This window comes from Acinetobacter sp. I-MWF, assembly GCF_025433935.1.
GTDB lineage: Bacteria > Pseudomonadota > Gammaproteobacteria > Pseudomonadales > Moraxellaceae > Acinetobacter > Acinetobacter guillouiae.
Map to the genome: position 1 here is coordinate 3,179,168 of NZ_JAMBAR010000001.1, position 57,671 is coordinate 3,236,838.

Annotated in this window: 56 protein-coding genes (1 of these 56 cut by a window edge); 28 read left to right on the forward strand and 28 right to left on the reverse strand. The window is 38.3% G+C overall.

The window, feature by feature from the left end; translation table 11 throughout:
- Positions 1 to 716 carry the 5' portion of an arylamine N-acetyltransferase family protein gene (locus M2R48_RS14645; protein ID WP_262086581.1) on the reverse strand. It extends 145 nt beyond the left edge of the window, so 716 of the gene's 861 nt are visible here — the first part of the coding sequence; its start codon is at positions 714 to 716; its stop codon lies beyond the left edge, outside the window.
- Between the two features lie 27 nt (positions 717 to 743).
- Complete coding sequence (locus M2R48_RS14650; RefSeq protein WP_262086582.1) at positions 744 to 1,571, reverse strand: NAD(P)H-binding protein; 828 nt, start codon at positions 1,569 to 1,571, stop codon at positions 744 to 746.
- A gap of 732 nt (positions 1,572 to 2,303) precedes the next feature.
- Between M2R48_RS14650 and M2R48_RS14655 the strand changes: the two genes are divergently transcribed.
- Together M2R48_RS14655 and M2R48_RS14660 are read left to right on the forward strand one after the other, a co-directional pair.
- Complete coding sequence (locus tag M2R48_RS14655; protein ID WP_262086583.1) at positions 2,304 to 7,148, forward strand: histone H1-like repetitive region-containing protein; 4,845 nt, start codon at positions 2,304 to 2,306, stop codon at positions 7,146 to 7,148.
- An 84-nt stretch (positions 7,149 to 7,232) separates the two neighbouring features.
- Entirely contained in the window at positions 7,233 to 8,093 is an 861-nt protein-coding gene (locus tag M2R48_RS14660; protein WP_262086584.1) for a glycerophosphodiester phosphodiesterase family protein, read from the forward strand.
- A 37-nt stretch (positions 8,094 to 8,130) separates the two neighbouring features.
- On the opposite strand, the gene M2R48_RS14665 is transcribed toward M2R48_RS14660, so the two are convergent.
- Positions 8,131 to 8,994, reverse strand: a complete 864-nt coding sequence (locus tag M2R48_RS14665; protein ID WP_262086585.1) for an AraC family transcriptional regulator — start codon at positions 8,992 to 8,994, stop codon at positions 8,131 to 8,133.
- 117 nt (positions 8,995 to 9,111) lie between these two features.
- Here M2R48_RS14665 and M2R48_RS14670 point away from each other — a divergent pair, with 117 nt between their 5' ends.
- On the forward strand, positions 9,112 to 9,645 hold the full coding sequence (locus M2R48_RS14670; RefSeq protein ID WP_262086586.1) for a carboxymuconolactone decarboxylase family protein: 534 nt from the start codon (positions 9,112 to 9,114) through the stop codon (positions 9,643 to 9,645).
- Between the two features lie 96 nt (positions 9,646 to 9,741).
- Here M2R48_RS14670 and M2R48_RS14675 read toward each other — a convergent pair whose 3' ends face one another.
- Complete coding sequence (locus M2R48_RS14675) at positions 9,742 to 10,188, reverse strand: thioesterase family protein (protein WP_324099783.1); 447 nt, start codon at positions 10,186 to 10,188, stop codon at positions 9,742 to 9,744.
- Positions 10,189 to 10,278: 90 nt separating this feature from the next.
- Positions 10,279 to 11,679, reverse strand: a complete 1,401-nt coding sequence (locus M2R48_RS14680; protein ID WP_004823133.1) for a Do family serine endopeptidase — start codon at positions 11,677 to 11,679, stop codon at positions 10,279 to 10,281.
- A gap of 226 nt (positions 11,680 to 11,905) precedes the next feature.
- Here M2R48_RS14680 and nadB point away from each other — a divergent pair, with 226 nt between their 5' ends.
- Positions 11,906 to 13,549: an L-aspartate oxidase gene (gene nadB / locus M2R48_RS14685; protein ID WP_262086588.1), complete on the forward strand. Its 1,644-nt coding sequence runs from the start codon at positions 11,906 to 11,908 to the stop codon at positions 13,547 to 13,549.
- Positions 13,550 to 13,977: 428 nt separating this feature from the next.
- On the opposite strand, the gene M2R48_RS14690 is transcribed toward nadB, so the two are convergent.
- From M2R48_RS14690 to pabC, 8 genes are all read right to left on the reverse strand, one after another.
- Positions 13,978 to 14,751, reverse strand: a complete 774-nt coding sequence (locus M2R48_RS14690) for an AraC family transcriptional regulator (protein ID WP_209827211.1) — start codon at positions 14,749 to 14,751, stop codon at positions 13,978 to 13,980.
- A gap of 18 nt (positions 14,752 to 14,769) precedes the next feature.
- Positions 14,770 to 15,150 carry a hypothetical protein gene (locus M2R48_RS14695; RefSeq protein WP_034616260.1) on the reverse strand — a complete coding sequence of 127 codons (381 nt, stop codon included), beginning with the start codon at positions 15,148 to 15,150 and terminating at the stop codon, positions 14,770 to 14,772.
- 108 nt (positions 15,151 to 15,258) lie between these two features.
- Positions 15,259 to 16,140: a histone deacetylase gene (locus M2R48_RS14700; RefSeq protein WP_262086589.1), complete on the reverse strand. Its 882-nt coding sequence runs from the start codon at positions 16,138 to 16,140 to the stop codon at positions 15,259 to 15,261.
- A gap of 4 nt (positions 16,141 to 16,144) precedes the next feature.
- Positions 16,145 to 17,125 carry a hypothetical protein gene (locus M2R48_RS14705; RefSeq protein ID WP_004823139.1) on the reverse strand — a complete coding sequence of 327 codons (981 nt, stop codon included), beginning with the start codon at positions 17,123 to 17,125 and terminating at the stop codon, positions 16,145 to 16,147.
- A 486-nt stretch (positions 17,126 to 17,611) separates the two neighbouring features.
- Positions 17,612 to 18,028 carry a PaaI family thioesterase gene (locus M2R48_RS14710; RefSeq protein WP_151803289.1) on the reverse strand — a complete coding sequence of 139 codons (417 nt, stop codon included), beginning with the start codon at positions 18,026 to 18,028 and terminating at the stop codon, positions 17,612 to 17,614.
- Between the two features lie 391 nt (positions 18,029 to 18,419).
- Entirely contained in the window at positions 18,420 to 19,019 is a 600-nt protein-coding gene (gene tmk / locus M2R48_RS14715; protein ID WP_262086590.1) for a dTMP kinase, read from the reverse strand.
- A gap of 9 nt (positions 19,020 to 19,028) precedes the next feature.
- A complete protein-coding gene (gene mltG / locus M2R48_RS14720) occupies positions 19,029 to 20,090 on the reverse strand; it encodes an endolytic transglycosylase MltG (RefSeq protein ID WP_209827218.1) in 1,062 nt (353 codons plus the stop codon).
- Positions 20,083 to 20,904, reverse strand: a complete 822-nt coding sequence (gene pabC / locus M2R48_RS14725) for an aminodeoxychorismate lyase (RefSeq protein WP_096734779.1) — start codon at positions 20,902 to 20,904, stop codon at positions 20,083 to 20,085. Before pabC ends, mltG begins: the two co-directional genes overlap by 8 nt.
- Positions 20,905 to 21,067: 163 nt before the next feature.
- Between pabC and M2R48_RS14730 the strand changes: the two genes are divergently transcribed.
- From M2R48_RS14730 to M2R48_RS14760, 7 genes are all read left to right on the forward strand, one after another.
- Entirely contained in the window at positions 21,068 to 22,078 is a 1,011-nt protein-coding gene (locus tag M2R48_RS14730) for a sulfate ABC transporter substrate-binding protein (protein ID WP_004823146.1), read from the forward strand.
- A gap of 43 nt (positions 22,079 to 22,121) precedes the next feature.
- Positions 22,122 to 22,727 (forward strand): RBBP9/YdeN family alpha/beta hydrolase, encoded by a 606-nt coding sequence (locus tag M2R48_RS14735; protein WP_262086591.1) that lies wholly within the window; start codon positions 22,122 to 22,124, stop codon positions 22,725 to 22,727.
- Between the two features lie 80 nt (positions 22,728 to 22,807).
- Positions 22,808 to 23,641, forward strand: coding sequence for a sulfate ABC transporter permease subunit CysT (gene cysT, locus M2R48_RS14740; RefSeq protein WP_004717179.1), 834 nt, complete (start codon positions 22,808 to 22,810; stop codon positions 23,639 to 23,641).
- The gene (cysW, locus tag M2R48_RS14745) at positions 23,638 to 24,534 is read left to right on the forward strand and encodes a sulfate ABC transporter permease subunit CysW (RefSeq protein WP_004717181.1); all 897 of its coding nucleotides are present in this window, start codon (positions 23,638 to 23,640) and stop codon (positions 24,532 to 24,534) included. Before cysT ends, cysW begins: the two co-directional genes overlap by 4 nt.
- 10 nt (positions 24,535 to 24,544) lie before the next feature.
- Entirely contained in the window at positions 24,545 to 25,606 is a 1,062-nt protein-coding gene (locus M2R48_RS14750) for a sulfate/molybdate ABC transporter ATP-binding protein (RefSeq protein WP_262086592.1), read from the forward strand.
- A 55-nt stretch (positions 25,607 to 25,661) separates the two neighbouring features.
- Positions 25,662 to 26,591, forward strand: coding sequence for a CysB family HTH-type transcriptional regulator (locus M2R48_RS14755; RefSeq protein ID WP_004717184.1), 930 nt, complete (start codon positions 25,662 to 25,664; stop codon positions 26,589 to 26,591).
- Between the two features lie 254 nt (positions 26,592 to 26,845).
- Positions 26,846 to 28,063 carry an OmpP1/FadL family transporter gene (locus tag M2R48_RS14760; protein ID WP_262086593.1) on the forward strand — a complete coding sequence of 406 codons (1,218 nt, stop codon included), beginning with the start codon at positions 26,846 to 26,848 and terminating at the stop codon, positions 28,061 to 28,063.
- 93 nt (positions 28,064 to 28,156) lie between these two features.
- Here M2R48_RS14760 and carO read toward each other — a convergent pair whose 3' ends face one another.
- Positions 28,157 to 28,885, reverse strand: a complete 729-nt coding sequence (carO, locus tag M2R48_RS14765; protein WP_004823152.1) for an ornithine uptake porin CarO — start codon at positions 28,883 to 28,885, stop codon at positions 28,157 to 28,159.
- A gap of 304 nt (positions 28,886 to 29,189) precedes the next feature.
- Here carO and dapD point away from each other — a divergent pair, with 304 nt between their 5' ends.
- The 6 genes from dapD to M2R48_RS14795 all read left to right on the forward strand — a co-directional run bounded on the left by dapD (position 29,190) and on the right by M2R48_RS14795 (position 33,192).
- Positions 29,190 to 30,011 (forward strand): 2,3,4,5-tetrahydropyridine-2,6-dicarboxylate N-succinyltransferase, encoded by an 822-nt coding sequence (gene dapD / locus M2R48_RS14770; protein WP_262086594.1) that lies wholly within the window; start codon positions 29,190 to 29,192, stop codon positions 30,009 to 30,011.
- A gap of 109 nt (positions 30,012 to 30,120) precedes the next feature.
- Entirely contained in the window at positions 30,121 to 30,831 is a 711-nt protein-coding gene (gene queE / locus M2R48_RS14775; protein WP_004717192.1) for a 7-carboxy-7-deazaguanine synthase QueE, read from the forward strand.
- A gap of 36 nt (positions 30,832 to 30,867) precedes the next feature.
- Entirely contained in the window at positions 30,868 to 31,539 is a 672-nt protein-coding gene (gene queC, locus M2R48_RS14780; protein WP_004717194.1) for a 7-cyano-7-deazaguanine synthase QueC, read from the forward strand.
- A 13-nt stretch (positions 31,540 to 31,552) separates the two neighbouring features.
- Positions 31,553 to 31,963 (forward strand): hypothetical protein, encoded by a 411-nt coding sequence (locus M2R48_RS14785; RefSeq protein WP_004717195.1) that lies wholly within the window; start codon positions 31,553 to 31,555, stop codon positions 31,961 to 31,963.
- 65 nt (positions 31,964 to 32,028) lie between these two features.
- Positions 32,029 to 32,721, forward strand: a complete 693-nt coding sequence (locus tag M2R48_RS14790) for a diphthine--ammonia ligase (RefSeq protein ID WP_096734781.1) — start codon at positions 32,029 to 32,031, stop codon at positions 32,719 to 32,721.
- Between the two features lie 9 nt (positions 32,722 to 32,730).
- Positions 32,731 to 33,192 carry a peroxiredoxin gene (locus M2R48_RS14795; RefSeq protein WP_004823156.1) on the forward strand — a complete coding sequence of 154 codons (462 nt, stop codon included), beginning with the start codon at positions 32,731 to 32,733 and terminating at the stop codon, positions 33,190 to 33,192.
- 155 nt (positions 33,193 to 33,347) lie between these two features.
- On the opposite strand, the gene M2R48_RS14800 is transcribed toward M2R48_RS14795, so the two are convergent.
- Positions 33,348 to 33,947, reverse strand: coding sequence for a LysE/ArgO family amino acid transporter (locus M2R48_RS14800; RefSeq protein ID WP_262086595.1), 600 nt, complete (start codon positions 33,945 to 33,947; stop codon positions 33,348 to 33,350).
- A 181-nt stretch (positions 33,948 to 34,128) separates the two neighbouring features.
- On the opposite strand from M2R48_RS14800, the gene M2R48_RS14805 reads away from it, so the two are divergent.
- Positions 34,129 to 35,019: a LysR family transcriptional regulator ArgP gene (locus M2R48_RS14805; protein ID WP_262086596.1), complete on the forward strand. Its 891-nt coding sequence runs from the start codon at positions 34,129 to 34,131 to the stop codon at positions 35,017 to 35,019.
- Positions 35,020 to 35,227: 208 nt separating this feature from the next.
- On the opposite strand, the gene gstA is transcribed toward M2R48_RS14805, so the two are convergent.
- Positions 35,228 to 35,833: a glutathione transferase GstA gene (gene gstA / locus M2R48_RS14810; protein WP_262086597.1), complete on the reverse strand. Its 606-nt coding sequence runs from the start codon at positions 35,831 to 35,833 to the stop codon at positions 35,228 to 35,230.
- A gap of 97 nt (positions 35,834 to 35,930) precedes the next feature.
- Between gstA and M2R48_RS14815 the strand changes: the two genes are divergently transcribed.
- The gene (locus M2R48_RS14815; protein WP_262086598.1) at positions 35,931 to 36,842 is read left to right on the forward strand and encodes a LysR family transcriptional regulator; all 912 of its coding nucleotides are present in this window, start codon (positions 35,931 to 35,933) and stop codon (positions 36,840 to 36,842) included.
- 75 nt (positions 36,843 to 36,917) lie between these two features.
- Here M2R48_RS14815 and M2R48_RS14820 read toward each other — a convergent pair whose 3' ends face one another.
- On the reverse strand, positions 36,918 to 37,481 hold the full coding sequence (locus M2R48_RS14820; RefSeq protein WP_262086599.1) for a YceI family protein: 564 nt from the start codon (positions 37,479 to 37,481) through the stop codon (positions 36,918 to 36,920).
- Positions 37,482 to 37,543: 62 nt separating this feature from the next.
- Positions 37,544 to 38,110 carry a nicotinate-nicotinamide nucleotide adenylyltransferase gene (locus M2R48_RS14825; protein WP_034612542.1) on the reverse strand — a complete coding sequence of 189 codons (567 nt, stop codon included), beginning with the start codon at positions 38,108 to 38,110 and terminating at the stop codon, positions 37,544 to 37,546.
- Positions 38,111 to 38,211: 101 nt separating this feature from the next.
- On the opposite strand from M2R48_RS14825, the gene M2R48_RS14830 reads away from it, so the two are divergent.
- On the forward strand, positions 38,212 to 39,012 hold the full coding sequence (locus tag M2R48_RS14830) for an enoyl-CoA hydratase (protein ID WP_004717217.1): 801 nt from the start codon (positions 38,212 to 38,214) through the stop codon (positions 39,010 to 39,012).
- Positions 39,013 to 39,109: 97 nt separating this feature from the next.
- The gene (locus M2R48_RS14835) at positions 39,110 to 39,868 is read left to right on the forward strand and encodes a nitroreductase family protein (protein WP_004717220.1); all 759 of its coding nucleotides are present in this window, start codon (positions 39,110 to 39,112) and stop codon (positions 39,866 to 39,868) included.
- A 56-nt stretch (positions 39,869 to 39,924) separates the two neighbouring features.
- Here the strand turns inward: M2R48_RS14835 and M2R48_RS14840 are convergent, their stop codons facing one another.
- From M2R48_RS14840 to M2R48_RS14865, 6 genes are all read right to left on the reverse strand, one after another.
- The gene (locus tag M2R48_RS14840) at positions 39,925 to 40,239 is read right to left on the reverse strand and encodes a hypothetical protein (RefSeq protein ID WP_004823167.1); all 315 of its coding nucleotides are present in this window, start codon (positions 40,237 to 40,239) and stop codon (positions 39,925 to 39,927) included.
- A 195-nt stretch (positions 40,240 to 40,434) separates the two neighbouring features.
- Positions 40,435 to 43,458 carry a DNA gyrase subunit A gene (gyrA, locus tag M2R48_RS14845; RefSeq protein WP_262086600.1) on the reverse strand — a complete coding sequence of 1,008 codons (3,024 nt, stop codon included), beginning with the start codon at positions 43,456 to 43,458 and terminating at the stop codon, positions 40,435 to 40,437.
- A gap of 524 nt (positions 43,459 to 43,982) precedes the next feature.
- A complete protein-coding gene (locus M2R48_RS14850; protein WP_262086601.1) occupies positions 43,983 to 44,801 on the reverse strand; it encodes a zinc ribbon domain-containing protein in 819 nt (272 codons plus the stop codon).
- A gap of 736 nt (positions 44,802 to 45,537) precedes the next feature.
- Positions 45,538 to 46,470 carry an FAD-binding protein gene (locus tag M2R48_RS14855; RefSeq protein ID WP_004717227.1) on the reverse strand — a complete coding sequence of 311 codons (933 nt, stop codon included), beginning with the start codon at positions 46,468 to 46,470 and terminating at the stop codon, positions 45,538 to 45,540.
- Positions 46,471 to 46,487: 17 nt separating this feature from the next.
- Positions 46,488 to 47,240: an electron transfer flavoprotein subunit beta/FixA family protein gene (locus M2R48_RS14860; protein WP_004823176.1), complete on the reverse strand. Its 753-nt coding sequence runs from the start codon at positions 47,238 to 47,240 to the stop codon at positions 46,488 to 46,490.
- 483 nt (positions 47,241 to 47,723) lie between these two features.
- On the reverse strand, positions 47,724 to 48,329 hold the full coding sequence (locus M2R48_RS14865; RefSeq protein ID WP_056518144.1) for a LysE family translocator: 606 nt from the start codon (positions 48,327 to 48,329) through the stop codon (positions 47,724 to 47,726).
- A 116-nt stretch (positions 48,330 to 48,445) separates the two neighbouring features.
- Here M2R48_RS14865 and M2R48_RS14870 point away from each other — a divergent pair, with 116 nt between their 5' ends.
- The 3 genes from M2R48_RS14870 (at position 48,446) to M2R48_RS14880 (ending at position 50,222) form a co-directional block, all read left to right on the forward strand.
- A complete protein-coding gene (locus M2R48_RS14870; protein WP_004717233.1) occupies positions 48,446 to 48,940 on the forward strand; it encodes an Lrp/AsnC family transcriptional regulator in 495 nt (164 codons plus the stop codon).
- Between the two features lie 23 nt (positions 48,941 to 48,963).
- Positions 48,964 to 49,518 (forward strand): GNAT family N-acetyltransferase, encoded by a 555-nt coding sequence (locus tag M2R48_RS14875; RefSeq protein ID WP_262086602.1) that lies wholly within the window; start codon positions 48,964 to 48,966, stop codon positions 49,516 to 49,518.
- Positions 49,519 to 49,670: 152 nt separating this feature from the next.
- A complete protein-coding gene (locus M2R48_RS14880; RefSeq protein WP_096734789.1) occupies positions 49,671 to 50,222 on the forward strand; it encodes a GNAT family N-acetyltransferase in 552 nt (183 codons plus the stop codon).
- Between the two features lies 1 nt (position 50,223).
- Here M2R48_RS14880 and M2R48_RS14885 read toward each other — a convergent pair whose 3' ends face one another.
- From M2R48_RS14885 to M2R48_RS14895, 3 genes are all read right to left on the reverse strand, one after another.
- Complete coding sequence (locus M2R48_RS14885; RefSeq protein ID WP_004717237.1) at positions 50,224 to 50,595, reverse strand: hypothetical protein; 372 nt, start codon at positions 50,593 to 50,595, stop codon at positions 50,224 to 50,226.
- 229 nt (positions 50,596 to 50,824) lie between these two features.
- Positions 50,825 to 51,724, reverse strand: coding sequence for a tyrosine recombinase XerC (locus M2R48_RS14890; RefSeq protein ID WP_162242547.1), 900 nt, complete (start codon positions 51,722 to 51,724; stop codon positions 50,825 to 50,827).
- A gap of 80 nt (positions 51,725 to 51,804) precedes the next feature.
- Positions 51,805 to 52,764 (reverse strand): M28 family peptidase, encoded by a 960-nt coding sequence (locus tag M2R48_RS14895; RefSeq protein ID WP_262086603.1) that lies wholly within the window; start codon positions 52,762 to 52,764, stop codon positions 51,805 to 51,807.
- 139 nt (positions 52,765 to 52,903) lie between these two features.
- On the opposite strand from M2R48_RS14895, the gene rlmH reads away from it, so the two are divergent.
- The 4 genes from rlmH (at position 52,904) to M2R48_RS14915 (ending at position 55,921) form a co-directional block, all read left to right on the forward strand.
- A complete protein-coding gene (gene rlmH / locus M2R48_RS14900) occupies positions 52,904 to 53,386 on the forward strand; it encodes a 23S rRNA (pseudouridine(1915)-N(3))-methyltransferase RlmH (RefSeq protein WP_004717243.1) in 483 nt (160 codons plus the stop codon).
- 126 nt (positions 53,387 to 53,512) lie between these two features.
- Positions 53,513 to 54,289 carry a dioxygenase gene (locus M2R48_RS14905; protein ID WP_004717246.1) on the forward strand — a complete coding sequence of 259 codons (777 nt, stop codon included), beginning with the start codon at positions 53,513 to 53,515 and terminating at the stop codon, positions 54,287 to 54,289.
- Positions 54,290 to 54,456: 167 nt separating this feature from the next.
- Positions 54,457 to 55,227: an META and DUF4377 domain-containing protein gene (locus tag M2R48_RS14910; protein ID WP_004717248.1), complete on the forward strand. Its 771-nt coding sequence runs from the start codon at positions 54,457 to 54,459 to the stop codon at positions 55,225 to 55,227.
- 277 nt (positions 55,228 to 55,504) lie between these two features.
- The gene (locus M2R48_RS14915; RefSeq protein WP_262086604.1) at positions 55,505 to 55,921 is read left to right on the forward strand and encodes a DUF4377 domain-containing protein; all 417 of its coding nucleotides are present in this window, start codon (positions 55,505 to 55,507) and stop codon (positions 55,919 to 55,921) included.
- 79 nt (positions 55,922 to 56,000) lie between these two features.
- Here the strand turns inward: M2R48_RS14915 and gdhA are convergent, their stop codons facing one another.
- Positions 56,001 to 57,344, reverse strand: coding sequence for an NADP-specific glutamate dehydrogenase (gene gdhA / locus M2R48_RS14920; protein WP_004823182.1), 1,344 nt, complete (start codon positions 57,342 to 57,344; stop codon positions 56,001 to 56,003).
- Positions 57,345 to 57,671: the final 327 nt, after the last annotated feature.

Here is a 57,671-nt window from a genome sequence, read left to right on the forward strand (position 1 = left end):
TTTACAGTCGTTCCACTTAAGTTTATTCGTTCATCTGGAGTAACTGCAGCAAGCATCAAATGTTGAGTAAATATAGAATCTGGTGATGTTGCAATATACCAATTGGCAATCACAGCATCCGACTCCGAGACTTTCTGTTCTGAATCAAGTGCATAAATATTGACCCACTCATCACGTATATAAGCTTGAAGCATAATCTTCACACCTGTCAGGGCACTTTCAGCAACACCACTGTCTTTTACATCAATAAAACGGAAAGCTTCATGCGGTGTATTCTGAATTTCCCCGAGCTTATCCAGTGAAAGAACGGCAGTCGGAGTCGTTCCACCAAAACTGGGATCAAATAAATATAATTTATCCACCAGTTTTACCACAGTCACCAGATGAGTACGAATCGGAGCTTCTATAGGTTGAGATTGATAATATACGCGCCCCAAAAGATTAAAAGCCTCATATCCCAGTTCACTTAATACTGTTCTAGTCAGCGTACTCTGTTCCAAACAATAGCCTTCTCGTCCTTGATCAAGTAATTTATCTGCGATCTGTGATAATTCCATAGACACGTTATCACCAAGAAAAGAAGAAATATTTCCAAACGGGATGCTGGTTACATGTAGAAATAACAACTTTTTTAGACTCTCAAACGTAGGTAAATACTCACCTTCCACGCCCAGTTTGGTTAAATATTTCTGTGAAATTGATAATTCTGAAGACATCGCTTTGCTACCTTATAAATCATAAAACTAGAATTTATTTGATTTTACAAAATCAGTGAATTTAATCGGATCTCGCCCCAGAACCTGAGTAACACCTTTGCCGATACTTTCATTTCGCCCATCTAATATTTCAAAAAATGCCTGCGCCATATGTTCTGCAATAAAATTATCCAATCCTGCATTTTGCAGATATTGTTTATATGCTTTTTGATTAAGATATTGATACTGTATATTTCGCTTAAGCTTTACTCCGATAGCATTCACCGCTTCTGCAAAAGTCAATAACTCTGATCCTGTGACTTCATAAATTTTGCCGTTATGTAAATCATCAGTCAGACATTCAACCACAACATCTGACAAATCCTCCAAGTCAACGAATGGTTCTTTTACAGTATCTGCCATAAATGTCACTTCACCAGATCTTATACCATGTAGAAAATGACCTTCACTGAAATTTTGGTTAAACCATGCTGAACGAATGACAGTCCAATCAAGTTGGGACTGCATTAAAATTTTTTCACACTTCTCAACAGATGCCTGACCTCTGCCTGATAATAATACAGCTTTGGAAACAGACTGATTCATCATTTCTGTGATCAATCCTTCAATCTGTTGTTCTGCTCCTAACATTGAAGTATCTGGATGAACAATGTAAACGATTTCAATATTCTTCAGTGCTGGGCCAAATGTACTGCTGTCATTCCAATCAAAATACCGTTCATTTTCTACATGCGCATTGATGGTACGAGTAGTGACAATTGGATTAAATTTATGCGACTTTAATTTCTCTACGACGCGTCGTCCATTTTTGCCTTTTCCACCGATGATCAGAATATTCTTGGTCAAACTTTTCATAGATTACCACTTCATTAATTAAAAAATTACTAGATTCTAGATGCTGTTTAACGAAACAGTACATATTTAACTACATGAAAAATTTCATCAAATTAATAATAAAATTCATAAGCTAAGGAGCCTTTTGATGTAGTTATCATTGCACTTACTGTCTACATTGAGCGATCTCAGTATGCGCAAAGCATGATCCAATATGAATAGAATTACAGAAGACTTATACAAATCTATGGTATCCATTTGGAAACGGGTTTAATCACAAAATCGCTAAAAATTGCGCACAATATCCACGGCAAAAAACCATTAGCTCTGGTCTAATTTAATGTTTTTTTGAAATTCGCGATTGCTCATCTGAGTGTTTTTTTTTAAGTGTATTTTCTCAGTGACACATGAAGATAGTCAGTCAATCAACGCATAAGAATTGATCATAAAAATCGTATAATTTTTACAATTATTTATGCAAAAAAAATTGATTATTTAAATCATTATGGTATCGTCCCATTATTTAATTTATTTTGTCACAGGACAAAATAAATTAAATAACATCCAAATGATTCATTTACTTGTCGAACGTAAAGGCTCGACAAAAAATATATAAACCTTGGTAAAATCATATATTTACAATATTAAATATAAATGATGGCATGGTTTAAATTAAGTTAAAAATCACTGAGTTATTTTCACTCCACATACATAAACGACAGAAACAAAAACTTACAGGGTTAAAAAATTTAGATGAAACGTATATTTAAAGAAAAAACGTTAAGCATACTGTTACGTAGTATTTTGCTGGGGTATCCGATTATTTCATCGTCCTCCTTTGCAGTACCACTGCGTGCTGAAACTGATGAGTTCAATGCCAATTGGGGACTAAGTCGTATTGGTGCGCAGTATGCTTATGAAAAAGGCTATACGGGTAAGGGAATTGCCATTGGGGTTGCAGATTCAGACTTTCCCTCAGGAATAAGCGAACTTACTGACAAACTCACATTTGTAACCCCCAATAAAGATGGTAAAGAACATAATTCAGACTTAAGTATCGGCAGTAAAGTAGCTGACGGATTCAATGCCGAAGATTATACCCATGGCGCTCATGTTTCTGGGATCATTGGTGCTAAAAAGAATGATCAAGGCATGCACGGCGTAGCCTATGGTGCAGATATTTTTGCACAACATATGAATAATAATATTTACCCTTTTCTCGACACTACGGCAGTTCGTCTAATTAATAATAGCTGGGGTACAGAGGGAGATAAAGACTATGGCATCAATCCTGGAGATCCTCAATGGAAAGACTTGATTGGTATCGATGGTATAAGCACATCAACAGTAAAAGACTTTGAAAAAAAGTCTGATAAAACCAAACCCTATGATTTTTTAAATCGAGTCATATATACGACCACCCCCACGAAAAGGGGGGAATCTAAAATTTCAATTACAGTGAAAGATGTAGTTGAAGCTGAAGACGGTATAATTGAACGTAATGGTCAAAAATTCAATTTTGGGGCAAATGACAAATCAAACAATGGGCTTGTCAACCAAATCAGGGCCCTTCGAGAAGCTGGAAAACAAGGCGTAGTCAACATTTTTGCTGCTGGAAATTACAATCATTATAACGAACCTGGTGCCTTTCAAGGGATGCCTATCGTTTATAATGACTTACTGCCCAATTATCTTACTGTCAGTAATCTAACATTGGTTCGCAGTAAAGAAATCACTGTTCCAGAAGATAGTGAAACGCTCAGTGCGGGTGATGATTTACAATTTTTTGAAGTTACTTTTCAAAATAAAAAATATTTACGTCAAGCAAATCTTGCAATTGGCAAAGAAGACTATTTGTGGGAACAAGTCGGTCAAGGTCTTCGACAAACTCAAATTTTGGTGAATGACGATAGCACCAAAGAAACACTGTATACAGGGTCTTCACAATGTGGTTATACCGCATTGTGGTGTGTGGCAGCGCCCGGAACAGGAATTTATAGTTCAACATTTAAAGTTGAAGATGGAAAGCTTGCTGATAATTATGAGTATATGACTGGAACCTCAATGGCTGCACCACATGCCACAGGTGCTCTCGCTGTTCTTATGGAACGCTTTCCCTATATGAGCTCCAGCCAGACTGTTTCTGTTTTAAAAACCACAGCTGCTGATATGGATGAAAATGGTAGAGTAACTGACGGTCGTGCCAAAGTAATTGATAAATACTTTGGTTGGGGAAAAATTGATCTGGAAAACGCCATTAAAGGACCAGCAATGTTTGCTTCAGCGGATGATGTAAAAAACATGCTTGCTGAGGATGTAAAACAAAATTTGGGTGATGATCTGGATAATCTGGCCAATACTTTTGGAAATGGTGATTTCACCGTCAATATGGGCCAAGGGATAAAATATGATATTGGCACAACCAGAGAACGTAGTTGTGATGCAGCTGAATGTTCATTCGATACTTGGTCAAACAATATCGCTGGTAGCGGTGGTCTGATTAAAAAAGGCAGTGGAACATTACAGTTATCGGGAAACAATACCTATGCAGGCAATACTTTCATTAATGAAGGTGGTATTGATATCACAGGATCTTTATCTTCAGGCATTATTGTCAATAAATTAGGGACACTGTCTGGTCAAGGTCAGTCTGCAACAATCGAAATCAATAGTGGCAGATTTGCACCATCACTTTACAATCAAACAGGATTTAGTACATTTACTATTAATGGAGATATTAAATTTAGCCCTGACGCCACATATTCAGCCAAAATTAGAGACAAAAATGAGCAAGTGGACAAATTGGTTGTTCGGGGTAATGCTTATTTAAATGGAGCTAACTTCCAGACCTATGAACAAAGCCCAGATAAATTACTTGGGAAAAATGATACCCTCCGCTATCAAGGTAATGAATATACCTTAATGGATGCTACAAAAATTAATGGAATATTTAATAATAACTATCTTACATCGATTGCTACTGAAAATATTCAACCAGAATTAACAAAAACTGAAGAAGATAAGAAACTTAAATTACAATTCAGGGACTTAACTGCCGATAAAGCTGCCGCGGAAAAAGCTGCTGCCGATAAAGCCGCTGCTGAGAAAGCTGCCGCGGAAAAAGCCGCTGCTGAGAAAGCTGCCGCAGAGAAAGCCGCTACCGATAAAACTGCCGCAGAGAAAGCTGCTGCCGATAAAGCTGCCGCGGAAAAAGCTGCTGCCGATAAAGCTGCCGCGGAAAAAGCCGCTGCCGATAAAGCTGCCGCGGATAAAGCTGCTGCTGAAAAAGCTGCCGCTGAGAAAGCTGCTGCCGATAAAGCTGCCACGGATCAAGCTGCTGCTGAAAAAGCCGCTGCCGATAAAGCTGCCGCGGATCAAGCTGCTGCTGAAAAAGCCGCTGCCGATAAAGCTGCCGCGGATCAAGCTGCTGCCGATAAAGCCGCTGCTGAGAAAGCTGCTGCCGATAAAGCTGCGGATCAAGCTGCTGCTGAAAAAGCTGCCGCTGAGAAAGCTGCTGCCGATAAAGCTGCCGCGGATCAAGCTGCTGCTGAAAAAGCTGCCGCGGAAAAAGCCGCTGCTGACAAGGCTGCCGCTGAGAAAGCCGCTGCCGATAAAGCTGCCGTAGAGAAAGCTGCCGCTGAGAAAGCCGCTGCCGATAAAGCTGCCGCGGAAAAAGCCGCTTCTGACAAGGCTGCCGCTGAAAAAGCTATCGCGGATCAAGCTGCCACAGAGAAAGCTGCTGCTGAAAAAGCTGCCGCTGAGAAAGCCGCTGCCGATAAAGCTGCCGCAGAGAAAGCCGCTGCCGATAAAGCTGCCGCAGAGAAAGCTGCTAACGATAAAGCTGCCGCGGATCAAGCTGCTGCTGAAAAAGCTGCCGCTGAGAAATCCGCTGCCGATAAAGCTGCCGCGGATAAAGCTGCTGCTGAAAAAGCTGCTGCCGAAAAAGCTGCCGCTGAGAAAGCTGCCGCGGATCAAGCTGCTGCTGAAAAAGCTGCCGCTGAGAAAGCTGCTGCCGATAAAGCCGCTGCTGAAAAAGCTGCTGCCGATAAAGCTTCCGCGGATCAAGCTGCCGCTGAGAAAGCTGCTGCTGAAAAAGCTGCCGCGGATCAAGCTGCTGCTGAAAAAGCTGCCGCTGAGAAAGCTGCTGCTGAAAAAGCTGCTGCCGATAAAGCCGCTGCCGATAAAGCTGCCGTAGAGAAAGCTGCCGTAGAGAAAGCTGCCGCAGAGAAAGCCGCTGCCGATAAAGCTGCCGTAGAGAAAGCTGCTGCTGAAAAAGCTGTCGCGGATCAAGCTGCCACAGAGAAAGCTGCTAACGATAAAGCTGCCGCTGAGAAAGCTGCCGCGGATCAAGCTGCCGCGGAAAAAGCCACTGCCGATAAAGCTGCCTCAGAGAAAGCTGCTGCTGAAAAAGCTGCCGCTGAGAAAGCCGCTGCCGATAAAGCTGCCGCGGAAAAAGCCGCTGCTGAGAAAGCTGCCGCAGAGAAAGCCGCTGCTGAAAAAGCTGCTGCCGATAAAGCCGCTGCTGAGAAAACCGCTGCCGATAAAGCTGCCGCGGAAAAAGTCGCTGCCGATAAAGCCGCTGCCGATAAAGCCGCTGCTGAAGCAAAGTTATTGGAGCAAGCTAGAGCTGAAAAAGCGACCCAAATTGCATCAATTCATGGCGATATTCTGGCAGAAGAATTTCAGGATATGGATCGCAATCGTCGTTTAACCAATCAACGTCTACGCTATATTCAACGTAATCAGGAGAACAGTAATAATGCTTGGATAGATTTTTCAGACTCAAAAAGCAAGTCTCGTCTGGGGGAATGGAATAATCTCAGCAATGCCAAGATGCATGATTATAATGTTCAGAGGCAGGGTCTAGCTTTAGGCGCAGATACTACACTTGGAGATTGGGCAATCGGAATAACTGCAGCCATTAATAGCAAAGATTTAAATAACAAAAATAATGCCAATGCTAAAATCGATAATTATCAGTTCGGTATCTATACAGGGACTCAAATTGATCAAATCAATTTTCGTTTCAGTGGTACATTGGGACGTAATGAGGTTAAATCACGATTTAATGATCAGAATGATGGTCAATTTAATGCAAAATACAATGGTCGTACTTATCAGTTGAACGCTGAGATGGGCTATGCATTGCAACGCAATAACCTATATATGGAACCATTTATCGGTGTTGCATACGACTACTTAGAAAATGATTCCATTCAACAAAGTAATGGATACTATTCACTAAATAGTGAAAAAACGAATATTGACCGTGTATCTTCAACTGTCGGTCTGGATATATCTCAAAAATGGAACGTATGGGATACAACATCTCTAAGTTTAAATGCAAGCTTAGCATGGCAAAACCGTCTAAAAAATAATGATAAAGCGGGCAAATTAACATTTATATCAAATAACTCACTGATTGCTGGAGATGCTGGTTATTTAGATGTTCCCAATAATCAGAACACAGGCATCATCAATTTTGGTTTCAATGTCGATATCGCCAACACCCACGGGTTTTCGGTCAATTATGAAGGACAGTTCGCGAAAAAATATAGTGAAAATGGCATAAGACTCCAATATGGCTATAAATTTTAATCAATAGGTTGCAATATTATTATGAAAAATAGCTTGTTTAAAAACATCATGTTGATATGCATATTCGGTCATGGATTACATAGCATGGCATTAAATGCAGCACCTTACTCAAATCAAACTGGTCAATCACCACTAATTGTTGCGCATCGCGGTGGAACGGCAGATGCACCTGAGAACACAGCCTATGCAATTGATCTCGCTTTAAGGAATCACGCAGATGTGATCTGGATCAGCGTACAGTTAAGTAATGATGGTGTTCCTGTACTCTATCGCCCTAATAATCTGAATGCTTTAAGTAATGGCCAAGGTTTGGTCTCTGCATATACTGTAAAACAATTACAGGGCTTGGATGCTGGATGGAATGTCGCCCGCAATGCAGGACAACAAACAATTTACCCATGGAGAGGTAAAGGAATCCGTATCCCAACACTTCAACAGGTGCTTACTCAATTTCCTCGAACCACTTTTTATATTGATATTAAATCGCCTGATGCAGATCCGGTGCAAATTGCTACGGCTATTAAACGTGTACTCGTTTCCACCAACTCACTTAACCGAGTAAGGCTCTACTCTACTGAACGCCATTATACAGATGCCGTCAAACAGGTCGGTCAAATTCCGTATTTTGTTGCAAGAGATGATACTCGGGATATTTTAGCTCGTGTCGCGCTGAACCATAATTGTCAGGCTGCTCAAGAACCAATTGGATGGCACGGTTTGGAGTTAAGACGGCAGGTTGAGGTTGTAGAAACCTATACCTTAGGTGAAGGCCGTTCAAAAGCAGAGTTTGTTTGGGATAAGGAAATTATGAACTGCTTTAGGACACAAGCAGCAAATCGTATTGTCCTGTTCGGTATCAATTCTGAAGCAGACTATCGAATAGCAAAACAGTTAGGTGCTGAAGCCGTAATGGTTGATTCCCCTGCTCAATTTTCCAATCGGTGAAGTGTTTAAGTTAAGTCATAAATCATTACACTAAGCATTAGACAGGATGGCTGGTCAACCATTCTCGGGGAGACATACCTACTCTGACTGAAAATGCGCGAGATAATGCTGATGGATTAGCATAACCCAGTTCTTCAGCCAATATTTTAATTGAATGCCCTTCACGCAATCTACTTTGTGCCAAAGCAATACGCCAGTCTGTTAAATATTCAGCTGGTGTCTGTCCCATCACATCACGGAAGGTATTGGCAAAAGCTGTTCTAGACATACATGCCAGTTCAGCCATGCGCTCTAGTGTCCACGATTCACCTGGATATTCATGTATTCCCACCAGCGTGCGCGCCAAACGTGGCTCTGAAAGACCAATAATAAGTCCAGTGCTTACCCCTGCTTCATGAGGATGATCTAATAACCAACGTAATAGTTGAAGTACCACCACTTCAAATAACCGATTCGCTAATAATCGTTGCCCACAACGGGCATGGTCTGTTTCAGCAAATAATAGCGCAAGCGCCTGATCCAATCCTTGTACACGCGCTAGAGGAAGTGCAATTACGGCAGGTAATGCCCTTACCAGTGGATTCTGTTGCCCACCATCCAGTATCAACCGCGCGCAGGTAAAATCAGCACCTTCTCTGGGCGGGTTATGAAAATGATGTGTAATTGGGCCAGGATAAAAAAGTAGCGTTGGTTCATCAAAACGCATACGTCTTGGCAAATGCGCCATAGCTGGATGACTGACTTCCAGTTGTCCCTGACGTAAGACATGTAAATAGCCAAACCCTTCACAAGCATCAAAATGGCTGACGCCACATAACACACCAGTATGGTACAACTCTGCCTGCATACGGAAACGGTCAAGTAGACCTGAAAGGCGATCAATGGGGTGAATAGTTTTCATTTGAACGAATTGATATATTTTATGAACATATTGTATCTAATCATACAGTGAATTTACACATAATAATCAAAGTTTGATGCACTTCTACTATCACTACGATCCTATAAGGAGAATAACATGTCACGTATCAACCTTGACACTCAACTTGCACCCCAAGCAAGTCAACCTTTATTAACCCAAATTCAACAAGCTTTTGGCACGACTCCAAATATGTTTAAGGCAGTGGCAAATTCGCCAGCAGCTTTACAAAGCATGTGGTCCGCTTTTGCTGCCTTAGGTAAAGGTACACTTGGTGCAAAATTAGGTGAACAGATTGCTGTTGCAATCGCCAATTTAAACCGCTGTGAATATTGCTTAGCAGCACATACTGTACTCGGTCAAAATGCTGGCGCTAGCGCTGCTGAAATGGTTGAAGCGCAAATAGGAAAAGCAGCTGATGATAAAACAGCAGCAGCACTGACTTTTGCTTTAAAGGTGGTCAATCAACGAGCTCAGATGACTGATGCTGATATCGCAACACTTCGCAATGTAGGTTTTAATGACCAACAAATCGTTGAGATCATGGCGCATGTGGCTTTGAATATATTCACCAACTACATCAATATTGCACTGGATACGCCAGTAGACTTTCCACGAGTCGAATTAATATAAAACATACCGACCTCTCGTGTTTAACAGGGAGGTCGCTTTCATTAAATATAAGATTTTTTTATGTGTTGTTGCACTTCATCTAAAAATCCAAGCAATTTAAATGATTGAACTTAAATCAAAAGGATCTATTTCAGGATCAATGGGTTGATAGGCTTGGATAAAAGTCGGTGACATCCGTTTCGGACGCCCTGAAGCAATTTCTATACATGCCCATTTGGTATTGCCAGTAAAGAGCAAGCTTTGGTCTTTGGCATTAAAAAAAGCATACTGACGGAAAGAATAAAGTGCGTTGATCTCGTATAACCAAGTTCTCAAAATAATATCATCATCTAACATTGCTGCTTTGCGATACTGAACATGATGTTCTACGGCAACCATTGCATGTTTCATTTCTAAATATTGATCGAGTCCAACACCCAATGTTTCGATATGTGCAGATGCAACATCCTGCATCCATTGTACATAGACCACATTGTTTACATGACCTAAGACATCTATATGCTCTGGTTTTACTTTGATTCTTAAATCAAATACTGAACTCATATCTTCTTTCCTTTTCCACTCTTTCAACCATCCGTATAAGTTTGACATAAAAAAGCCACTCTTTGAGTGGCTGATTCTGATCAGTTGTATTTATTGAATACGTAATCCAATCATAGCATGTTGCCCTTCACGAACAATCGCTACACGCGCTACCGTATTTTTCTGTAGCTCTGAAATAGCATCAACAAAATCATTCGGTGTATTTACTTTCTTGTTATTTACTTGGGTGATCACATCACCAGGTAAAATTCGTGACTGTGCAGCTAAGCCACCTCTGGTCACATCTTGAATAAACACACCACCTTTAACATTTAAACGATTCTTTTCTTGTTCAGTTAAAGCACGAATCGCAACACCAATGATAGGGCCTTTATTTGGTTTAGCCGAAGTGTTGGTATTGTCAACTTTTGCAGGGGTATCATCTGGTGCAACAGTTAAAGTTGCTGTAATTACTTTTGGTTTATCGTCACGTAAAACTTCGAGCTTAACAGATTGATTAGGTTGAGTACGATTCAAATAATTTAATAATTCAGAGGTGCGTGATATTGGCGAACCATTATATTTTAAGATTACATCGCCTGATCTAAAGCCCGCTTTTTCTGCAGGTGAATTCGGCGCAACTTGGGTAATCAACGAACCTTCTGGTTTATCTAATTTATAAGCTTCTGCTAAGTTTCGATCAATATCTTGCAGCATTACACCAAGATAAGAACGGGTTACTTTACCATTCTTTTTCAACTGATCAGCAACATCCATTGCTACATCAATTGGAATAGAGAATGACAAGCCCATATACCCCCCCGTACCACTAAAGATACGAGAGTTTACGCCAACAACTTGACCTTGTTGGTTAAATAGCGGACCACCTGAGTTACCCGGATTTAATGCCACATCAGTTTGGATAAATGGAACAGAGGTTTCACCCATCATATTACGTGACTTGGCACTGACAATCCCTGCTGATGCAGAATAATCAAAACCAAATGGCGAACCGATTGCTAGAACAGGCTGCCCGACTTTAAGTTGATCTACATTACCCACAGATAATGATGGGAAATTATTCCCCTCAACTTTCAATAAAGCCACATCTGTACGTTCATCACTGCCCACCACTTTTGCATCAATTTCACGGCGATCATTCAGCATAATCGTCACTTTAGATGCATCTTCAACCACATGGTGATTTGTCAGTAAATAACCATCTTTACTAATAAAAAATGCACTACCATACGCAGTCTTTTCTTGTGGCGCGCGTTGTTGTGGAATAATGATTTGATTACCAAAGAAACGCTTTAGAATTTCAGGTACTTGTTGCTGTAACAACTCTTCCTGAGATAACTTTTTAACAACATTAACACTTACAACAGCTGGACTGACTTGTTCAACCAAGTTAGAAAAATCCACAGGTGTTGAAGCTTGAACTTGTGATGTTGCCGCAGCGACAGTAAATACTGCTGCATACATTCCTTTTTGTATTAGACCATTACTCATTTCTCACGAACCCACATCTGATGATTATTTGCTTAAAAATGTTTGTAACATATTATTTAATATCGTTACGTAAAAATATGTTTACATTTTTTTATAAAACAAGACTTTACTTAATTTTATATTAAAAGCCTTGGAATATCTTATTTATACTAAAATCTGACACATGTGACTATTGTAATTTGTTAAAAAAAAGAGTGTTATTAGCAAACATTTTTCAAATTAGCTGATGGACATGTCTAATTTAAGTACAACTCATCAATTTGACGTGGTTATTGTGGGGAGTGGCGGTGCAGGCTTAAGTTTAGCCTTATCTTTGCCTGAACATTTTAATATTGCTGTTTTAGCAAAATCAACCTTAACCGATGCAAGCACATATTTTGCACAAGGTGGTGTTGCTGCTGTACTTGATGAAACAGATTCTATTCAACAGCATATTGATGACACTATGATTGCAGGCGCACAGTTATGTGAGATTGATGCAGTCAAACATACCGTTGAAGGTGGTCGACCTTCTGTCGATTTCTTGCTTAACCATGGTGTAAAGTTTACATTAGATGAAGATGAACAATTACATCTCACTCGTGAAGGTGGACATTCACAACGTCGTATTATTCATTCAGCCGATGCCACAGGTAAAGCCATTTCGACCACACTGGTTCAACGCGCTCAAGAAAAGAAAAATATTCATATTTTTGAAAATTACATTGCGATTGATTTAATCACCACACATAAATTAGGACATAAACAACAGCCCAATCGTGCGGTTGGTCTTTATGCACTTGATGAAAACAACGAAAAAGTTCATACCTTTTTAGCCCCATTCACGGCCTTGGCTTGTGGTGGTGCAATGAAAGCTTATTTATATACATCAAATCCTGATATTGCCACAGGCGATGGTATTGCCATGGCATATCGTGCAGGCTGTCGTGTTGCAAATATGGAATTTAATCAATTCCATCCAACCTGTTTATATCATCCTCAAGCACGCTCATTTCTGATTACGGAAGCAATGCGTGGTGAAGGTGCGTATTTACGTTTACCTGACGGTGAACGCTTTATGCTGCGCTTTGATGAACGTGCCGAGCTTGCTCCACGAGATATTGTTGCACGCGCCATTGATTATGAAATTAAACGCTTAGGCATCCGTCATGTCTGGTTAGACATCAGTCATAAACCAGCTGAATTTGTTAAAGAACACTTCCCAACCTTATATGCGCGCTTATTGGAACTTGGTATTGATATCACCAAGGATATGATCCCTGTTGTTCCAGCAGCACACTATACTTGCGGTGGCGTGGTGGTCGATGAACATAGCCAAACTGATTTAGCTGGTTTATATGCGATTGGTGAAACATCGTACACAGGTTTACATGGGGCTAACCGTATGGCCAGCAATTCACTGCTTGAATGCTTTGTATATGGTATGAGTGCTGCCAAGGACATAGAGGCAAAGTTTAATCATCACTTTGATATACCGACCGTGCCTGAATGGGATGCTTCACAATCGACCAATCCAGATGAAGATGTTGTGATTCTGCAAAACTGGGATGAGCTCCGCCAAACCATGTGGAACTATGTCGGAATTGTAAGAACCACAAAACGTTTACAACGTGCCTTGCATCGTATTGAAATGTTGAAGAAAGAAATTACTGAATATTATCAAGACTATCATGTTAGTAAGAACTTGATTGAACTGCGTAATTTGGTCATGGTTTCAGAGATGATTGTTCGTTGTGCTATGCAGCGTAAAGAATCACGAGGTCTACATTACACGCTTGATTATCCTGAGCTTTCACCTGAGTTAAGAAAAACGGTATTAACACCGCCAAACTTTACAGTTGAAACCCCATTGGTAAATGAAGCAGTTTAAAATCCTTGGAAGTCACAAAAATAGTCAGATCATTCTGGCTATTTTTTATGGAGATATTATCAATTTTTACTTTTAGCTTTAGTGGTTTCAAAATTTTATATGCATCAGCATAATTCACTGAATATAAATCAAAGCTTTTTTTATTATTTGATCATGTTTCATCAATTACTAAAAATGGATTTTTTCATTCTGAGTAAAACAAAGCACTTGAGCAAGAACAAAGCACTGCTTTGTTTGTAGCGCAAGAATGTGATAACACAAGGAGAGGCACCGCTACAGATATAGTAGCGCAAGGTCAGACATCGTCTACGCAAATCAATTTAAATTTTTCAAGCTAAAATGCGACAGTGCAAATCTTTTAATAATTCATAAAGTTATAAATTCATTTTGATAAAATGCAATAAATTCTTCTACTTAAAAATAAAACCTTATGTTTGCTGCATATAATTTCGAGGAGAAAGCTGCATTATTTTCTTAAACATTACAATAAATGAGCTATCACTATCATAGCCTAATTTCATTGCAACCTGATGCACTGAATCTCCTTCTGTTAACCACTGTAATGCCAATACAACATGTAACTTTCTTCGCCATTGATTAATACTCATCCCTGTCGTTTGATGAAAAGTTCGTGTAAGGCTTCGTTCACTCATACAACATAACTTTGCCCATTCAGCCAAACTTTGATTCTGCTCAGGATGCTTTAATAAATGGTGGGTCAATTTAACTAAACGAAAATCTTGTGGAATGGGTAAATAAAATGTTGGCTTTACAACTGATTGAATTTCATCTAACAAGCATTGCTGCAAACGGAAGTCTTTTTCTGAAAGCACCTTATCAGACAAGGTTTCAACTCTTTCCAATAAGGCATTCAGTAAATTTGTCACTTGCAACATGGTGCAATTCGGTTCTAAAAGATGATCAAGTTGGGAATCAATAAATGCAACATAGCCAGAAGAGACACCATAACTACTAACTTTATGTGGCACATTTGACGGAATCCATAAAGCATGTTGCGCTGGAACAACCCAAATACCAGACGGTGTTTCCACCGTAATTAAGCCATTCACTGTCATCATCAATTGGCTTTTTACATGCTGATGTGACGCAAGCTCCCAATCAGGAACTTGCTGATGTATTTTTAATACAATGATTGCTTGGTCTATTTGATCTACAAAAAAAGGATCCACATTATCAAGCATGGTTTGCCTATATATTTATCACTTTAAAACAGCGTCGATGACTTTCTGCGCTTGTTGTTGATTGTCTACAATAAACATCGGATAGCCTGTAAACTTAATAAAGTTATTGGCAAATTTTTGCGTCTCAAGTCGAATATTTTCATCAGGTTCAATATGAATCAATGCTTTCACATATTGGGTTAAAATTTCACGTTTTGCTTTAACCCATGCTGCAACTTGCTTGCGTTCTTCATGATCATTTTTTTGTTCAGGAAAGGCCCCTTCACTGATAAAAACAAAAGTTTCTTTGCGACTCAATAATGACTCATAAATTGCAATTGTTTCATCAACTGAAACTGCATCTTCAGCTTGATAACTAATACGAACGATTGGAAAGTTTTCTAAATTTTGAATAAACATGATAACCACCATAAATGAGAATAATTATCATTGTATGGATTTATACAGATCGTACATTACTAAATTCAGCCAAAAAATACGGTATTCCAGCCAAATTTAACAGCGAGTTTAATCTTTATTTATTCCATAATAAATACGATGCGCTATATGAAAAGTTTCAGCATGTAATTTTGCTAAATCATCTAAGTTCTGATAGCCCCCTGCAAGTACAAACATGATCGGAATATTGTCACGTTTAGCAAGGTTAAACACCATTTCATCTCTTTTTTGAATCAACTCTGTCGTAAACCATGCTGAACCATAAGGATCTGCTTGATGACAATCCATCCCTGCCTGATAAATAATAATATCTGCTTTCCATTCATTGGCTCGCTGAAACGCTTCATGCAATGCCATGGTATATTGAGCAAAACTTCCATGCTTGGTGTGAATATGACGGCTTTCCGCCCGCTCATACGTGGGGTAGCCAAAAGCCAATCCGTAAATACTAAAATTATATAAATTATCTAATCTGCGAGTAAAATCAGCCGTCCCATCACCACCATGCTGATCGCAATCCAAAATAAAGATGCGCTTATTTGCATAATGTTGTGCAATTAATGCCAAACCATTAAAAGTACAATATGAGCCGCCATATTCATAATTGGCATGGTGAAACCCTTGCGCAATATTGGCGGCAATCCCATGTTGGAATGCCAGTTCAGTTGCCAACAATTGCCCAGCATTGATGGAGAGTACCGCATCCCTTAATTGTTCATTCCAAGGCTTAAAACCAGCAAACGTTGCCAGTTTTGCCGGTTGTCCTGTTAAAAAAGCCTCAACATATTTAGGCGAATGTAAGGCCTTTAAAATTTCTGGATCAATTTGTTGTGGTTCATGAAATTTATAATGATTAAATTGCTGTAGTTGCTCTGCGACTGCAACAAGTTTTTCCATGCTATTGGTATGTGTTTGAGCAAAATAGCGTGGAGAAAAACAAACATTTAACATAAAGCTATCCGAGACTGAGTGCTCTCAATTGTGATTTTGCAACATCATTGAGTTGTTTTATAAGTGTTGTATCAGGACTAAACAGCCCGTTATTCACTTGTTGTTCAAAATGTGTCGTAAATGCCCTTTGTCGATTCTCAGGTGAAATGGCTAAAGTGGTTAATCGCAAAAACCAAAAACCTTGAATCTCTTTATAAGGAATAATATAGCCTTTAAACTCTTGATTGGGGACTTTGTTGGCAATTTGTTCAATATCATAATCGACAGAAAATAAAGAACCAATCGGAATACGAATTCCATTCATCAATAAAGGTTGTAAATTTATACAGGAATGATTATCCCCCATGTTCATTTTTTCAATCAACAGCGGACGATTTTGATCATCTACAAAAATGTTGATTGAGCCTTGTCTTAACATGGAACGATGGGCAATCTTTAAGAAAAATGCTTCTGCCATTGGACATGAGCCCACTTTAGGCTTGCCGTCAAGCGTCGCAATTTCAACATAACCTGTTTCATCTGCTGTTTTGGGTAAAATCACATCTTCCAACATAGCGCAAATCACATGGCTTTCTTCTAATTGTGCTTGTTGCGATAAGCGTCTTAAGTTTGCTTGGATTGCAACTTCTTGTTCAACTAAGGCTTTAAACTCATCATCTTTGGCTTGAGTAAGAAAATTTTGAATCGATTTATTTTGATCTAAGTTATGCCAATCATCGATGTCTAATCCATAAGCATTTTTTTGCTCAAGGATCTTTTTTAATTTCTTAAAATCATAATCTTTAAATATTTTTAAATCAGTTGCTTCAACTTGATCACGCGGAAAATTAATGTACTCAGCCAATACGCGTGTAGCCTGCGTATAACCGCAACCACGGCGCTCAGTTTGATGTGAATAGTGTTCATTCAACATCTCCGTCAATTTATCTGATAAAGGAAAAACCTGTTCCTTAAACAAATCTACGACTTCATGACCTGATGACATATTCTTTATTCCATTTAATCTATATTAATTTTCAAAATAAACTATTTATTATGAATAAATTAGCATTATCCCTTGCAGAACTCAATATATCACTCAAATTGTAATTGCATCTATATCAATCAATACAATTGATTGTTTATTATTCTTTTGATATTCATGATTCCATGCCCATACATGATTTAAGTATCCATTAAAGATCTTTCATAAATCAAAAAATGACCATGTTGAGTGAATCAGATTGGTATTGAAAGTCCCTTCTCCCTTTGGGAGAAGGCTAGGATGAGGGGACTTTATGATGATCTATGGCTTTAAAAAGAACTAACGTAAGAAGTCTATTGTTAATGACGCTATAACCAAAAATATAGATTGATGATCAAAACAATTTAACCATCACTAAAAATAGTGAGCATTAACACACCATCAGAAAACCCAGTAAGGACTATAAAAAATTTCGTCCAATACGCATTTTTAAAATCCCTGAATGATTTATTTTTGTGGTGGAACAGAATACGTTCCTGTCACATGTGCAACAGGATCATCCGAACCTAAAGAATAAATCCAGACCTCACCGACAATTAAAGCTTTACCCACTTTCATCAATTTACACACGCCACGAATATCAACACCACCCGTTGGCTTACGTAAAAAATTAATATTCATATTGGTCGTAACTGTCAAACCGACTAAACCAATTTCACCCATAATCGCAACATAAAGTGCAAAATCTGCTAGGGCCATCATGGTTGGACCTGAAACAGTTCCACCTGGTCGTATATCTTGATCACTGACGTGCCAAACCAAAGAAGCCCCTTTTTCAGTTACTTCTTCAATTTCACAACGTTGTAAGCTAGGTGAAAAAAATTGCTGTAAGAATTGTACGATTTCAGCTTTCGAGCTTTTCATAATTAAAGTCTTTATATCCCTGACCTAAAACAATATAAAGACTTTTTCGGTTCAAAACACTAGGGGCTGTTGACAATTCGTCTATGTTTGCGACTATAAGTGTTTTTTAGGCAATACTAGGCACGAAATACGAAATTTAGTCATTCTAAATGAGTGGTTCGTAACGAAGTAGTGACAAAAAACACTTAAGTCCCGAAGGGTTGTGACTAAAATTATCTCAGTCTGCGTTATGAAACTCGAAAATAGTCTCGCTATTCTCTTCCTTTCATGCCTTGCCTGCTCAATTTTAGCCTCCAACGCAAGCCATTTATGAAATGCCAACAGCCCCTTTATCGTTCAAATCAATAGAATAAATTGCTCAATTTCACTTATTTAGAGGATTAATTGGTATTTATTTTAAGTAGCTCAACGCCTCAGCAAATACTTGCTCTGGTGCTTGAGTCGCATCTAAGCGTTTCATTCGTTGAGAATCACGCAAATGAATTTCAGAAAACCCACTGCGTACCGATTCAAAAAACACCACTTTTTCTTGTTCAAAGCGGTCTAATGCACCGCGTACGCGGGCACGGTTCATTCCCAATTCAATTGGCGCATCCAACCAAAAAGTAATATCTGGCATTTTAGAAACAAAATTTTCATTGAGCAGCTGTAACTTATCTCGGCTTAACCCGCGACCTGCACATTGATAAGCAAAGCTTGAATCGACAAATCGGTCACAGAGTACAATCTTGCCCTCAGCCAAGGCAGGTAAAATCACAGCTTCCAAATGTTGTGCTCGTGCTGCATACATCAGCAATAACTCCGTGTCATTACTCATCTGTTCTTCATGATTGACCGACAGCAATAATGAACGGATTTGTTCAGCTAAAGGCGTACCACCAGGCTCACGTGTTAAAACAACCTGTTGACCTTGTTGTTGAAAGTAATCAAATAACTTTTGAATGAGCGTGGTTTTTCCTACACCTTCAGTACCTTCAAAACTTATAAACATGCTCATTCCTTAATTCTTAGACCGCATAACTTGAATATATTCTTGCACTGCACGATTATGATCATTCAGATTGGCTGTGAATTTGTGCCCACCATTACCTGTAGCAACAAAGTAAATGTTTTCAGAGTTATCTGGATGCATCGTTGCTTCAATGGCTTTTTTACTTGGTAATGCAATCGGTGTTGGCGGTAAACCATTGATCGTATATGTATTATAAGCACTCGGAGTACGTAAATCCTGCTTTGAAATCTTACCCGTATATTTATCACCCATCCCGTAAATCACGGTAGGATCGGTTTGTAACCGCATGCCCAGTTTTAAACGACGATAGAACACACCTGAAACCTGACGTAACTCACTGTCTACACTGGTTTCTTTTTCAATAATCGATGCCATGATTAAGGCTTCATATTTATTTTTATAAGGTAAATCTGGCGCACGTTTTTCCCAAGCTTCATCTAAAATTTTCATTTGACGTTGGTACAGGTCAGTCAAGATTTGCTTATCCGTTGCACCTTTATCAAAGAAATAAGTATCAGGTGCAAATAAACCTTCTGGGTGATCATAAGGAATATTTAAGGCTTTCAGCATTTCACCACTCGGAAGCTGAATCACCGATTTTTCAACCAATGGATCTTTTTTCAACGACTGAATTAATTGCTTCGCTGTCGTCCCTTCTATCACCAAAAGTCGGCTCATCTGGGCATTTTCAATATTAGAAACCATTTCTAATACTTGGCGTACATTCATACCTTTAGTGACTTCATACACACCAGCTTTCATGGTGTCATGAATGAAAATTTTCCGATAAAGCTTAAGAATGATTGGAAAACTAACCTTATCGTCCTTGGCCAATTGATCAATAAAACCGGTATAGGTTTCACCATTTGAAATAGACAGCTTTTGTTTTTGACCCGTCACTGGATACGCTTTAAAAATACTCATTTTTAAAATGATTGCAGTCATGATCAAAAAAATAACCAGAACGATCGCAATGCCTTTATAGATGTTATTGCTCACTTGGGCTTGAGTTTTCTTTTTAGATTTTGGCTTAGGTTTGGTTTTAGGCATGAGAATTAAACTGACTTAAATTTAAAGTATTAAATAACTCAACACAGGATTGAGTGTCTAGATGTTGATGATTCAACGTTTCGACCACTTTCATTGGACTGAGGGCATTGCAAAAGAACAGGCTTTGAAAATGTCGAATTTCATCCATATCGATAAAACGCTGTTCACAGGTGACACCATAATGTTGCATCCGTGACAAAATCTCGGCACGCATCACACCATGTACACCATTATAACGAAGTTCAGGCGTAATCCATCTATTGTTTATCCGAATAAAACAATTACTGCTCACACCTTCAACAACTGAACCTTGTACATCTGTGACTAATGCTTCTAACCAGCCTTTTGCCTGAGCTTCTTTTTTCAGTAACACTTGTTCTAAACGGTTTAAGGTTTTTAAACCCACCAAATTCGGCATCAATAAACCAATTGCTTGATCCAATACACCACTGTGAATTAATTCAGGCTGGAAGCACGCGGTTGTTTTTGGATAATAAACCACATAAAGATCGGCCTCATGTTCAGGCATCGCATAGCCACGATCGCCATCGCCTCGACTAATGATGATCTTCAATGTACCATTTAATATTCCATTTTTTTGTCTTAAACATTGTAGCGTCTGATCCAATAACTCAAAATTCACATCTAAAAATAAACGTTCAGCTGCCAACTTCAATCGAGCACGATGTAAAAGTTCCAACTCCATAACATCTTGATGTAATCGAACTGTGCTAAAACAACCATCTCCATAATGAAATGCTCGATCTAAAAGTGAAATAGAATCAACAAATTGAGCATTTTTAAAACAGATCATTAAGCAATTTCCTATGGCTTTGCACGAATACTATAAGCAATATCAGCATTTTCTTTTTCTCTTTTATTCATATAAAATTCGTTTTTTATTATTTTTTATGGATAAAGACTAGCGTTATCCTCACTCCATCTTACCGAACTTCAGAATTAAATGGGGCAAAAAAATGCAGTTCTCTAAACTTAAATTTGCTGTGGCAGCAGTACTGATCTCAACCACATCTTTCAGCGTTGCTGCAAAAGATTTTTTAAATGTATCTTATGATCCAACACGAGAATTGTACGATAACTTTAACAAACAATTTGCAACGTTTTGGAAATCTAAAACGGGTCAAGACATCCAGTTTAAACAATCACATGGTGGCTCTGGTAAACAAGCACGCGCGGTTATTGATGGTTTGCAAGCAGATGTAGTGACTTTAGCATTAGCAGCAGATATCGACGCAATTGCGCAAAATACAAATTTATTGCCAAAAGACTGGCAAAAGAAATTCCCACAAAACTCTACACCGTACACATCAACAATCGTTTTCCTCGTTCGTAAAGGTAACCCGAAAGGCATCAAAGACTGGGGCGATTTGGTAAAACCAGGTGTAGAAATTGTAACACCAAACCCTAAAACTTCAGGTGGAGCACGCTGGAACTATTTAGCAGCATGGGCTTGGGCAAAACATAAATATGGTTCAGACGCGAAAGCACAAGAGTTTGTACGTCAAATTTATAAACAAACTAAAGTACTTGATTCTGGTGCACGTGGTTCTACGACGACATTTGCAGAACGTGGCATTGGTGATGTGTTATTGGCTTGGGAAAATGAAGCGTATTTATCTACACGTGAACAACCAGGTAAATTTGAAATCATTACCCCATCACTGTCGATCTTGGCAGAACCACCTGTCGCAATTGTTGAAAAGAATGCTGAAAAAGACGGTAACTTAAACTTAGCGAAAGCATATTTAAACTATCTGTATTCACCTGCTGGTCAAGACATTGCAGCGAAAAACTTCTACCGTCCGCGTAATGCAGCAATCTTGCAAAAGTATGCGACAACATTCAAACCGTTAAAATTGGTCACAATTGATAAAGAGTTTGGTGGTTGGACTAAAGTTCAAAAGCAACATTTTGAAAATAATGGTGTTTTTGATCAAATCGTCAAAGCCAATGCAAGTAGCAAATAACTGTTTAAAATAAACTTAAGCGAAAGGAAACAGGAGCATAGACATGATTCATACAATTATTGTTCCAGGCGTTGGTGGTAGTGATTACGATCACTGGCAGTCTAAATTACAACGTGAACTCATGTCTTGCTCGCGCGTACAACAACAAGATTGGAACTTACCTATTCTTAAAGACTGGATTGCCCAATTTGTTGCGACTGTCGTCAATGCTACGCAACCTGTTCAAATTGTTGCACATAGTTTCGGATGTTTAACCACGGTTGCTGCTTTGGCTCAGCACCCTGAAATCGCAGCTAAAGTAAGAAAAATTATTTTAGTTGCACCAGCTAATCCAGCACGTTTTGGTGAGGCTGGTTTTGCTCGAAACAGTATCGGTGACTATGAAGCTTATTTTCACGAATTGAAAATCACAGTCCCTGCGGAAATGATTATTTCTGAAAATGATCCTTGGTTAAATTTTGAAGATGCACAGAAGCTTGCGAAAGCGTGGAAAATTAGGCCGCGAAATTTAGGTCAGGTTGGACATATCAATGTTGCATCAGGCTTTGGACACTTTCCTGAAATTTATGATCATTTAATTTTTAATCAGCAAAACTTCTTTATCAGTAATACTGATGACAACAAGTTGTTATTTAAATTTGCAATTTAATCATTGCCTTTTAAGCTTGCAAAATCGTTTTAAATTTGCTTATTGATTTCAATAAGCTTTCTCTCTTTTGAGGAGTCATCATGTCGCAGCGATCCCGAGTGCTGCCAGGTTTTGGTCTTTCACTAGGCTTCACCCTAGCGTATCTATCATTAATCGTACTGATACCACTGTCTGCCGTATTCATAAAATCATTAGGCGTAGGTTGGGATGGTTTATGGGAAATCTTGAGCTCTGAACGTATTTTAAAATCATTACAGCTCAGTTTTACCACCGCCCTAATTGCAGCTTTGATCAATGTCATTTTCGGCTTTTTATTGGCTTGGTGCTTAGTTCGTTATTCATTTCCTGGTAAACGTATAGTAGATGCATTAGTGGACTTACCCTTTGCATTACCTACAGCGGTCGCAGGTATTGCGTTAACTTCGTTATATGCCTCAACAGGTTGGATTGGTCATTTGCTTGAGCCTTTAGGGATTAAAATTGCCTATACCTCACTGGGTATTACGCTTGCTTTAATTTTTATTGGTATTCCTTTTGTGGTTCGTACAGTACAGCCAGTTTTAAGTGATCTTGAAACTGAGCTAGAAGAAGCCGCTTCTGCATTGGGTGCAAATCGTTTTCAGATCGTGACAAGAATCATTTTACCGATTTTATTTCCAGCATTACTGACTGGCTTTGCATTGGCATTTGCTCGCGGTGTAGGTGAATATGGTTCGGTCATCTTTATTGCAGGCAATATTCCTTACGAAACTGAAATTGCTCCGTTAATGATCATTACCCGTCTTGAAGAATATGATTATGCAGGTGCGACGACAATTGCAGTGGTGATGCTGGTGATTTCTTTCTTTATCTTGTTCCTAATTAACTTGGTACAAGCTTGGGCAAGTCGCCGTACTGGGAGAACCGCACGATGAGCTTAAATACCAACAGCAATGCTTTGGCTGAAAAACTGCAATCTCGTGATGCGACACGTGAACCAGCTTGGGTGCGTAATACCCTACTGATTATTGGTCTGATTTTCTTTTTAGGCTGCTTAATTCTACCGTTGGTGCTTATTTTTGTTGAAGCATTTAAACAAGGGATTCAAGTCTACTTTGCCTCACTGGTTGACCCTTATACCCTGTCTGCGGTCAAACTCACATTATTGACTGCTGCCATTGCAGTACCTTTAAATGTGATTTTTGGTGTTACAGCAGCATGGTGTGTTGCCAAGTTTAATTTCCGTGGAAAATCATTCTTAACCACCATTATTGATACACCATTTTCAGTCTCACCCGTGATTGCAGGTTTAATGCTGGTTTTGATCTTTGGCTCACAAGGTTGGATTGGATCATGGTTAATTGAACATGATATTAAAATCCTCTATGCGACACCGGCCATTATCCTTGCAACTGTATTTATTACCGTTCCTTTTGTTGCACGTGAATTAATTCCATTGATGGAAGCACAAGGAACAGAAGAAGAAGAAGCTGCAATTGTGCTGGGTGCTTCGGGTTGGCAAACCTTTTGGAAAATTACTATTCCAAATATTAAATGGGGTCTCATTTATGGCGTGATTTTGTGTAATGCACGTGCCATGGGTGAGTTCGGTGCTGTATCTGTGGTTTCAGGTCATATTCGTGGCGAAACCAATACCTTACCGTTGCATATTGAAATTTTATATAACGAACCAAATTCGATTAGTGCTGCTTTTGCCGTCTCAACATTGTTAGCATTTTTGGCCATCATTACCCTAATTTTAAAAACATGGGTTGAATATCGCCAAGAAAAACAAGATCGCGAAAGTAAAGAATCAACTGTTTCTTAAGGAATTGCACATGAGTATTCAAGTTAAAAATATTGAAAAAAACTTCGGTGCATTCCATGCACTTAAAAACATATCGCTAGATTTTCCAGAAGGTCAATTGGTTGCCCTGCTTGGTCCTTCTGGCTGTGGTAAAACCACATTACTGCGTATTATTGCTGGTTTGGAATCAACGGATAGAGGACAAGTCATCCTTGAAGGTACAGATGCAACCAATATTCACGTGCGTGAACGTCAAGTTGGTTTTGTATTTCAGCATTACGCACTGTTCCGTCATATGACTGTTTATGACAATGTTGCATTTGGTTTACGTGTTCGTCCAAAGGCGACTCGACCAAATGAAACTGAAATCAAAAAACGTGTTACCCGTTTATTGGATTTGGTACAACTTGGTTTCTTGGCAGATCGTTATCCAGCACAATTATCTGGTGGTCAACGCCAACGTATTGCATTGGCACGTGCCTTAGCTGTTGAACCACGTGTATTGCTCTTAGATGAACCGTTTGGGGCCTTGGATGCCAAAGTACGTAAAGAATTACGCCGTTGGTTACGGACTTTACATGATGAATTACATATCACGTCAATCTTTGTAACCCATGACCAAGAAGAAGCCTTAGAAGTTGCTGATCAAATCGTGGTAATGAACAAAGGTGATATTGAACAGATTGGTTCACCGCGTGAAGTTTATGAAAAGCCTGCAACCCCGTTTGTATTTGACTTTTTAGGTCAAGCAAACCGTTTTGAAGGTGAAAACCATCAAGGCATCATTCAAATTGGTGAAGATCGCATCCAACTGCCTACGGCGGCACAAACCGCAAATGGTAAAGTGATTGCCTTTGCTCGCCCAAATGAATTGAAAATTCACACGCAACCGACTGAAAATACAATTCAAGCAACCTTCTTACGTGAGTTGTGGATTGCGGGTAAAGTCATGGCAGAGTTACAAGATCGTCAAGGACAACTGATTGAAATTGCTTTAAATCCTGATGAAGCAAAATTACATCAATATCGACCAAATCAAACAGTTTGGGTAAGTGCATCTACACTTCACCTATTTGAAAATCAAGTCGCGTAATCGACGACAGGATGAATATTACCCCTATTCATCCACATTTGAGGTATCGAACATCATGAACTTTCAACAATTACGAATTATCCGAGAAACAGTTCGTCAAAATTACAACTTAACCGAAGCATCTGCTGCACTTTATACTTCGCAATCTGGTGTCAGTAAGCATATTAAAGATTTAGAAGATGAATTGGGTGTACAGCTGTTTGTTCGTAAAGGCAAACGGTTATTAGGTTTGACAGAACCTGGTCAAGCGCTGTTGAGTATTGTTGAACGCATGCTTATTGATGCTGACAATATTAAACGTCTTGCCGATGATTTTAATAAAGTTGATGAAGGTACGCTTACAATCGCAACAACACATACACAAGCACGTTATGTGTTACCACCGATTGTCAATTTATTTAAAAAAGCATTTCCCAAAGTTCATTTGATTTTGCAACAAGCTAGCCCTGTTGAAATCTCTGAAATGTTATTGCTTGGTTTGGCTGATATCGGTATTGCAACTGAATCTCTAACCACTGAAGATAATTTGGGCAGTGTATCTTTCTATAACTGGAAACACAGTATCATTACGCCACAAGATCACCCACTGACTAAGCTGAATCCTAAAGAGATTACCTTAGAAAAATTGGCTGAATTTCCAATTATCACCTACCACGGTGGTTTTACAGGACGTTCTAAAATTGATAAAGCATTTGAAGATGCCAATTTAGATGTAGATATCGTCATGTCAGCACTGGATGCCGATGTGATCAAAACTTATGTTGAACTGGGAATGGGTGTTGGTATTGTCAATGATGTCGCTTATGACACAGAGCGTGATAAGCGTCTAAAACAAATCGATACTGATATTTTTGGTTTAAATACGACATGGATTGCGGTTCGTAAAGGCCATTTACTTCGTGGCTATGGCTATGAGTTTATTTCACTCTGCTCACCAGAAGCTGATATCAAAGCATTGAAAAAAATCGCCTATCCTGATGATTAAACTTTGAGATAAATGATTAAGAAAGAAATGAAGTCATCAAGGAATAAATCGTCAATAAATAAACCATCAAATAGTCATGATGATCAAAGATAGAGAGCTACGGCTCTCTTTTTTATCATTTAAAAATTAAACACAAACTCTTAAGAATAATTAATCTATTTGATTTTATTTAATATTTTATTATAAGCATGGCTTTTTAGTATAAAATTTAGTCTTATCTTTATCACTGATCAATTTATTTCGGGGGGGAATGAATGAATTCTATTGCTTGGGGCTTAACCCTTGGAAGTTTTGTTCCTCTTTTTAGCCATGCCGCAGGTATGGAGAAATCTGACCAGTCTATCCTTGCTTTTTTAGAACCGAATCATTATGTAGAATTGTCTTATGCAGAGCTCTATGCAGATGTTTCAGGGCAACTCCCTCAACATGAGCAATTCAAACAACTCGGCGTTGAAGATTTTTCCACAGGTAACCTTGTCAACAATTACCACTTTGTCAATGCTGCTGCAAAACTGCAAATGGCCCCACAACTTTCATTTGGACTGATTTATGATCAGCCTTATGGTGTTGATCTTAGTTATGAATATCGCCCACAGAGCTTTGCTGGAAAGCAACTTTTAGAATCGGGTCAATTTAATTTTAAAAGCCAAAATCTTTCGATGCTCTTGGGTTATCAACCTAATACGAATTGGAATATATATGCTGGCGGCATTTATCAACAGTTCGAGGGTGAACTCAAAGTCTTTGGAGCAAACTATTCAGCGATGAGTGGCTATCATGCACAGCTAAAACAAAGTTCAGGTCATGGTTGGCTTGCAGGTTTAAGCTATCAAATTCCAGAGTATGCAGTAAAAACTGCGATTACCTATCGCTCCAAGATCAATCATCAATCTGCAATCACTGAGGATGTGGCAGCGCAAGCTTTAAGTATTATTCCTTCTGCGAAAACACAAATCACCACACCTCAATCCGTCAATCTGGATCTTCAGACAGGTTTAACACCATCGAATATTCTTTATGGCAATTTGAGGTGGGTAAATTGGAAAGATTTTGAAATTCAACCTAGACAATTTGGTGCAGTGGTTAAGATTGCTGCTGAACAATACCCTGAACTGATCAAACCTTTTAATCTGATTGATTACAACAAGGATCAATGGTCTGTAAAGCTTGGGCTTGCGCATGTATTTTCACAGCAATGGGTTGCCACTACAGATATTTCATGGGACTCAGGCAATGCTAATCCCGCTGGAACATTAAATCCTTCTGATGGCTTTTATGCTCTAGGCTTGGGTGCTTTATATAACATCAATCCGCAGAGCTTTATTTCTTATGGGGTTAAATATTTTAAATTCAATAAAGCAAAAGTTAGCGACTTAGATGCCAATACTTCAATTGTCCAAAACTCAACGTTATCTGAAGTGGGCCATAATGATGCTTTTGCACATGGAATTCGAGTTGGCTATCGCTTTTGATTCATCTAAAAATTCAATTCAGCTATCAAAAATACCAAGTTCAAAATAAAAAACGAGCCGAAGCTCGTTTTTTATTACATGATAATCAATAAATTACCAATGGTAGCTTACGCCCACTTTACCAACTGGTAACCATTTATATTTGTCATCGTTACGGATTTTGTTTTCTTCAGCAGCTAAATCTCTATCAAAATTAGCACCGTTTACGTTTACGAACTCACCTTTTGAAGCTAAGTTTACAGATGGGTTACCAGTATAGTACGCACCAACTTCACCGAATACACCAATATTTTTAGTGATCTTAGGCGCAAAACCAAAACCTACATATGGAGCAATATTGTTTTCATAGCTCATTTTCCCTGAAACTTCACCATTAAAGTTATAGTTATTTCCATTTACTTTAATAGTGCCGTCATTTGAGCGCTTTTTCAGATCATACTCAGAATCTACATAGCCTACACCAGCTGCTACATATAAACCTTGAGCCCAAATATTCTGACTAGCACCCCAAGGGCGAATCTCAGCATTTAAATAAGCTAACTTATTGTCCATATCTGCATCGTATTTTGTACCGTTGATAGAAACATCATCAGTCCAAGAAATATCACCACCGTTATAACCCAATGCTAAACCAACATAAGGGTTTGCAGTCCAAAGTAAAGCACCACCGTAACCTGTTGTACCGACTTCAAGACGAGCGCCTGTAGGGATTAATTGGTTTGCTTCAAATGCATAACCTTGGTCAACAACAGACCCATCAGCCATTGCTAAACCAGAAGCAGATAATGCAGCTGTAACAGCCAATAATTTTAACACTTTCATTTATGTCTCCTCAAAAAATAGAGTTTGTTCTTTAATCATTAATGTGTTGGACTCGAAACGATCATATGTGATTCGTTCTTCACAATTAATAGAGAAATTGATTACTTTTTGTTATTTTTTGATACAATTGGATATTAATTGTTGTTTTTAAAAGGAATAAAATAAATAAAAACTTAACAATTCACTTATTTGGTTGTTTTATTTTAAATTATAAGATTAGTTTTTTCGATTGAAACTAGATTTTATATCTAATCCGAGTCGAATTTGGTGTAGAATCTTTTAAAATTTTTTGGGAAGGAAGATCATGTCTCAGCTTTCAACGATCATTGAACAAGCGTTTGAAAACCGTGCCAACTTTACAGCAGTAGATTGTCCTGCTGAAGTACGTCAAGCTGTTGAAGAAGCCATTGCTGGCTTAGATAACGGTACACTTCGTGTAGCTGAAAAAATTGACGGTGAATGGATTGTTCACCAATGGTTGAAAAAAGCTGTTTTATTGTCTTTTAAATTAAACGATAACAAGGCAATTGAATCATGTGATCTTCGTTTCTATGACAAAGTAGAGACTAAATTTACGGGTTGGACTGAAGAACAATTTAAAGCTGCTGGTGTACGTGTTGTACCACCTGCTGTTGCGCGTAAAGGTTCTTTCCAAGCGAAAAATGTCGTATTGATGCCTTCTTATGTAAACATTGGTGCTTATGTAGATGAAGGCACAATGGTTGATACATGGGCGACTGTAGGTTCATGTGCTCAAATCGGTAAAAATGTTCACCTTTCAGGTGGTGTAGGTATTGGTGGTGTACTTGAACCGCTTCAAGCAAACCCAACAATCATTGAAGATAACTGCTTTATTGGTGCACGTTCTGAAATCGTTGAAGGCGTGATTGTTGAAGAAGGCTCAGTCATTTCAATGGGCGTATTCATTGGTCAATCGACTAAGATTTTTGACCGTGAGACTGGTGAAATCCATTATGGTCGTGTACCAGCTGGATCTGTGGTTGTTTCAGGCAGCCTACCGTCTAAATGTGGTACATATAGTTTATATGCTGCAATTATTGTCAAGAAAGTTGATGCTAAAACGCGTGCTAAAACAAGCTTGAACGAATTGCTTCGCGAAGACTAATTTATATTCCCTCGTGGAATTTTAGTTATCTAGCGTAGCAATCGCTTCTCATCTCTACGGTCAATCGTGATCGTAGAGATTTTTCATTTTGTAATCTGTGGTAAATTTCATGAATTCTCTTCGTTCTTCGACTATTCCTGTTTCTGACCCGTCTGCGGGGCTGCGTATCACGGAGATTTTTTATTCATTGCAAGGTGAAGCTAACACTGCGGGTTTACCGACTGTTTTTATTCGTTTAACAGGTTGCCCATTACGCTGTACCTATTGCGATACCACCTATTCTTTTGAAGGTGGCGAACGCCAATCGCTTGACCAAATAATTCAAACAACATTAGATTATAAAACGCCTTATATCTGTGTCACAGGTGGCGAACCGCTCGCTCAGCCCAATGCCTTACCCTTAATGCAACGTTTGGCAGATTTAGGTTGTGAAGTTTCTTTAGAAACCAGCGGCGCTCTAGATGTCTCTAAAGTCGACCCACGTGTTTCAAAAGTTTTAGATTTAAAAACCCCAACTTCGGGTGAGGTTGCACGAAATTTACTCAGCAACCTTGATCATTTAACTCAACATGATCAAATCAAATTTGTGATTTGTAATCGTGAAGACTATGAATGGTCTAAACAGCAAGTTGAACAATACGCTTTAGCGCAAAAAGTCAGCACAGTATGGTTTTCTCCTGCTTTTGCAGTGGAAAAAGGTGCGGCACGTTTGCCTCAGCTTGCACGCGATTTAGCACAATGGATTTTAGAAGACCATCTCCCTGTTCGCTTCCAGTTGCAATTACATAAATTGCTTTGGAACGATGAAACTGGTCGTTAAATTTATCGTCAATTATTAATATTTGGAGAGTTGGATATGCGCCCTCGTGCCGTAGTCTTATTATCTGGTGGCTTAGACTCAACGACGTGTTTGGCTTGGGCTCAAGCAAACTATGACTGTATTGCCCTAAGTTTTATGTATGGTCAACGCTCTACCACTGAACTCGATGCAGCCCGCGCTTTAACACAACGTGCAGGTGTAGAACATCGTGTGATTAATATCGATTTAGGTAATTTAGGCGGTTCAGCGCTTACAGACCTTAACATTGATGTTCCTGATCATGAAACAGATGGTATTCCTGTAACTTATGTTCCAGCACGTAACACCATTTTCTTGTCTTATGCACTTGCAGCAGCAGAAGTTTTTGATGCTCAAGCGATCGTGATTGGTATCAATGCTGTTGATTATTCAGGATATCCTGACTGCCGCCCAGAGTTTATTGAGGCCTTTGCCAACATGGCTCGTCTTGCAACGAAAGTCGGTGTAGAAGGAAAACCTCTTAAATTTGAAACACCTCTGTTACATTTATCCAAAGCGAATATAATACGCTTAGGCATCGAACATGGCGTAGACTATAGTCAAACGGTTTCATGCTATCAAGCAGATGACCAAGGACGTGCTTGTGGCAAATGTGATAGCTGCCGACTTCGTAAAGAAGGTTTTAAGGATGCAGGTATTGCAGACCCAACACGTTATATACCGCAATAACAAGGTACTGTTTATGAAAAATTTAAAATCAAGTCTTATTCTTTCTGCTTTATTTTCAGCTTCGGCTTTAATGGGATCTACGGCTTTTGCTGCTGAATCAAATGCAGTTCAACAAGCCTATAAAAGTGCGAATGTTAAATCTGCACTTATTGGCGTGTGTAAAACAGAAACAGCTAAAGGTGGTAAATTAACTTCTGCTGAAGTAAGTAAATACTGTAGCTGTGCTGTTGAATCTGATGGTAAGTTAACCAATGATCAAAAATGGCAAATTCAAAGTGCCATTAACCAAAAGAAAAGCCCAGCAACACTTGCTTTCGTTCAAAAAAATAACCAAGACCTTCAAACATGTTTTGGTCCTCAGTTAACAGGTAAATTAAAAACCTTAACTGAAGAAGCAATGAAAGCTGCACAAGCGAAGAAATAATTTCTTCTTGTTGCAAAGAGCCTGCCCATGCAGGCTCTTTTTACAATTGGATGATACAAAACCATATGCAGGATCAATGGAATACTGTGATACAGCAACAAAAATTTGTTGCTTCATATAGTGGCGGGAAAGATAGTAGCCTGGCTTTATATCACGCTTTGCAAAGTGGGCAAGCCGTAGCTCTCATTGTCATGTTAGAAGAACACGGACAAAGATCTCGTTCTCATGCCATGCCACTTGATATCATTGATGCCCAAGCAGAGCGGATTGGTTTACCTATACTTAAAGCATCAGCCACGTGGAATGACTATGAACATCAATTTGTAAATCTCCTCAATCAAACCAAACAGTTGGGTGCAGAAGCACTTGTTACTGGTGATATTGATCTGATTGGACATGCGCAATGGAACCAATCTGTCTGTGAACAAAGCCAATTACAGTTATGTATGCCATTATGGCAAAAACCGCGGCTCGACATTGTGGGTGAATTTATTCAATTGGGTTTTGTCAGCATCATTGTGACGATTAATTTAAACCTCGGTATGCGGGTTGAAGATTTGGGTAGAGTTTTAACAGCTGATTTTGTGGATGAATTAATCGAACGTGGGATTGATCCATGTGGTGAAGCTGGTGAATTTCATACCACGCTGATCGATGGTCCAATTTTTAAAAAGCCGCTTTTACTGAATAAAGGTGATATTCTCTATCATGAAAATTATGCCTTTTTAGCACTTGAACTTAAACACAACAGCATTTAAGGACAAACAATGACTGAACAAATACAACTTCCGAATCAGAAATTCCCAACGACGACAGGTGAAATCAACCTCACTGAGCTCTCTACAGATTGGTTAGTTTTATATTTTTATCCAAAAGATTCTACACCTGGCTGTACCACTCAAGCGGTTGGTTTCTCTTGTATAAAAGACCAATTTGACGCTTTAAATACCACCATCATTGGTGTATCTCGTGACTCTGTAAAAGCACATCAAAACTTTACGGAGAAGCAAGCATTGACCATTAATCTGATCAGTGACAAAGAAGAAGTATTATGTAAACACTTTGATGTGATTAAAGAAAAAAATATGTATGGTAAACAAGTGATGGGGATTGAGCGCTCAACGTTTATTTATCATCAAGGCAAACTGGTTAAAGAGTATCGTAAAGTTAAAGCGGCTGGACATGCTGAACAAGTTTTAGAAGACTTAAAAGCACTACAAAAAGCTTAACTGCAAAAGTCCCTACTCGCTCTAAAGTTAACATGATTTTAAGCGTGTCAGGGACTAGAATCTTCTTATTGAAAACATCCTCAAGCCCGATATAGATTGTTCCCTCTTTCCACATTAAAAAAGATCATTACGCTGACTTGATCCAACAATACCAATCAAAGCAGCAAAGAGATTGCAATTCCCCACATAACCAATGCAATAATAAAATCTAATATTTGCCATGAACGTTGATTTTGAAAAACCGGGAGTAAAAAGCGTGCACCAAAACCTAAGCTAAAGAAGAATAACCACGATGCTGTTACTGCACCAATCGCAAAATAAAGCGCGGTAGCTTCAAACTTTGTCGATATAGAACCAATTAAAACCACTGTATCCAAATAAACATGTGGATTAAGCCAAGTTAAAGCTAAACAAATTAGAAGCATTTTCATCAGCTTGGATTCATTTTTTTCACTCGGTTTTAAACCTGTCGATGTTCTAAAAGCTTGTAGAAAATGTTGCGCCCCATAGATCAATAAAAACGTTGCTCCAAAATATTTTGCCCAATCGACAAACTCTGGATGCGTTTGAATGACTTTAGAAAATCCCAGTACACCCAATAAAATTAAAATCGAGTCAGATGCGGCACAGACCACGCAAACCCAAAATACATGTTGCTTCTTTAAACCTTGTTTGAGTACAAAAGCATTTTGAGCGCCAATTGCAATAATCAAGCTAAACCCAACAGCCAACCCCTGCATATAACTTTGCAACATTTTAAAACTACACTTTTAAAGTTTTGAATGGACTGTGCTATTATCCAAACTTATCTCTTTAAATGAGTATTTCTAAATTAATATCATCTTAGTTAAGTTTTTCTTAGTTACTAATAATGTGGCATTTTTAAAATAACTTGTATCTTTATATAAAAAACGCCCAATTTTTTAGAGGATCAGCATGTTACAAAGTAAGCATAGTGAAGCATTTCTAGCGGTTGCCGAAACAGGTAGCTTTGAACAAGCTGCTATTCGTTTAAATATCACAGCATCAGCAGTAACGCTACGTCTACAAACTTTGGAAAAACAACTTGGACAAGTGCTGATCATTCGAGAAAGACCATGTAAAGTTACTCAAGCAGGTCAGGAAGTGTTACTTTTCCTGCAACATCATCGCTTGATGGAACAAAATTTAATTCAGAATCTTCAAGGACAAAGTTCGCAATCACAATTTTTTAAATTAAATATCGCCACTAATGCCGATTCATTGGTGACATGGCTATTACCCACAATTCAACATACCTTACTCAAAGAAAAAATTGTTATAGATTTAAAAATTGATGATCAAACCCAAACCCACCACCTTCTTGAAGCGGGATTGGTCAATGCCTGTATCTCGACCGAATCAAAACCTATGAAAGGCTGTGAGGCGATTCATTTAGGTACAATGAGCTATAGGATGGTTGCTACACCGAATTTTATTCACACTTACTTTCAGCATGGTATTCAACGTGAAACGTTACGGCATATCCCTGCTGTTATTTTTAATGATAAAGACCATGTACATGCCGAAGTTTTACAACACGTTTTTGGCTTGATGCCAAGCAGCTATCCATGCCACTTTATTCCTTCTGCAACATCTTTTGTAGATGCGATTTTGCTCGACTTGGGTTATGGCATGGTACCTAAAATGCAAATTCAAAAAGAATTAGCAACAGGACAATTGCTTGAAATTATGCCCAAAGCAAGAACCGATTTACATCTATATTGGCATCATTGGAAACAACAATCTAAGCAACTGGAAAAGCTCACATTAGATTTAATTCGCAATACTCAGTCTATTCTGGATTAAGCTTTATAGAGCTACAACTCATCCTAAATTAAAGTATCTTATTTTAATGCCTATAATGAAAAACTTTTAGAATAACCCAGCCACGATTTTCGCTATAAAGCAGTGTTAAAACATCATAGAAATACTTTGCTTCAATCACATACTTCAAGCTTAGAGCTGCCGTAGTTTTACTCAGTATTTATAAAACATACGGCATTGGATGTTTTTCCTAAAGAAGACCTTCAGCTTGCATGGCTTTTTGTACAGATGGATGTTGTTGCATTTGCGCCATAAAAGCCTGTAAAGATTTCAAATGACTTAAGTCCAAATTAATCAATGTTGCCCAACGAGTCACAACAAATAAGTAAATCTCTGCAATGGTAAATCCTTGCCCCAACAGATTTTCCGAATCATGAATTTGCTCGTCGACCCATATATATTGTTTTAATAATTTCTCTTTAAAAATATTTTTACTCGTATCATCAAACCCTTTTTGAAAAAATGGTGCATACGATTTATGTAATTCCGAACTAATGTAGTTCATCCACTCCAATACTTTATAGCGCTTTAAATCGCCAAATGTAGGTAATAAATCACTACGTTTAGCAGTCTCAGCCAAATACTGGCTAATGATCGCACCCTCACTCAAATGTAAGCCATCATCACTGATTAAAAATGGCACTTGACCTTTAGTGTTAATTTTCAAAAAATCCTGACCTTGTTCCGTCTGGTGATTTTTAAAAGAAACTTTCACTAAATTAAAATCTTGGTTAATTTCTTGTAATACGATATGAGGGGCAAGTGAACATGCACCCGCTGTGTAAAAAAGTTGCATCTACTTATTCCTTAAGTGGCTTTAACTTCATGCTATTCTTAACATCATGAACAATAAATACTCATAATATCAATTCAGTTATTACATGGTGTATATAATGAACACAACATTCAAACGAACAATGTTGAGTAGTGTTGAAATATTTTGTCTCGTTGCTGAGCAACGAAGTTTTTCCAAGGCTGCCTATCAAGCTGGTTTGACACCCGCAGCAGTAAGTCGATCCATTGCTCGTTTAGAAGGTCGCTTAGGGATTCAACTGTTTAATCGAACAACACGCAATGTTCGTTTAACCCAAGCGGGTGAGGAATATTTTTTAGAGTGTCAGCAGGCACTCAAACAAATTGCTGAAGTCGAATTAAGATTAAAAAATAAATCAGCTCAACCTTCTGGAACAATCAGGATGAGTTTACCAACACCTTTTGGTCACTTTAGAGTTCTACCTCTGTTACCTAAATTCCAGCAGCTTTACCCTGAAATTAACTTGGATATACAGCTCACCAATAAAAATGTAGATTTCATTACCGAAGGTTTTGATCTTGCAATTCGGGGGCGTAATGTGCCTGAATCCAATTTAATCGCTCGTTGTTTAGAAAAAGCCGACTTACTGATTGTCGCCTCTCCTGAATACTTAAAGAAACATGGCACACCTACTGAGATTGCCGATTTACAACATCATCAATGTATTCAATTTATCTTACCCAGCACAGGAAAAGAAGTGCCTTGGTCTATGCTCATTGAAAATGAAGTTGTAGAGATTCAAACGCGAGGACACTTGAATTGCAGTGAAGATATTTTAGCCACCATTACCTTAGCTCAACATGGTGGTGGCCTATTGCAAACCTGTCGTTTTATTATTGAAAATGACTTAAAACAAGGAAAGCTGGTCGAAGTCCTACAACAATATTCAGGTACTCAACGGCAATTTTCCCTGCTTTATCCTAAGAATAAATATGAACAACGACACATCCGCTTATTCATTGATTTTTTAATTGAACATCTAAAATATTAGACTAAAAAAACAGGCCCGAAATAACGATGAGATTAGAAAATAACGTACCCTGATCCTTTCTATCTCTGCTGTTCTCTATTGTGCTTTCCACTGCCCAGACACTTGGATATTCACTTTTTCTCCAACGCCACCCACAGCTTTTTTCATTCCGAAATCACTACGCTTTATGACTGTAGTAGAACTAAAATCCAGCAATTTTGGATTATTTAGATTGGGTTTAATTGTCGCATTAAAAGTTACAGGCTTAGTCACATTCCGCAAGGTTAAATTACCTGAAATTAGATACTTATTATTAGCAAGCGATTTAAATGCGGTACTTTTAAAAGAAGCGGAAGGATATTTAGCAGCATAGAATAAGTCTTCACCCATAATCATATTTTTCAAGGAAGATTTATTAATACTTAGGCTATTTACATCCATCACAAATTCAGTAGATGCATTTTGGGGAGCGCTCGTATCAAAATTAAGGGCAGAATTAACGCGCTTAAATTGCCCTTTGACGATGTTCATACCCAATGAGTCGATATGAAATCCAACATCACTATTGGGTGTCAATGTCCAAGACGCGGCATAACTTGAAATCGAAATAACGAAGCTACCCAATAAAGCCGCGTTTATAGCGACTGATTTAAACTGCATGCAATACTCCATTCATATTCTATATATTTCTATTCAGTGTATTGCAATGCACACAAAAAACATTAAAGATTTGATTTGTCTTGCGTTTGGTATTTGTATTTTAATTGTTGGTAAATTTCCGTTTTTTGAAATTTCTCTAAAAACTCCGCTGTGCCCAAAGGAAATTCGACCTGATAAATTTCACCACGATAATACGCTTCACGTAACGGGGTCGCAGAAATAGAGCCGACTAAACTATCCAGTTCAACCATTTGCCATTCTGGAAATAGTTTTAAGTAATAAGATGAATCATCTTTAAAGTGACCAATTAAACCAATCTTATCAGTCTCTAAAACTGTAGCATTGACCAAGGACTTAACCAGCTCTACCCATTTAGTATCATTATAAACATCAATAACATGTACAAATTTGATTCGTTTTTGATCCGCTTCAGAAAAATTAGACAAAATCATTTGTTCCCGTTCTGATGCCAGAAAAGGATTTTTAGTATTCCGTTCATTTTGCGCAGAACCCAAGGCCAAAATTACATATTGGCTTTGTTGTAATGCAATTTTAATAGTTTGCATATGCGCGAGATGAAAGGGCTGAAAACGTCCAATATAAACAAGATAATCAAATTTATAAGTCATAAAAGTAATTTTTTATGAACTCATCAGTTGCAACAGAATTTCAAATATGCGACATAATGAGGGCATAAAATCCAATTAAATTTTAAAGCAAGGATAGTACGATGACACTTAGTTGTATTCAACAGCCACATCAACATTTAAACGCAAATTTAGAGAATGGTGTACTGACTTTAGCAATTAATCGACCAGAAGCAAAAAATGCACTGTATGGTGAATTGTATCTATGGATTGCAAAAGCCTTAGATGAGGCTGATCAAGATCGTGATGTTCGTGTGGTGATCTTACGTGGTGCAGATGCTGACTTTAGTGCGGGTAATGATATGAAAGACTTTATGGCTTTCATTCAACAACCACTTGAAGGTAAAGAAGGTGATGGTCCTCCATTTGTATTATTAAAATCTGCTGCACGTTTATCTAAACCACTGATCTGTGCAGTCCGTGGTGTAGCGATTGGGATCGGAGTAACAGTACTTTTACATGCTGACCTCGTTTATGCAGACAATACTGCCCTATTCCAAATCCCATTTGTTAGCTTAGGGCTTTCTCCTGAGGGTGCTTCAAGCAAACTCTTAATTCAACAAGCGGGATATCATAAAGCGGCTGAATTGCTGTTAACTGCACAAAAATTTAACAGTGAAAAAGCACTCAATGCTGGCTTAATCAATAGTATTGAAGACGATGTATATGGTCACGCTTTGCATCAAGCACAAACCCTTGCAGCACTTCCATTGGCTTCAATCAAACAAACCAAAGCGTTAATGAAGCATAATCTTGAAGAGATTATTCAATGCGTGGATGATGAAGCGGTGATCTTTATGCAACGCGTTAAATCACCTGAAATGGCTGAAGCCGTTGCTGCATTTATGCAAAAGCGTAAGCCAAACTTCTCTCAATTTAATTAATTGAGTAATCTGATCAAAGCCACTGCATGACTAATATTCAGTGGCTTTGCTCATTTTGCATCCAATAAAACTGTTCATTTAATTGTGGGTAAAGATCATGTCACAAGATACAACGACCAAGAAGCGCTATTACGAACCCGCTCCACAAGATATCGATATTGAAAATTTCCGTAAAGTCATAGAAAGTCGTCGCTCAGTCCGTAAATACACTGAAAAGCAAATTCCTGCCGATGTTTTAGATGCTTGTTTAGATTTGGCTTTATTGGCACCAAACTCATCAAATCTTCAGCCTTGGACGTTCTATGTGGTTCAGTCTCAAGCGAAAAAGAAACAATTAGTCAAAGCTTGTTTAAGCCAATTATCAGCAAAAACAGCCGCAGAACTGATTGTATGTGTGGCACGTATTGACCGTATTGATGAAATGGCAAAAAACAATTTAACCCATTTCCCCATGCCTGAAGCGCCAAGAGCGGTAAAACAATATTATAAATTTATCGCATATAACTATAAAACTGGTTATCTGAATGCTTTAGGTAACTTTAAAAAAGTGGCTTTTAAAGTTGCACGCACTTTAGATAAACAACTTCCTGTTACTGCGTTTAACCCAGCTGATGCAAAGCTTTGGGCCAGTAAAACGACAGCCTTGGCTTGTGAAAACTTGGTATTGGCTCTACGTGCTTATGGTTTTGACAGTTGCATGATGGAAGGTTTTGATGAACCCTTAGTTCGTAAGATCCTTAATCTAGGTGATAAAGAATTTCCAGTCATGGTGATTAGTGCCGGTGAACGTGCTGAAGATGGCGTATTCTTCCCACAATACCGTTTTGATCGTGATTTGTTTATTCAAAAAGTTTAATTTTAGCTTATAAATTCCTCCTCTCTGTTCAAAACAGGGTTGAGATTTTTAAACTATTATTCAATATCAATCATTTGAATAAACTCAAAAGCAGGTTCTTCATAAGGATGACTTGCTTTTAAAGCGATTGCCACTTGTTTGGCCTTGTGTTCAGGAACGATGGTTTCCACTCGCCATTCAGGCAATTGCTCTAAATGATCTAACTCGCCAATAAAAGGCTTTGCACCGCTTAACGGTTTAAATTGCCCTGTTCCTAACACTTGCCAAGCGCAATGTTCATAATCACCAATACCACCCGCTCCTGCTTGAAAAATTGCAAGTTTGGTAGCTTCAAGGTGTGATTCTGGAACATAGTAGATCAGTTTAAGCATATTATTTTATATTCAAAAACTCGATTATAGCTTTGTTCATATTTACTTTTACTTATTTTTTATTTGGTTTTCGTTAGAAAAAGCTATATATCGTTAGTTCAATTCATAAGATTTAAACAGAACTGTAGATTTTATAAGCTTGATAATAATACAAAAAAAAAGAGCGCCTAAGCGCTCTTCTTATTTCTCTAAAAATTACTCGTCAGATTCAGTATTATCAGACTCAGTTTCATCTTCATCCATAACAGTTTCATCATCAACTAATTTTTCAGAATCAATTAAATTCTCTGAATCTAAAGCAGTCTCGCCTTCGATCGCGTCTAACTGATCGATAATCTCATCATCAGCTTCTACAGCTTCAACCGCAACCACACCGACCAAGACTTCTTCATTACCTAAGCGGATCAAACGGACACCTTGGGCATTACGACCAGTTCGCGCTACTTCAGAAGCACGGGTACGAACCAGTGTTCCACCATCAGAAATCAACATCAATTCTTTAGATTCATCGATGGCAACAGCGCCCACTAACTCACCATTACGTTCAGATGTTTTAATGGCAATAACACCTTTACCACCACGTTTTTTGGTTGGGAAGTCATCTACTGGTGTACGTTTACCATAACCATTTGCAGAAGCACATAACACTTCGCCAGTTTCTGGTACAACAACTAACGAAACGATTCGGCTAACCACATTGGTATTTGAATCTGCAGTATCTTCATCATCTGAATCTACTTCAATTTCAACATCTTCTTCTGTTTGTGCTGCAGCCAATGCCACACGCATACCACGAACACCTTTCGCAGTACGCCCCATCACACGAGCATCAGTTTCAGAGAAACGGATTGCTTTACCTTCATTTGAGAACAACATAATTTGCTGTTCACCATCAGTAATTGCAACACCAATTAAAGTATCTTCTTCTTTCAACTCAATGGCACGTAAACCATTTGAACGAACATTACCAAACTGCTCTAATTCAACACGTTTTACTGTACCTGATGCTGTTGCCATAAATACATAGAAGTTTTTACGCACACTTTCTACACGTTCAGCAAATTCAGCAATTAATTCATCATCAATATCAGAAGCAGAAAGCTCAATACCAATTTCTTTGAGTTGCTTACGTAAAGCATCTGATAAGTCATCTGGATTTTCACCAAGCTCTGCAAACGCAGCTTTTAGTGCTTCGTAATGTGAGTCGATAATTGTGTTTTCACGCAGTTGAGCAACGTTGGCACGGACAAAAGTTCTAAACTCAGTTAAACGCTCAGTAAATTTCTTCGGAGCATCAATTACAGGAAGAATCGCTGTAATGGTCTCTTCTGCATCCAATGGTAATAAGTTCACCATTGGGCGGCCTTTTGCACCACGTGACGCTTGAGGTACTTCAAATACTCTTAAGCGATAAACTTTACCTACATTGGTAAAGCACAGAACAGTTGCATGGTTCGATGTCACGATTAAATGTTGAATATAATCATCTTCTTTCATCGAGGTTGCAGATTTACCACGTCCACCACGGCGCTGAGCAGCATAATCAGACAATGGTTGAGTTTTTGCATAACCTGTTTTTGAAACAGTTAAAACAACTTGCTCTTCTGGAATCAAATCTTCACGAGAGAAATCAATACGTGATTCAACAATGTCCGTTTTACGTGCATCGCCATATTGTTGAAGAACCAATGCAAGTTCTTCACGGATCACATTCATCAAAAGATTGAAGTCATTTAAAATTGCTGTAAGTTCAGCAATTTGAGCTAAAATTTCAGAATATTCAGCTTGTAACTTATCTTGTTCAAGACCGGTTAAACGATGTAAACGTAATTCTAAAATTGCACCAACCTGAGCTGGAGATAAACGATAAAGCTGACCATCTAAACCAAATGGGCGACTTGGATCTTCACCTTCAATCTCATCCGGGCGAACTGAAATTGCACCCGCTTTTTCTAGCAATGCAACAACATTTCCACCCGCCCATTCGCCAGCAAGTAAACGCTCACGTGCTTCAGCTGGATTCGCAGAAGTCTTAATGGTTTCGATGATTTCATCAATATTGGCTAAAGCAACAGTCAAACCTTCTAAGATATGACCACGCTCACGCGCTTTCCGTAATTCAAACATGGTACGGCGTGTCACTACTTCTTGACGGTGACGAATAAATGCCGCAATGATGTCTTTTAAATTCATCAGTTTAGGTTGGCCATTGTCTAGGCAAACCATGTTGATACTGAATGAATTTTCAAGTTGAGTATTTAAAAATAAGTTATTGACAATAACTTCAGCGTTTTCACCACGCTTTAAGTCAATTGCAATACGCATCCCATCTTTATCAGATTCGTCTCGAAGTTCTGAAATACCTTCAAGTTTTTTCTCTTTGACCAATTCAGCAATACGTTCAATGGTTCTTGCTTTATTGACCTGATAAGGAATTTCAGTGAAAACAATCGTTGTACGACCAGTTTTCTGATCTTCTTCAAAATGGTATTTACCACGAATATGCAAACGACCTTTACCTGTACGGTAAGCATCTACAATTCCTGATTTACCATAGATAATGCCGCCTGTAGGAAAATCTGGACCAGAAATATATTCCATCAATCCTTCAATTGAGATGTTCGGATTATTTGCATAAGCCAAACATGCATTAACTACTTCTGTCATGTTGTGTGGCGCCATGTTGGTCGCCATACCGACAGCAATCCCTGTCACACCATTGATCAATAAGTTAGGAATACGTGTTGGCATAACCTGAGGAATACGCTCAGAGCCATCGTAGTTATCTTCCCACTCGACTGTATCTTTTTCTAAGTCAGCCAACATTTCATGGGTGAGCTTACGCATACGGACTTCGGTATAACGCATTGCTGCTGCGCTATCACCATCGACAGAACCAAAGTTACCCTGACCATCAACTAATTGATAACGTAGACTAAAATCTTGAGCCATACGAACAATTGTTTCATAAACAGCTGAATCACCATGTGGGTGATATTTACCGATTACGTCACCAACAACACGTGCAGATTTTTTATAGGCTTTGTTATAGTCGTTGCCTAACTCGTGCATAGCGAACAGCACACGACGATGAACAGGTTTTAAACCATCTCTCACGTCTGGTAATGCACGAGATACAATAACACTCATGGCATAATCGAGATATGAGCTTTTTAGTTCATCCTCAATGGCAATCGGTCTAATTTCCGATACGCTCATGCATACTCCTTATTACAAACAGTGCAAGCAGCAACTGCTCATTTATATAATCTAGCTAGTCAAAATTTAGCTCAAAAAGCGTTGAGCCAAAATCTAAAATTCAGTCGCACAGTATAGCATAAAACCAAGCGATTTTGTGCCTATCCGACCACACTATAATCATGATTTTTTGTAGTATTTTTAAACAATTTTAACGATTTATTGACAATAAAAAATCGCCTGATTGGGCGCTCAATTAAGCATCGCTAAATTTATAAATGATTGGGTATTTTTATCTCAAAACCTGACCTATTTTTATCTATCCAATCATACTCAATGGTGTGCTTCATTCACTATTTTTGCGATGTTTATCAGTAAAAAATCAATCACATCAAACAGGTTTGTATCGGATCGATTAAAACAACTCAAACATGAAAATTGCCATATAAAATCCGATATGGCAAAAAATATGAGAAAGTGATACTAAGTCCACCCCACTGATCAAAAAAATCTAAACACTTCCAAATATAGAGTGTTGTAAATTTCTATAATTTATATGGATCTGCCTGAAGCAATTCACAGTGTTGCAGCAAATCATCACTGATTGCTACGCGATAACACTGCCAATCACGAATTTGATTATTTTCCAGCTGCGGAACCATATATATTCGACTTGCAGGCGCATCAGTGAATTTACCCACTAAAATCCCTTGCTGTGTGATTTCAATTTGTTCAAAAATAAAATCACTAAACTGGGTCTGTTCAAACTTTTCAATATCTTTTAGGCTCGTCGCAAAACGATGCTTGGCATCATAATACTGTGCTAAGCGTGCTTGATAAGCTTGCATATCAAAATAACGTGCTTGGTATTCATTAGACACCACCTCTTCGCTTGCGGGTAGTGCTTCTTCTGTTGTCGCGGCCTCATCTTGATTGGATGACCCAATAACAGACATTACGATAGGAATAACCACACTTGAAATAACCCCAAGCACTGCGGGACCAAACATAAATACAGCTAAAAGTATCCAGACAATTTTAAAATTTTTCTTTTTAGGCTGATTTTGCGACTCTCTTTGAGTATTTGCGACTCTCTGCTGCCACGATTCAAGTAACGCACTCGCCTTATCACCTACAGAAGCATGCTGATTGCTCTCGGTTTCATTGTTCAGCGGAGTCTGACGAGGTTTTATATTATGCGTGGGATTTGACTGCTCTTGCTTATTTTCACGACGTACAGAAAATTCAACATTGCTATTACCTGTTAAATTGTTGGTCTGTTTAACCTGTTTTAAACGAGTACCACAAATACCACATTTCATGGCTTCATTGATATTCTCAGCGTAACATTTAGGACACTTCATATTTATAGCTATTCTAGGTGAGATGATAAGGAATTGAGCAATAATGGAAAAGCGCGAGGATTTAAAACGACAGAATCAGCCAGTCTAACGCGCCAACAAGTATAGAATTAAAAGAATGGGCAAGAGATACTACAGGATTAAATACAATGTTATGTCTGTAGCAGCTGATTTACACTGGAATTTTCTGTATGTCGCCAGTATACGATGGAAAATTTAATTGTGTTTATGCTTTGATCTTATCGGGTTTAAAATTGGACTTCAAGGTATTTATCCACTGATTCTCTCTTGTTCTTTTCGCCAAAGCATTGATCTCCCTATATCAATTACTTATTGATAAAATAATCACTGAAGATGTAGCATCTTAAACATAAAAATTAAGATCAGAAAAAATGAAAATAGCATTTTTGATCACTATTTTTATTTTATGTCAGCTTATGTTTAAAACCACTTTTATAAATCAAAAAAAGATCGTGTAGCGCAAATCATATGAGTTTTGCAAGGTTCCTTATCCCTATGAGAAAAAATGACAATAAAGGAACTTTTAAGTTGATTTAGACTATAAAAAGGACTGATGAGAGAAGCTACTCAGAGTTTCTTTATTAGAATAGAGAATAACCCACCATCACGACTTTATTTATCCGTGCACACCATCCATCTACGTATTCAATAAATTTCTAAAATAAAAAAACGCACTTAGGAAATCCTAAGTGCGTTTTTTTGAAACTTAATTCGAGAATTAAAGTTTAGAAACTAATTCTGGAACAACAGTATTCAAATCACCAACTAACCAGTAGTCAGCTACAGCATTGATTGGTGCTTCTTCATCTTTGTTGATTGCAACAATCACTTTAGAATCTTTCATACCTGCCAAATGCTGGATCGCACCAGAAATACCTACAGCGATGTAGAGATCAGGCGCAACGATTTTACCAGTTTGACCAACTTGCATATCGTTAGGAACGAAGCCAGCATCAACCGCAGCACGTGAAGCACCTTGAGCAGCACTAAGCTTGTCAGCAAGTGGATCAAGTACTTTATGATAGTTCTCACCAGAACCAACACCACGACCACCCGATACAACGATACGCGCAGCAGTTAATTCAGGACGTTCTGATTTCACAATTTCTTCAGAAATGAACTTAGAAATACCTGCATCACCTGTAGAAGCCGCTGATTCAACTGCAGCAGAACCGCCTTCAGCAGCAACAGGATCAAAAGCTGTACCACGTACAGTTGCAAGAACAATTGCTTCGTCAGATTGAACTGTAGCAATTGCATTACCTGCATAAATTGGACGTTTGAAAGTTTTAGGACCTTCAACAGCAATGATGTCAGTAATCATGCTTGAGTCTAAAAGTGCAGCAGCGCGTGGCAAGATGTTCTTACCTGTTGTTGTTGAAGCAGCAAGAATATGTGAATAACCTTTACCTAATTCAGCAACAAGTTTCGCTACGTTTTCAGCCAATTGGTTTGCATAAGCTGCATCATCAGCAAGCAAAACTTTGCTTACACCAGCAACTTTCGCAGCAGCATCTGCAACTGCTTGAGCACCAGAACCTGCAACCAATACAGTGATATCACCACCGATTTTTTGAGCCGCAGCAACAACGTTTAAAGTTGCACCGTTAAGTGTCTTATTGTCGTGCTCAGCGATAACTAAAATACTCATGATTTTATCCTTCTGTATTAGATCACTTTCGCTTCATTTTTAAGTTTTTCAACAAGCTCGTCTACAGACTTCACTTGTACACCAGCTTTACGCTCTGCAGGTGGTTCAACTTTAACTGTTTTAAGTTTAGAAGTTGCTGTAACACCGAAATCTGCAGGAGTTTTCGTATCAAGTGGCTTTTTACGTGCTTTCATAATGTTTGGAAGCGCAGCATAACGTGGCTCATTCAAACGTAAGTCAGTGGTGATGATCGCTGGAGTATTTAACTCAACAGTTTGTAAACCACCATCAACTTCACGAGTTACTTGAACTTTATCGCCATTTACTGTTACTACAGAAGCAAATGTACCTTGACCAGCGCCAAGTAAAGCACCCAACATCTGACCAACTTGGTTAGAGTCGTCATCAATTGCTTGCTTACCTAAAAGCACAAGTTGTGGTTGTTCTTGTTCAACAACAGCTTTTAGGATTTTAGCAACTTCTAAAGCGCCAAGTTGACTGTCATCAGCCTCAACTAAAATACCGCGGTCTGCACCAAGCGCCATAGCAGAACGAATTTGTTCTTGCGCTTCTTTTGGTCCAATAGAAACAACAACGATTTCTGAAACTGTTCCTTTTTCTTTTAAGCGAACCGCTTCTTCAACTGCGATTTCATCGAATGGGTTAATTGACATTTTAACGTTAGTAAGGTCTACCCCACTATTGTCCGGTTTAACGCGAACTTTAACGTTGGCATCAACCACACGTTTTACAGCAACAAGAGCCTTCATGTAATCCTCGGCTGTTTTAGCAAAAGTAAATGTTAAGAAGAGTTATAATAACGCTTCATTTAAAATTATTTAGGTGTCCTATCTTGCAATGTGATTGGCATTTCGGTCAAGTCACAATTCGCAAAACTACTGTAAAAAGTCATAAAAAAGCTTGAACGTACAGTTCACATTTTTTCTAAATAATTTAACTTAGACACGTAAGGCTACTATTTCGACAATATTTATATATTGATAAATAACATTATTTGTATAGATTCTGTATAAATAATCAAAAGAATTAAGATAAATTATCAATCAATCAAAGGGATGACACTACCCTTTCATCGATACTGCTACGCTCTGTCATTTTAGACAGATTCAGCAATTTTTCTAAGTATGTTTATTGATTAAATTTGTGAACTTTTTGGCATTAAACTTGTAACAAAATACTAAATATGCAAAAACGGGCTTCTTTTCAGAATCACCCGTTTGTTTCTGCTTGGATTAATTTGCCAATAACCATGCGGCTGCAATGGTCAACAAAGTCCCTGAACCACCATCAATCCATTTTTGCTTACGTTCATTGATGTGCTGCTCTTTGGTCAATTGAGCAATCAAAAGGCTCAAACCACAATACACTAAGAATATCAAAGCAATAAAAATTGCTGACAAGGCTAAGCCTTGAAACACGGTGTTGCCTGATTTATCGATGAATTGTGGCAAAATCGCAAAATAGATCAACATGCCCTTTGGATTCAACAATGCCGTAACAAAGCCTTTACGAATAGGATTTGAAACTGCTTTCTGCTCAATACGTAATGTCTTTTGGCTAAATACTGATTTAATCAAATGAAATGCCAAATACAATAAATAGGCGATCCCCAAATATCGAATCGTCTCAAACAATACTGGGAATGAAACAATAATTGCGGCAATGCCAAGCGCAACCAGAATCGAATGAACCAGATAGCCAGAACAAATACCGATTGTCGCCATCATGCCTGCTTTCGCATCTTTACCTATCACTTGTGACAGGATAAATAACATATCTGGTCCTGGTGTGAAAATTAACGGAAGTACCGTTAAGGCAAAAAGTACAAATACAGACATCTCTTTTCCCTTTCTGAAGTTTGACTGAGAGAAGAAAACAGTATCTTTTAAAATGCTTAAAATAGGATTTCAAATATTCTATAATAATGCTTATTTTTCAAATTAAATTCTAATTTATGAAAATTTCATCTAAGACTATTCTAATTAAGTTAGACCGTATTGATAAAAATATCATTCGTGCTTTACAAGCCAATGGTCGAATCCAAAATAATGATTTGGCTCGTGAGATTGGGCTCTCGCCCTCATCATGCCTAAGACGAGTTCGACTCTTAGAGGAAGCCAAAGTTATCCAAAACTATACAACAGTGGTGGATCCACAAAAAATTGGCTTTCAATTGATGCTATTCTCAAGAATCTGGTTGTTAGGCCAAGATGCTGAAACCATTGATACCTTTATTGAAGCAATGAAAGAACTGCCTCAGGTCATGGAGTGTTATATTATTTTGGGTGAATGTGATGCGATGTTAAAAGTGGTGGTACCTGATTTAGAAAGCTATCGTAAATTTCAGTCGACACATTTGACCAAAAAAAATGGTATTACCAGTGTAAAAACGGATGTTCCAAGTCAAATCATTAAACAAAGCTTTCAATTACCTCTTGAAGATTTGTAATTCAAAAAATACGATTGGTGAATATGAAAACATTCAATCCCCCAGTTCAACTAGAAACACCCAGACTTATGCTTAGACAATGGCAAGCTTGTGATTTTGAAGCTTTTGCAGATTTAAATGCTGATCCAGACGTTATGCGGTATTTTCCAACGAACTTGTCAAAAAACGAAAGTGACCTTTTGGCACATCGATTTCAAGACTCAATTACCGAATATGGTTGGGGATTTTGGGCGGTTGAGTTAAAAGAAAATCAGCAATTTATCGGTTTTGTGGGTCTAGCCAATCGAACGGAAAGATATGCTTTCTCTCCGTGTGTTGAAATTGGTTGGCGATTTGCACAACAATATTGGCATCAGGGCTATGCAACAGAAGCAGCTCAGCAATGTTTGGCATTTGCATTTGAAAAATTAGCTTTAGAACATGTTGTTTCTTTCACATCTGTACTGAATCAAGCTTCGGAAAAAGTGATGCAACGACTTGGTATGGATTATGTTGAAAACTTTATGCATCCCGCTTTAGACAAAAACCATGCTTTGGCTGAACATGTACTTTACCGTATACAAAATCCAAAGCTGTAACGCTGGTCAATATGCGGGTTATCTCTGCGATGTAAAATTGTATATCGCAAAAGAAAGATCTGCATATCGAGCCAAATGTGACTGAGGCAATACGTTAAAAATTATCGCTCTTTTCTATCTAAGCAGTACTTTGATCAGGATGCTCAATAAAAATGATTTATGAATTATGTACAGATCGTCTTTTACTTCGACAATGGCAAGCTTCTGATTACGATGCATTTGCAAAAATCACAGCAAACCCTGAAGTGATGCAATTTTTCCCCAAAATTTTAAATCGTGAGCAAAGTGACGAACTGGCAAATCAGATTAAATATTTAATCGAAATCAAAGGCTGGGGACTTTGGGCCGTTGAATTAATTGAAACCCAAGAGTTTATTGGGTGTGTGGGACTACATCAACAACCCTCAAAATTTGAATTTTCACCATGTATAGAAATTGGCTGGCGACTTGATCCAAAATTTTGGAATAAAGGCTATGCAACAGAGGCAGCTCAAGCATGCCTAAGATTTGCATTTGAAGAACTGAATTTTCAAGAGATTGTTGCATTTACAGCTAAACATAATCTTGCTTCGCAAAATGTCATGAAAAAAATTGGAATGAGCTTTTCTCATGACTTTCTACATCCTGATTTTGATGAGCACCATCCACTACATGAAGAGAAGCTCTATCGAATTCAAAAACAAGATTTTCAATTTGAGTATTGAACTATTTCGCCATGCTTGCTAAAAAATCGCGATGAATATGGCTTAAATCAATCAAATCTTGATTTTTGAGCTCCAGCACTTGCCAAATCTCAATAAAGTCTTCTTTTAAATCAATATGGTTAGATACTGTTTGAGCCGCTTGCCATTGTTGGTCTGATATCCATAAATAGGTCTGATTGGTTGCGGTATTTACAGCTTGAACTTTACCCTCAGCATTGATACCCAATACTTTTCCTTCTTGCGGTAAGGTTGCCTCAATTTTGGGGAGGCTGAATTCTACAAAATGTTTAATTTGACGTAAGCCATAGCCCTTAAAAATTTCTTTTTGAGCGTCAGTCAGTTGCTTATATTTTTGTTCAAGTTCAGGGATCATTGAAAGACCTAATTTTTCTGCAAAATTGAATCAATAGAAATGTATTGAATAAATACCAAACCTAGATATACATGAGAGCATTTTTAAAAACAATTATCTATTCGACTTTTTTCTGTGCTAAATGTGTTTAAGCACTGTGCATTTTATCAAAAAACCAACTGTGCTTTTCACCAGATCTATTCGCTACAAAATACAAAAATCAACGCTTAATAAAGCCGTATATTCAAGGTCAATTTTTTATTTTCGATGCAGCAGCTCTTGGATGCGCTTGATCATAGACTTGTGCCAGATGATCAAAATCGACGTGGGTATAAATCTGTGTTGTGGTTAAATTGCTATGTCCTAGCATTTCTTGCACTGCACGCAGATCTCCACTATTGGATAACATATGACTGGCAAAGCAGTGACGTAATAAATGTGGGTGTAAATCAACATTTACCCCTGCACGTAGTGCTTGGTATTTGACTCGATTTTCAATCTGACGTGGGCTAATACTTGTGCCGCGTTGAGTAATAAATACTAAAGATTCAGGGCTAAATTCCCCCTGCCAGATTCGATAGATTTTTAACCATTCAATCAGACTCTCTCTCGCTTTAGAGCCGAAAGGTACGATTCGAGTCTTATTCCCCTTACCCGTGATACGCAATAAATGACGGGTAAAATCAATATCTCGTATGGTTAAACTTTGCACTTCCGCCAAGCGTAGGCCACTGGAATAGAGCAATTCCAGAATAGCCTTATCTCGTAACCACAATTGCTTCTCGATTGGCTTTTCAGGTTCAGGCTGATCCATGATTTGATTAACCGTTTCAATATCGATCATCCCTGGTAATGGTCGAGCTTGCCGCTTTATCTGAAAATCATCCGCGGCATTGATTTCTAAATAACCACCTTGTTTGGCCCACTTCATAAACTGACGAATTGAAGTTAAATGCCGTTGTAAACTACTGGTCGAAAGCTGATCTTTTTCAACCCGATAAGCTACATACTCTCTTAAATCAGCAGCTTCGACTTGCTTTAACTCAATCTGCTTGTCATAACAAAAATCAATAAAGTTGGATACATCTCGAAAATAAGCATCTAAGGTATGTACCGATTGATTCTGTATTTTCCGATCCTTAATCCACATCGAGAGCAATTGCATTGCACCGTATTGCATAAGCTCTCCTTTGATCAAAATAGCAAATGATATAATCTGATTGAAAAATATCAGTCTTGTAAAACTGTATACACCACGCCATTGATGACTTCTGCCATCTTATTTAAATTGAGTTTTTCAACAGTATCCTCTTGGGTATGATAATGCTTATTTCTAAAAAAAGCCGTATCTGTGATCATAATAGCAGGGATATCGAAGCGCCAATAATTCAAATGATCTGAGAAATCCACGCCTTGTACAAATGATGGCGCTATCAATCTTTGACAATCAAGGCGTTTTAACGCTTTCATGGCATCACAATATTTTTCGCCCAAACCACGTGAAGTGAAATTACTCACTGCGCCAATAAAATTTCCATGTTTGGGATAAAACAAAGCTAATCCCGATGGATAATCCTGAACATTTTTATGGTCAAAATATCCAATCATTTCCAAAATATACACCGCTTGAATTTGATCTTTTTGTTTTAAAATGGATTGTGCATGAATATAACTCCCCATATGTTCAGTACGGAAATACGGAGGTTCTTCCAAAGTATAAAAGACAAAATCAACATTCTGTTTAAGACTGGCTTTATTGGCTGCTAAAATTCGTGCGATCTCTATTAACCCCACCACACCAGAAGCATTATCATCAGCACCTTTGAAATTTCCATAAACATCATAATGAGCACCAACAATCACTTTTTTGGCATGACCCATTTGTAAGTGACATATTACATTTCGATAGGTTTTGCCTTTGACTTGATAAGGCTGGTATTCACATGGAATCGCAAACTGTTCAAGTTGTTGTTTAATAAAAGCCGCAACTCGATCAAGCTCTTGAATATTTTGATAATTTCGAAACGCTTGTGGGTGAATCACTTGTTGTAAATAACTGTTTAAACGATCAGGTTCAGCTTGCTGATCATAGCGTTGTTCTGCAGCGATACTCCCTGTTGAAAGCCCACAGCTGAGCAATATAATGAAAAGATAGTTTAAATTTAAAAAACTTGGATAAGCTATTTGCATGTATAAATCCAATTAAAAAGCGTGTTGGTATAGCTATAATTTAAAAAAACAGCAATTAGACATTCAGTTCTTGTTGTACGCCTGAGAATAACCAATATCACGCTATAATGATGCAATTACCACGTTAGAAATTGTTAATATGAAAATCCGTATTCTGACCATTGGTCAAAAAATGCCTGCTTGGGTATTAACTGGTTTTGAGGATTACTTCAAAAGAATCCAACCTTTTGTACAGACGCAAATTATTGAACTCCCGATGGCAAAGCGTGGCAAAAATGATTCCGAAGCAGATATTTTAAAATATCGCCAAATTGAGGGCGATAGTATTCTTAGCCAACTGAAACACAATGAAGTATTGATTGCACTTGAAGTGGGCGGACGTGAATTTAGTACTGAAAAGCTGGCTGAAACCATGAAAGGCTGGATGCTTGAAGGTTATGATGTTGCACTGGCCATTGGCGGACCAGATGGGCATTCTGAAGCCGTGCGAAAAGCTGCTGCTTGGCACTGGTCACTGTCAAAACTAACTCTGCCCCATCCATTGGTTCGGGTTATGCTGATTGAACAACTTTATCGTGCGATGAGTATTAACCATAATCATCCGTATCATCGTGCAGGCTAGTCATGTAATTGGGCAAAAGTTGCATTGATGAAACAGTCTGTTGAAATAAAAGGCTTATTCAGAGCATACATTTTAGCTAGAATGGACAATTCACGCTGTATTCAATGATCATTTAGGCACAAAGGTATGAACTTACAAACACTCCCAGGTTTATTCATTTCACATGGCTCCCCCATGCTTGCGCTAGATCCTGAACAAGTCGGTCCTGCACTACATCGTCTTGGTCTAAATTTGCCAAAACCACAAGCCATCGTGGTGATGTCTGCCCACTGGGAAAGTGAGGCTTTAGAAGTCAATACAGGTGTACGCCCTGAAACATGGCATGACTTTCGTGGTTTTCCTCAAGCGCTGTATGAGATTCGCTATCCCGCACCAGGAAATCCTGAATTGGCGGAAGAAATTCTACATCTCTTGGCTGAAGCTCACCTCCCTGCACATGCAAATAGTACTCGACCACGTGATCATGGTGTATGGATGCCTTTATTACATATGTACCCTGAGGCAGATATTCCAGTCATTGAAATTTCTTTACCGATGAATATGCATGCTGATCAGATCTACCAAATTGGTCAAGCACTTGCTCCACTCCGTGAAAAACAAATTTTATTGATTGGTTCAGGCAGTATCACTCACAATTTAAGAGAATTGTCATGGAACGGCAAAGATGAGAATGTGCCTGAATGGGCATCTACATTTAGAAATTATGTGGTGAGCAAACTCAACCATAGTAATTATGATGCTGTATTGGAATGGGATAGCATTCCTTATCTACAGAAAAATCACCCAACACTTGAGCACTTTGCGCCTCTTTTTTTCGCCATGGGTACAGGCCATCGCTTTAGTATTGTGCACAGTAGTTTTTCAATGGGCGCGCTAGGTATGGATATTTATCGTTTTGACTAAAGAACCTGATTGATCAAAATTCAGCAGAAATGATAACAATTTGTTAATTATTGTTTAACTTTTAGTTATATGGATACATATTGAAACCGAATTAATAAATTGTATCCATATCTTTTAGTGTTTCATGGTTTATCCTATGCATAGTTTTTTTAAAACGTGAATAGAATATGAAATTCAAATATTTAGCATTAGCTGTACTTCCTTTAGCCCTAGCGGCTTGCCAATCTGGCGATATTCAAAAATTGGGTGATACCGCTGTGAAAGTATTACAACAACAAGGTAATGCAGAGCAAACATTAAATGCTTATCAATGGTCTTATCAACCAGCAGATACCAAACAACCTATCGTACTTAATTTTGCAGACCAACGTCTAAGTGTTGCGACTGGCTGTAACCGACTAATGACCAGTGCAAAAGTTGAAAATGGTTTATTGGTTACTGGCAATATCGCATCAACCAATATGATGTGTTCTCCTGAATTAATGAAACAAGAAAGTTTTGCTGCGGCATTGTTCCAATCAAATAAAACAGCATTTGTACTCGATACAGCAAACACTGAAAGCCCAACGCTTACTTTGGTAAACGCGACAGGTGGTAAAGTTGTATTTACAGGTAAAATGACACCTGAAACTAAATACCAAAGCCAAGGTGAAACAATTTTCTTAGAAATCAGCCCAGAAACTAAAGAATGTTCTGCTGGTGTAAGAAAAATGCAGTGCTTACAAGTACGCGAAATCAAATATGCTGACAATGGTGTAAAAACCCAAGTAGATAAAGATTGGACATATTTCTATGACCAAATCGAAGGCTTTACTCATAGCCCTGCTGAGCGCCAAGTGGTTCGTGTAAAACGTTATGAGATTAAAAACCCTGCTGCTGATCAGTCTAAATACGCTTATGTACAAGACATGATTATCGAACGTGAAACTGTAAAATAATTGTATAGAAAAGCTGAAGTTCAACTTCAGCTTTTCTTTGTTTAACTATTTATAAACACCTAGATTTAAATCAGTTTTATGCTTTTTCAATCAGACTATCAAAACATTTCTATCTTAAACTTTGCATCTTTATTTTAATCGATGCAGAACATCTAATATTGAACAATAATTAAAAAAAACAGTGAATATATACACTCAATAATAGAAACTTAAGCAATCCATAGTGATTGCAGCAAAGCTCATTTTTTAATACAGCAAGATCGATAAAGGTAAAATCATGAATCACAAATTAAGCATTGCACTACTCTTACCGTTGCTCGTCATGGCATGTAGCCAAGAATCCACAACTCAAAAAGTTCCAACGCCTGCATCTATAGAGACCCAAGTTTCAAATACAGCAACTCAACCACAAATTATTTTTTTAGAGGTCGGTCCTGAAACTCGACCTTGTACTGGTGTTGCACCACAAACCTGTCTTTTAGTTCGTGAATTAACATTGAGCGAAACTGGTCAAAAGAATTATACTGAGAAAGAAGCGAGTTATTTTTATGACTCTATTGACGGCTTTACCCATAATTCAAAGTCTACTCAAATTATTAAGGTCAAACGCACAGAAATTGCCAATCCTGCAGCTGATCAGTCTCAATACCAATATGAACTCGACTCAATTGTTGAAACCATTCCGAGCAAATAAGCTTGTCGCTGTTTTTCAAATCGCTCAAATAAAAAACCGATGCAAAAGCATCGGTTCTAAGTTCAAAATCAAACTGAGATTAGAATACGCCTTGCGCTAACATTGCATCGGCAACTTTGACGAAACCAGCAATATTTGCACCATTTACATAGTTCACTGTACCATCAGCTTGAGTACCGTATTTCACACAGTTACGATGAATTTCTTTCATAATTGCATGTAGGCGCTCATCCACTTCTTCAAATGTCCACCCCAAACGAATCGAATTTTGTGACATTTCAAGACCAGAAGTGGCAACACCACCTGCATTTGACGCTTTACCTGGTGCATAAAGGATTTTTGCTTCTACAAATTTTTCTACAGCTTCTAGTGTTGAAGGCATATTGGCACCTTCAGCAACACAGATTACACCATTGGCAAGCAGTACATCTGCATCTTCTTCATTTAATTCATTTTGAGTTGCGCATGGCAATGCAATATCACACTGAATTGACCAAGGGCGTTGACCTTCTAAATATTCAAAACCGTGTTTTGAAGCAAACTCAGAAATACGTCCACGTTTTACGTTTTTAAGTTCCATCACTTCAGCAAGAAGCTCATTAGTAAAGCCATTTTTTACATGTACTGTACCGTTTGAGTCAGATAATGAAACCACTTTCGCACCTAAGTACATGGCTTTTTCTGCAGCAAACTGCGCAACATTGCCCGAACCTGAAATCACCACAATTTTATCTTTGAAGCTTTCACCACGAGTTTTTAGCATTTCTTCAGCAAAATAAACTGTACCAAAACCTGTTGCTTCTGGGCGAGCCAAAGAACCACCGAATGATGAACCTTTACCCGTAAATACACATGAAGTGTCATTACTGAGCTTTTTCATCATACCCGCCATGTAACCTACTTCACGACCACCCACACCAATATCCCCTGCTGGAATATCTGTATTAGAACCAAGATGACGGTAAAGTTCGATGATTAATGCTTGGCAAAAACGCATGATCTCGCCGTCTGACTTGCCTTTCGGATCGAAATCAGAACCACCTTTACCACCGCCCATAGGCAGTGTGGTCAAGGCATTTTTAAACGTCTGCTCAAAACCTAAAAATTTTAAAATAGAAAGATTTACAGATGGGTGAAACCGCATGCCGCCTTTAAATGGACCAATAGCAGAATTATATTGAACACGAAAAGCACGGTTAACTTGAGTTTGACCCTTGTCATCTACCCATGAAACACGGAATTGAATCGCTCGTTCTGGCTCAACAAGACGTTCAAGCAAACCGTGCTCAGCATATTCTGGGTTTTTCTCAATAAATGGCCACAAACTGGTCATAACTTCTTCCACAGCTTGTAAAAACTCTGGTTGATTTGGATCACGTGCTTTAACGTAATTTAAAAAGTCATTCAGGCTATTATATTTCAACGCTCATTCCTCAGCAGAAAATGATACAAAAAAGGTCAACCCTTTTAATAAAATGATAAATTTTGGCGCAAAGTATTTAATCCCTTTTGTATATAATCCACAACCTTTTTTCAAATGTTTTTTCAAATAATATTTAAATTCAATATGATAATTTCTAATCAACCCCAAATAAAATGTCAATTTGTTGGCGTTTTTAACCAAAAAATATTCGATATTTTGATCTAAATTAGCGCATTTTTAGCGCCAAATTAGAGCAAAGATTTTCACTACAAAACATGCTAAAATTGCAAAATATTCTTCGCTTTTACCAAGCATTTGTTCATTTTT

Excerpts from the sequence above, each read along its gene's own strand:
- M2R48_RS14870 (WP_004717233.1), top strand. The coding sequence starts at position 48,446 with ATGAAAATTTCATCTAAGACTATTCTAATTAAGTTAGACCGTATTGAT.
- M2R48_RS14805 (WP_262086596.1), top strand. The coding sequence starts at position 34,129 with ATGTTACAAAGTAAGCATAGTGAAGCATTTCTAGCGGTTGCCGAAACA.
- M2R48_RS14675 (WP_324099783.1), bottom strand. The coding sequence starts at position 10,188 with ATGAGTTCAGTATTTGATTTAAGAATCAAAGTAAAACCAGAGCATATA.
- M2R48_RS14670 (WP_262086586.1), top strand. The coding sequence starts at position 9,112 with ATGTCACGTATCAACCTTGACACTCAACTTGCACCCCAAGCAAGTCAA.
- tmk (WP_262086590.1), bottom strand. The coding sequence starts at position 19,019 with ATGTTTATAAGTTTTGAAGGTACTGAAGGTGTAGGAAAAACCACGCTC.
- M2R48_RS14830 (WP_004717217.1), top strand. The coding sequence starts at position 38,212 with ATGACACTTAGTTGTATTCAACAGCCACATCAACATTTAAACGCAAAT.
- M2R48_RS14800 (WP_262086595.1), bottom strand. The coding sequence starts at position 33,947 with ATGTTGCAAAGTTATATGCAGGGGTTGGCTGTTGGGTTTAGCTTGATT.
- M2R48_RS14700 (WP_262086589.1), bottom strand. The coding sequence starts at position 16,140 with ATGTTAAATGTTTGTTTTTCTCCACGCTATTTTGCTCAAACACATACC.
- gyrA (WP_262086600.1), bottom strand. The coding sequence starts at position 43,458 with ATGAGCGTATCGGAAATTAGACCGATTGCCATTGAGGATGAACTAAAA.
- cysW (WP_004717181.1), top strand. The coding sequence starts at position 23,638 with ATGAGCTTAAATACCAACAGCAATGCTTTGGCTGAAAAACTGCAATCT.
- M2R48_RS14755 (WP_004717184.1), top strand. The coding sequence starts at position 25,662 with ATGAACTTTCAACAATTACGAATTATCCGAGAAACAGTTCGTCAAAAT.
- M2R48_RS14665 (WP_262086585.1), bottom strand. The coding sequence starts at position 8,994 with ATGAAAACTATTCACCCCATTGATCGCCTTTCAGGTCTACTTGACCGT.
- M2R48_RS14860 (WP_004823176.1), bottom strand. The coding sequence starts at position 47,240 with ATGAAGGCTCTTGTTGCTGTAAAACGTGTGGTTGATGCCAACGTTAAA.
- M2R48_RS14835 (WP_004717220.1), top strand. The coding sequence starts at position 39,110 with ATGTCACAAGATACAACGACCAAGAAGCGCTATTACGAACCCGCTCCA.
- M2R48_RS14750 (WP_262086592.1), top strand. The coding sequence starts at position 24,545 with ATGAGTATTCAAGTTAAAAATATTGAAAAAAACTTCGGTGCATTCCAT.
- M2R48_RS14650 (WP_262086582.1), bottom strand. The coding sequence starts at position 1,571 with ATGAAAAGTTTGACCAAGAATATTCTGATCATCGGTGGAAAAGGCAAA.
- M2R48_RS14730 (WP_004823146.1), top strand. The coding sequence starts at position 21,068 with ATGCAGTTCTCTAAACTTAAATTTGCTGTGGCAGCAGTACTGATCTCA.
- cysT (WP_004717179.1), top strand. The coding sequence starts at position 22,808 with ATGTCGCAGCGATCCCGAGTGCTGCCAGGTTTTGGTCTTTCACTAGGC.
- M2R48_RS14880 (WP_096734789.1), top strand. The coding sequence starts at position 49,671 with ATGATTTATGAATTATGTACAGATCGTCTTTTACTTCGACAATGGCAA.
- M2R48_RS14820 (WP_262086599.1), bottom strand. The coding sequence starts at position 37,481 with ATGCAGTTTAAATCAGTCGCTATAAACGCGGCTTTATTGGGTAGCTTC.
- M2R48_RS14840 (WP_004823167.1), bottom strand. The coding sequence starts at position 40,239 with ATGCTTAAACTGATCTACTATGTTCCAGAATCACACCTTGAAGCTACC.
- M2R48_RS14825 (WP_034612542.1), bottom strand. The coding sequence starts at position 38,110 with ATGACTTATAAATTTGATTATCTTGTTTATATTGGACGTTTTCAGCCC.
- carO (WP_004823152.1), bottom strand. The coding sequence starts at position 28,885 with ATGAAAGTGTTAAAATTATTGGCTGTTACAGCTGCATTATCTGCTTCT.
- M2R48_RS14795 (WP_004823156.1), top strand. The coding sequence starts at position 32,731 with ATGACTGAACAAATACAACTTCCGAATCAGAAATTCCCAACGACGACA.
- queC (WP_004717194.1), top strand. The coding sequence starts at position 30,868 with ATGCGCCCTCGTGCCGTAGTCTTATTATCTGGTGGCTTAGACTCAACG.
- M2R48_RS14790 (WP_096734781.1), top strand. The coding sequence starts at position 32,029 with ATGCAGGATCAATGGAATACTGTGATACAGCAACAAAAATTTGTTGCT.
- M2R48_RS14785 (WP_004717195.1), top strand. The coding sequence starts at position 31,553 with ATGAAAAATTTAAAATCAAGTCTTATTCTTTCTGCTTTATTTTCAGCT.
- M2R48_RS14690 (WP_209827211.1), bottom strand. The coding sequence starts at position 14,751 with ATGCTTGATAATGTGGATCCTTTTTTTGTAGATCAAATAGACCAAGCA.
- M2R48_RS14905 (WP_004717246.1), top strand. The coding sequence starts at position 53,513 with ATGAACTTACAAACACTCCCAGGTTTATTCATTTCACATGGCTCCCCC.
- M2R48_RS14705 (WP_004823139.1), bottom strand. The coding sequence starts at position 17,125 with ATGTCATCAGGTCATGAAGTCGTAGATTTGTTTAAGGAACAGGTTTTT.
- M2R48_RS14850 (WP_262086601.1), bottom strand. The coding sequence starts at position 44,801 with ATGAAGTGTCCTAAATGTTACGCTGAGAATATCAATGAAGCCATGAAA.
- M2R48_RS14660 (WP_262086584.1), top strand. The coding sequence starts at position 7,233 with ATGGCATTAAATGCAGCACCTTACTCAAATCAAACTGGTCAATCACCA.
- M2R48_RS14680 (WP_004823133.1), bottom strand. The coding sequence starts at position 11,679 with ATGAGTAATGGTCTAATACAAAAAGGAATGTATGCAGCAGTATTTACT.
- M2R48_RS14865 (WP_056518144.1), bottom strand. The coding sequence starts at position 48,329 with ATGTCTGTATTTGTACTTTTTGCCTTAACGGTACTTCCGTTAATTTTC.
- M2R48_RS14655 (WP_262086583.1), top strand. The coding sequence starts at position 2,304 with ATGAAACGTATATTTAAAGAAAAAACGTTAAGCATACTGTTACGTAGT.
- dapD (WP_262086594.1), top strand. The coding sequence starts at position 29,190 with ATGTCTCAGCTTTCAACGATCATTGAACAAGCGTTTGAAAACCGTGCC.
- M2R48_RS14910 (WP_004717248.1), top strand. The coding sequence starts at position 54,457 with ATGAAATTCAAATATTTAGCATTAGCTGTACTTCCTTTAGCCCTAGCG.
- M2R48_RS14760 (WP_262086593.1), top strand. The coding sequence starts at position 26,846 with ATGAATTCTATTGCTTGGGGCTTAACCCTTGGAAGTTTTGTTCCTCTT.
- queE (WP_004717192.1), top strand. The coding sequence starts at position 30,121 with ATGAATTCTCTTCGTTCTTCGACTATTCCTGTTTCTGACCCGTCTGCG.
- M2R48_RS14735 (WP_262086591.1), top strand. The coding sequence starts at position 22,122 with ATGATTCATACAATTATTGTTCCAGGCGTTGGTGGTAGTGATTACGAT.
- nadB (WP_262086588.1), top strand. The coding sequence starts at position 11,906 with ATGGACATGTCTAATTTAAGTACAACTCATCAATTTGACGTGGTTATT.
- M2R48_RS14895 (WP_262086603.1), bottom strand. The coding sequence starts at position 52,764 with ATGCAAATAGCTTATCCAAGTTTTTTAAATTTAAACTATCTTTTCATT.
- M2R48_RS14885 (WP_004717237.1), bottom strand. The coding sequence starts at position 50,595 with ATGATCCCTGAACTTGAACAAAAATATAAGCAACTGACTGACGCTCAA.
- M2R48_RS14890 (WP_162242547.1), bottom strand. The coding sequence starts at position 51,724 with ATGTGGATTAAGGATCGGAAAATACAGAATCAATCGGTACATACCTTA.
- M2R48_RS14915 (WP_262086604.1), top strand. The coding sequence starts at position 55,505 with ATGAATCACAAATTAAGCATTGCACTACTCTTACCGTTGCTCGTCATG.
- M2R48_RS14710 (WP_151803289.1), bottom strand. The coding sequence starts at position 18,028 with ATGAAAAGCTCGAAAGCTGAAATCGTACAATTCTTACAGCAATTTTTT.
- M2R48_RS14855 (WP_004717227.1), bottom strand. The coding sequence starts at position 46,470 with ATGAGTATTTTAGTTATCGCTGAGCACGACAATAAGACACTTAACGGT.
- M2R48_RS14815 (WP_262086598.1), top strand. The coding sequence starts at position 35,931 with ATGAACACAACATTCAAACGAACAATGTTGAGTAGTGTTGAAATATTT.
- M2R48_RS14695 (WP_034616260.1), bottom strand. The coding sequence starts at position 15,150 with ATGTTTATTCAAAATTTAGAAAACTTTCCAATCGTTCGTATTAGTTAT.
- mltG (WP_209827218.1), bottom strand. The coding sequence starts at position 20,090 with ATGCCTAAAACCAAACCTAAGCCAAAATCTAAAAAGAAAACTCAAGCC.
- pabC (WP_096734779.1), bottom strand. The coding sequence starts at position 20,904 with ATGATCTGTTTTAAAAATGCTCAATTTGTTGATTCTATTTCACTTTTA.
- rlmH (WP_004717243.1), top strand. The coding sequence starts at position 52,904 with ATGAAAATCCGTATTCTGACCATTGGTCAAAAAATGCCTGCTTGGGTA.
- M2R48_RS14875 (WP_262086602.1), top strand. The coding sequence starts at position 48,964 with ATGAAAACATTCAATCCCCCAGTTCAACTAGAAACACCCAGACTTATG.
- gstA (WP_262086597.1), bottom strand. The coding sequence starts at position 35,833 with ATGCAACTTTTTTACACAGCGGGTGCATGTTCACTTGCCCCTCATATC.